The sequence below is a fragment of the Kitasatospora sp. NPDC056800 genome (assembly GCF_042789775.1).
Lineage (GTDB): Bacteria > Actinomycetota > Actinomycetes > Streptomycetales > Streptomycetaceae > Kitasatospora.
The window spans coordinates 1-44293 of record NZ_JBHUAL010000049.1; the positions used below are offsets into that span (position 1 = coordinate 1).

Annotated in this window: 32 protein-coding genes; 13 read left to right on the forward strand and 19 right to left on the reverse strand. The window is 76.1% G+C overall.

Translation table 11 applies throughout. The features are described 5' to 3' along the window. Positions 1-211: 211 nt before the first annotated feature. Entirely contained in the window at positions 212-1495 is a 1284-nt protein-coding gene (locus tag ACFRQN_RS13840) for a DUF5685 family protein (RefSeq protein WP_380740424.1), read from the forward strand. Between the two features lie 290 nt (positions 1496-1785). Here ACFRQN_RS13840 and ACFRQN_RS13845 read toward each other — a convergent pair whose 3' ends face one another. Together ACFRQN_RS13845 and ACFRQN_RS13850 are read right to left on the reverse strand one after the other, a co-directional pair. Beyond that, positions 1786-1929: a hypothetical protein gene (locus ACFRQN_RS13845; RefSeq protein WP_158077759.1), complete on the reverse strand. Its 144-nt coding sequence runs from the start codon at positions 1927-1929 to the stop codon at positions 1786-1788. Positions 1930-2138: 209 nt separating this feature from the next. Continuing rightward, positions 2139-2702 (reverse strand): TetR/AcrR family transcriptional regulator, encoded by a 564-nt coding sequence (locus ACFRQN_RS13850; RefSeq protein ID WP_375873717.1) that lies wholly within the window; start codon positions 2700-2702, stop codon positions 2139-2141. A 100-nt stretch (positions 2703-2802) separates the two neighbouring features. On the opposite strand from ACFRQN_RS13850, the gene ACFRQN_RS13855 reads away from it, so the two are divergent. Beyond that, positions 2803-3285, forward strand: coding sequence for a DUF1348 family protein (locus tag ACFRQN_RS13855; RefSeq protein ID WP_380740426.1), 483 nt, complete (start codon positions 2803-2805; stop codon positions 3283-3285). A gap of 397 nt (positions 3286-3682) precedes the next feature. Next, positions 3683-4750 carry a trypsin-like serine peptidase gene (locus ACFRQN_RS13860; RefSeq protein ID WP_380740428.1) on the forward strand — a complete coding sequence of 356 codons (1068 nt, stop codon included), beginning with the start codon at positions 3683-3685 and terminating at the stop codon, positions 4748-4750. A gap of 91 nt (positions 4751-4841) precedes the next feature. Here the strand turns inward: ACFRQN_RS13860 and ACFRQN_RS13865 are convergent, their stop codons facing one another. After that, positions 4842-5435 (reverse strand): hypothetical protein, encoded by a 594-nt coding sequence (locus tag ACFRQN_RS13865; RefSeq protein ID WP_380740430.1) that lies wholly within the window; start codon positions 5433-5435, stop codon positions 4842-4844. Between the two features lie 64 nt (positions 5436-5499). Continuing rightward, positions 5500-6063 carry a MarR family winged helix-turn-helix transcriptional regulator gene (locus tag ACFRQN_RS13870; protein WP_079272614.1) on the reverse strand — a complete coding sequence of 188 codons (564 nt, stop codon included), beginning with the start codon at positions 6061-6063 and terminating at the stop codon, positions 5500-5502. Positions 6064-6148: 85 nt separating this feature from the next. On the opposite strand from ACFRQN_RS13870, the gene ACFRQN_RS13875 reads away from it, so the two are divergent. Beyond that, the gene (locus ACFRQN_RS13875; RefSeq protein ID WP_380740432.1) at positions 6149-7468 is read left to right on the forward strand and encodes an MFS transporter; all 1320 of its coding nucleotides are present in this window, start codon (positions 6149-6151) and stop codon (positions 7466-7468) included. Between the two features lie 10 nt (positions 7469-7478). Here the strand turns inward: ACFRQN_RS13875 and ACFRQN_RS13880 are convergent, their stop codons facing one another. Then, on the reverse strand, positions 7479-8375 hold the full coding sequence (locus ACFRQN_RS13880; protein WP_049658959.1) for an alkaline phosphatase family protein: 897 nt from the start codon (positions 8373-8375) through the stop codon (positions 7479-7481). 370 nt (positions 8376-8745) lie between these two features. Here ACFRQN_RS13880 and ACFRQN_RS13885 point away from each other — a divergent pair, with 370 nt between their 5' ends. Further along, positions 8746-10023, forward strand: coding sequence for a serine hydrolase domain-containing protein (locus ACFRQN_RS13885; protein WP_380740435.1), 1278 nt, complete (start codon positions 8746-8748; stop codon positions 10021-10023). 142 nt (positions 10024-10165) lie between these two features. Here the strand turns inward: ACFRQN_RS13885 and ACFRQN_RS13890 are convergent, their stop codons facing one another. Together ACFRQN_RS13890 and ACFRQN_RS13895 are read right to left on the reverse strand one after the other, a co-directional pair. Continuing rightward, complete coding sequence (locus ACFRQN_RS13890) at positions 10166-12547, reverse strand: ATP-binding protein (protein ID WP_380740437.1); 2382 nt, start codon at positions 12545-12547, stop codon at positions 10166-10168. Positions 12548-12901: 354 nt separating this feature from the next. Further along, on the reverse strand, positions 12902-15580 hold the full coding sequence (locus ACFRQN_RS13895; RefSeq protein ID WP_380740439.1) for a BTAD domain-containing putative transcriptional regulator: 2679 nt from the start codon (positions 15578-15580) through the stop codon (positions 12902-12904). A 428-nt stretch (positions 15581-16008) separates the two neighbouring features. Here ACFRQN_RS13895 and ACFRQN_RS13900 point away from each other — a divergent pair, with 428 nt between their 5' ends. Then, complete coding sequence (locus tag ACFRQN_RS13900; RefSeq protein ID WP_380740441.1) at positions 16009-18837, forward strand: BTAD domain-containing putative transcriptional regulator; 2829 nt, start codon at positions 16009-16011, stop codon at positions 18835-18837. 45 nt (positions 18838-18882) lie between these two features. Here ACFRQN_RS13900 and ACFRQN_RS13905 read toward each other — a convergent pair whose 3' ends face one another. Together ACFRQN_RS13905 and ACFRQN_RS13910 are read right to left on the reverse strand one after the other, a co-directional pair. Next, on the reverse strand, positions 18883-19521 hold the full coding sequence (locus ACFRQN_RS13905; RefSeq protein ID WP_074004942.1) for a sigma-70 family RNA polymerase sigma factor: 639 nt from the start codon (positions 19519-19521) through the stop codon (positions 18883-18885). 304 nt (positions 19522-19825) lie between these two features. Next, the gene (locus ACFRQN_RS13910) at positions 19826-20197 is read right to left on the reverse strand and encodes a hypothetical protein (protein WP_074004943.1); all 372 of its coding nucleotides are present in this window, start codon (positions 20195-20197) and stop codon (positions 19826-19828) included. A 287-nt stretch (positions 20198-20484) separates the two neighbouring features. Here ACFRQN_RS13910 and ACFRQN_RS13915 point away from each other — a divergent pair, with 287 nt between their 5' ends. Next, positions 20485-21444, forward strand: a complete 960-nt coding sequence (locus tag ACFRQN_RS13915) for a hypothetical protein (protein WP_380740443.1) — start codon at positions 20485-20487, stop codon at positions 21442-21444. 255 nt (positions 21445-21699) lie between these two features. On the opposite strand, the gene ACFRQN_RS13920 is transcribed toward ACFRQN_RS13915, so the two are convergent. The 6 genes from ACFRQN_RS13920 to ACFRQN_RS13945 all read right to left on the reverse strand — a co-directional run bounded on the left by ACFRQN_RS13920 (position 21700) and on the right by ACFRQN_RS13945 (position 31115). Next, entirely contained in the window at positions 21700-22107 is a 408-nt protein-coding gene (locus tag ACFRQN_RS13920; protein ID WP_380740445.1) for a hypothetical protein, read from the reverse strand. Then, complete coding sequence (locus ACFRQN_RS13925; RefSeq protein ID WP_380740447.1) at positions 22104-25433, reverse strand: right-handed parallel beta-helix repeat-containing protein; 3330 nt, start codon at positions 25431-25433, stop codon at positions 22104-22106. The genes ACFRQN_RS13920 and ACFRQN_RS13925 overlap by 4 nt, the downstream gene beginning before the upstream one ends. A gap of 106 nt (positions 25434-25539) precedes the next feature. Continuing rightward, complete coding sequence (locus ACFRQN_RS13930) at positions 25540-26595, reverse strand: hypothetical protein (RefSeq protein WP_380740449.1); 1056 nt, start codon at positions 26593-26595, stop codon at positions 25540-25542. Between the two features lie 1123 nt (positions 26596-27718). Then, positions 27719-28336 (reverse strand): hypothetical protein, encoded by a 618-nt coding sequence (locus ACFRQN_RS13935; RefSeq protein ID WP_198959472.1) that lies wholly within the window; start codon positions 28334-28336, stop codon positions 27719-27721. Between the two features lie 53 nt (positions 28337-28389). Continuing rightward, the gene (locus tag ACFRQN_RS13940; protein ID WP_380740451.1) at positions 28390-30978 is read right to left on the reverse strand and encodes a hypothetical protein; all 2589 of its coding nucleotides are present in this window, start codon (positions 30976-30978) and stop codon (positions 28390-28392) included. Beyond that, on the reverse strand, positions 30978-31115 hold the full coding sequence (locus ACFRQN_RS13945; RefSeq protein ID WP_380740453.1) for a hypothetical protein: 138 nt from the start codon (positions 31113-31115) through the stop codon (positions 30978-30980). The genes ACFRQN_RS13940 and ACFRQN_RS13945 overlap by 1 nt, the downstream gene beginning before the upstream one ends. Positions 31116-31289: 174 nt before the next feature. Here ACFRQN_RS13945 and ACFRQN_RS13950 point away from each other — a divergent pair, with 174 nt between their 5' ends. From ACFRQN_RS13950 to ACFRQN_RS13965, 4 genes are all read left to right on the forward strand, one after another. Beyond that, positions 31290-31973 (forward strand): DUF6308 family protein, encoded by a 684-nt coding sequence (locus tag ACFRQN_RS13950; protein WP_380740455.1) that lies wholly within the window; start codon positions 31290-31292, stop codon positions 31971-31973. 231 nt (positions 31974-32204) lie between these two features. Then, complete coding sequence (locus tag ACFRQN_RS13955; protein WP_380740457.1) at positions 32205-32450, forward strand: hypothetical protein; 246 nt, start codon at positions 32205-32207, stop codon at positions 32448-32450. Between the two features lie 110 nt (positions 32451-32560). Beyond that, on the forward strand, positions 32561-33763 hold the full coding sequence (locus ACFRQN_RS13960; protein WP_074004952.1) for an MFS transporter: 1203 nt from the start codon (positions 32561-32563) through the stop codon (positions 33761-33763). Positions 33764-33927: 164 nt separating this feature from the next. Then, positions 33928-34665 carry a class I SAM-dependent methyltransferase gene (locus ACFRQN_RS13965; RefSeq protein ID WP_380740459.1) on the forward strand — a complete coding sequence of 246 codons (738 nt, stop codon included), beginning with the start codon at positions 33928-33930 and terminating at the stop codon, positions 34663-34665. Positions 34666-34694: 29 nt separating this feature from the next. Here ACFRQN_RS13965 and ACFRQN_RS13970 read toward each other — a convergent pair whose 3' ends face one another. Continuing rightward, complete coding sequence (locus ACFRQN_RS13970) at positions 34695-34853, reverse strand: BBE domain-containing protein (protein WP_380740461.1); 159 nt, start codon at positions 34851-34853, stop codon at positions 34695-34697. On the opposite strand from ACFRQN_RS13970, the gene ACFRQN_RS13975 reads away from it, so the two are divergent. After that, a complete protein-coding gene (locus tag ACFRQN_RS13975; protein WP_380740463.1) occupies positions 34852-35115 on the forward strand; it encodes a hypothetical protein in 264 nt (87 codons plus the stop codon). The two genes, ACFRQN_RS13970 and ACFRQN_RS13975, sit on opposite strands and share 2 nt — an antisense overlap. A gap of 53 nt (positions 35116-35168) precedes the next feature. Next, a complete protein-coding gene (locus ACFRQN_RS13980; RefSeq protein WP_380740465.1) occupies positions 35169-36524 on the forward strand; it encodes an MFS transporter in 1356 nt (451 codons plus the stop codon). Positions 36525-36601: 77 nt separating this feature from the next. Here the strand turns inward: ACFRQN_RS13980 and gndA are convergent, their stop codons facing one another. The 3 genes from gndA to ACFRQN_RS13995 all read right to left on the reverse strand — a co-directional run. Beyond that, positions 36602-38056: an NADP-dependent phosphogluconate dehydrogenase gene (gene gndA, locus ACFRQN_RS13985; protein ID WP_380740467.1), complete on the reverse strand. Its 1455-nt coding sequence runs from the start codon at positions 38054-38056 to the stop codon at positions 36602-36604. A gap of 219 nt (positions 38057-38275) precedes the next feature. Next, complete coding sequence (locus ACFRQN_RS13990) at positions 38276-39577, reverse strand: MFS transporter (RefSeq protein WP_074004955.1); 1302 nt, start codon at positions 39575-39577, stop codon at positions 38276-38278. Between the two features lie 156 nt (positions 39578-39733). Continuing rightward, positions 39734-44293: amino acid adenylation domain-containing protein (locus ACFRQN_RS13995; protein WP_380740469.1), on the reverse strand; the 4560-nt coding region annotated here is incomplete at its 5' end.

Below are 44293 nucleotides of genomic sequence, written 5' to 3' on the forward strand. Positions count from 1 at the left end.
CGCGCGGACGCCGGGCGGGGTGCGTGCCCGGCCGTCGGGCGGGGTGCGCGCCCGGCCGTCGGGCGGGGTGCGCGCCCGGCCGTCGGGCGGGGTGCGCGCCCGGCCGTCGGGCGGCGGCTTGACGGGACCTCGGCTTCCAGGAGGGGCGCTGATCATATGATGTGCGGCGAATCGTGGCCGGTCGGCGGCCCGTAAGGCGAGGGGGACCAGCGTGTTCGGCATCATCAGACCGTGTAGGCATCGATTGTCCGAGCGCCTGCAGACCTCCTGGATGGCCCACCTGTGCGGGCTCTGCCTCGCGCTGCGGGACGACCACGGACAGCTCGCCCGGACGGCGACCAACTACGACGGTCTGATCATCTCCGTCCTGGTCGAGGCCCAGGCCGCCCGGGAGGACTCCTCCTGGCGCCGCACCGCCGGACCGTGCCCGCTGCGCGGCATGCGCACCGCCTCCGTCGCCAAGGGCGAGGGCGCCCGGCTCGCCGCCGCCGTCTCGCTGGCGCTCGCCTCGGTCAAGATCCGCGACCACGTCGAGGACCGCGACGGCGTCTTCGCCCGCCGCCCGGTCGCCGCCGGAGCCCGTGCCGTCACCCGGCGCTGGGACCGGCAGAGCGCGGGCAGCGCCTCGGCCGTCGGCTTCGACACCGCCGTACTGCTCGACGCCGCCTCCCGGCAGGGCGAGTTGGAGCGCTCGCTGCGCCCCGGCGGCTCCGTCCTGCTGGTCACCGAGCCCACCGAGACCGCCACCTCGGCCGCCTTCGCGCACACCGCCGTGATCGCCGGGCGCCCCGGCAACGCCGCCCCGCTCGCCGAGGCCGGGCGGCTGTTCGGCCGGCTCGCCCACCTCCTCGACGCCGCCGAGGACCAGGCCGCCGACGCGGCCTCGGGCGCCTGGAACCCGCTGACCGCCACCGGCACCGACCGCGCCGAGGCCGAACGGCTCTGCCGCGACGCCGTCCACGGCATCCGGCTCGCGCTGCGCGAGGTCGACCTGACCGACCGCACCCTCGTACACGTCCTGCTCGGACACGAGACCGACCGCGCGGTGGAGCGGGTCTTCGGGCGCGCCCGGCACACGGCGAGCTGCCGCCGCCCGGACACCGCGGGCGCCACCGCGGGCGCCACCGCGGGCACCACCACGGGCGAGCACCCGCACCAGGCGCCGCCGCAGCAGACACCGCCGGGCCAGGCGCCGATCCCGCCGTGGGTGCCGCAGGGCCCGGGCTTCACCCCGCCCGGCCAGAAGCCGCCGAACCCCCGCAACCTGCTCGCCGGGTGCGCGATGTGGGCCCTGATGGCCTGCACCTGCCAGCTGCTCTGCTGCGACCACGAGGACCCGTTCAGCCGCGAGCGCCGCGAGGGCTTCTGCCAGCGCCACGACTGCTGCGACTGCGGCGACCCCGGCTGCGGCGACTGCTGCAACTGCTGTGACGGGGACTGCTGCGACGGGTGCGACTGCTGCGACGGCTGCTGCTGCGACTGCGGCTGCAGCTGACCGGTCAGCCCGCCGGCTCCGCGCCGGCCCTCCCGTCCTGACCGGACCGGCCGGCCTGACCGTCCTGACCGGACCGGCCGGCCTGACCGTCCTGACCGGACCGGCCGGCCTGACCGTCCTGAGCGGACCGACCGGACCGACCGGCCGCCACCGGCCCGGGGTGCCCCCGCAGCACCCCGGGCCGGTCCGCGTTCCGGTCCTGCCCGGCCTCGCCCCGCCGCCAGAGCGGCAGGACCTCGACCGGCGGGACCACCGCCGGCAGCACCGCCACCGGGCCCGGCTCGGCGCACTCAGGCATCGCGCCGCGCCGTCTTCCGGTCCACCGCCAGCGAGTCCTCCAGCCGCGCCAGCAGCTGCCGGAACCGCTCGGTGTCCTGCTCCGTCATCCGCCCCTCGGGCAACGCCCCCGGCCGCTCGGCCGTTCTCTCGTCCATGCACCCGAGGCTAGGCGGTGTCGATCAATGGGCGATAAACGCGCGTTCGAGCGAAAAGCACTCGCCCGGTGCGGTTCGGCCCGGAACGCTCGCATCCGACGACGCCCCACCAGCACCACCCGGTACCACCCGGTGCCACAACTCACCTGCTCCACAGCCCTGGTGACGGCCGCGGGCCGGACGGTCGGCATCCGCGCCGGGGCCGCCGGCTACCGGGCCGGTGCCGCGTCCAGCAGCAGCCGGGCGGCCTCCCTGGCATCGGCGGCGGCCGTCGGATCCCCGTGGACGGCCGCGCTGGTGATCGCCCCCTCGGCCAGCAGGGCCAGGTGGACGGCGGTGGCGGGCGGGGCTCCGGCGGCCTCGACCAGGCCCGCGAGGTAGCCGCCGAACTCCTCCTTGTGGTGCCGGGCGGCGGCCACCACCGCGGGGCTGACGGCACCGAGTTCGCCGAGTGAGTTGACGAAGGCGCAGCCCCGGAAGCCGGGTTCGGCGAACCACCGGCCGAGCCAGTCGAAGACCGCGAGCAGCTGCTCCCTCGGGGAGCCTCCGGTGCGTGAGACGTACACGGCGAGGTTCGCCCGCCAGCGGCCGTCGCGGCGCAGCAGGTAGGCCTCGACGAGCTCGCCCTTGGACGGGAAGTGCTGGTACAGGCGGCGCATGGTCACGCCGGAGGCGGCCCGGACGGCGTCCATGCCGACCGACTGGACGCCCTGCCCGTAGAACAGCTCCTCGGCCGCGTCGAGGATCCGGGTCCGTGGGTCTTCCTGCTCCATCTGCCGTGCCCTTTGCGTGAGAACGATGGTTCTCCTACTGTAGCCACTACAGCGAGAACGATCGTTCTCACCGACGGAACGCCCATTCCGAGGAGCATCCATGCCCGAGACCGGCACCGAGCAGCGCCCGCCCCTGCCCCCGTTCACCGAGGAGACCGCCCACCGGAAGGTCCGGGCCGCCGAGGACGCCTGGAACACCCGCGACCCCCGACGGGTCGCCCTCGCCTACACACCGGACAGCCGCTGGCGCAACCGCTCCGAGTTCCTCACCGGCCGCGACCGGATCGCCGACTTCCTCACCCGCAAGTGGCAGCGCGAGCTGGAGTACCGCCTGATCAAGGAGCTCTGGGCGTACGGCGGGGACCGCATCGCGGTCCGCTTCGCCTACGAATGGCACGACGGCGACGGCCACTGGTACCGCTCCTACGGCAACGAGAACTGGGAGTTCGACCGGAACGGCCTGATGGCCGAGCGGCACGCCTCGATCAACGACCTGCCGATCACCGCCGCGGAGCGGCTGTTCCGCTGGCCGCTCGGCCGCCGCCCCGACGACCACCCGGGCCTCACCGACCTCGGCCTCTGAACCGGCACCCCGCGCGGGCCACGGCGCGCGCCCGTCCTGTTCCACGGCTGTGACACGGCCCGCATCCGCCGCTGACCCCGCCCCGCGAAGCTCCTCGCCGAGGTCGAAGTCGACTTCGGCACCGTCGTCCGCGACCTGGCCTGGCTCCCCGACGGCAGGACCATCGCGGTCCGCACCCCGGACGGCATCAGCACCCTGCCCGCCGACGGCTCGGCCGCGCCGACCCAGGTGTCCACCGTCAAGGGCCTGCCCTCCTACCGGCCCTGATGCCGACTCAGGCGGCGCGGCGGCCACCGGTACAGGACCGGGACGCCGTTACCGGAACCTGATCGTTTCGACGGCCGGCCGAGACCCGATCCACACGGGAGCCTGACATCCCGTGCCTACGGTGCCGTGCATGCCGAAGACACCCGGAACACCGACCACCGACCGCGCCATGCCCCGCAGGCTCGCCGCCGTGGGCGCCCTCCTGCTGAGTGCGACCACGGCGGCGGTGCTGCTGCCGAACACGGCCCTCGCCGCGGAGCGGGAGACCGTCACGACGCACGCCGGCGCCACGACCGCGCAGGAGCGCGGCCGGATCGACGCCTACTGGACTCCCGACCGGATGAAGCTGGCGGGCGCCCTGGTCCCCGAGATCACGCCCCTGCCCGAGGACGACAACACTTCGGACGACCCGCGGCCGCTGCCCGCGGACACCCCGGACCCCGGGGCCGTGTGGACCCACGGCGGAGCGGTGGACCGGAGCGTCGGCCGGCTGTTCTTCACCTTCTCCGACGGCTACGACGGCAGTTGCACCGCGACCGTCGTCGACAGCGCCAACCGCAGCACGCTGCTCACGGCGGCGCACTGCCTGCGGGGCGTCGGGGCCCCCGCGACCGCCGACACCTGGAACCACAACCTCTACTTCGTGCCCGGCTACCGCAACGGGACCAAGCCGCTCGGCGGCTTCAGCATCAGGACCATGGCCACCTCCTCCCGCTGGGACGCCGATCGTGGCGGGACGACCTCGAACGACGTCGCCGTGGCCGGCTACGACACCGGGGTCCTGGTGGCGAACCCCTCGACCGGGGGGCGGCGGATCGCCGACGTCACCGGTGCCCAGCGGATCGCCTTCACCCCGCCCGCCGAGGGCGAGTTCGTCCACACCTTCGGCTATCCCAAGGACCGGCTGAACAACCCCGCCGCCACGTACTCCGGCTCGCGCATGATCCACTGCGCCGGACCGGCCCGCCCCGGCCCCCAGGCCCCGGTCCTGTGGGGCGAGTCCTGCGACATGTCGCACGGGGCCAGCGGCGGCCCCCACTTCGCCCGGTTCGACCCGGCCACCGGGACCGGCACCCTCGTCGGCGTCACCACCACCTCCGAGGAACTCGCGGGCGGCACGGCCAACACGCTGTACGCCACCCGCCTCGGGGACAGCGCCCACCGGCTCTATGACTGGGCGCAGAGCCGGGCACTCTGACCCTCCGGCCCACGCCCCGGCCCGGCCGACACCTCCCGCCGACCGGGCCACCGGGCCGCGAGGGCCACGAAAGCCGGGAGGGCCACCAACGCTACGAGGGCTTCGCCAACTCGGCGCGCAGCTCGGCCAGGTGCTCGTCCGCCGACTCGTGCGGCAGGAACTCGACCACGTCGAGGAAGCGGAACAGCACCTGAGCCCCGGTGACGGCGTACTCGTAGTCGCCGAACCCGACCACCGCGCCCGTGCCGCCGCGCACCGCCCCCCGGACGGCGGCCGAGGTCAGCTCGTCGGCCGGATCCCCCGAACCCGCCGCGCCCGCCCGCCGCCGGGCGTTGGGGCGGGCCGGGTACGGGCAGACCATGGCGGCGTACAGCATGCAGGCCCGGTGGCCGGGGCCCTCCATGGTGGGCGCGAGGTTGCGGTACGGCTGCCCGGCCGCGAGCGCCCCGGCGATCGCCGCGCTCTCGGCGGCGCCGACCACCCGCCACACCGGTCCGCACTCCATGAACCGCCCGCACACCGAGCACGTGCGCTCCAGCGCGCACTCGGCGCTGCGCCCGTAGCCGGTCAGCGCGAACTGCGGCAGGTCGTCCTGCCAGGGCGTGATCGCCGGTACGGGGTAGCCCCGCCCGTCCCGGGGCCGCGCCCCCACACCGCCCGGCACCGGCACTCGTTCGAATCGCACGCCCCTGTCGATACCAGGGGCGGGCACCACGGGTCGATCCCGGCGTGCGAACAGCGGCGGCAGCCTAGCCTTCCGGCGTCGTCTCCTGAGCGAGCATCACCTTCCGCAGCAGGTCCGCCAGTGTGCGCCGCTCCTCCTCGGACAGCACGCCCAGCAGCCGCTGCTCCTCCCGGCCCACCACGTCCAGGGCCTTGCGCCAGGCGGCGCGCCCGGCCTCGGTCAGGACGATGTCGACCTTCCGGCGGTCCTCCGTGGACGGCGTGCGCAGGACGAAGCCGCGCCGCTCCAGGGTCTCCAGCCGGCCGGTGACCGAGGCCGGGGCGAGGTTGAGGTCGGCCCGCAGGTCGGAGGGGGCGGCGTGGCCGCCGCGGCCGGCGAGCACGTGCAGGGTGTCGAACTCGTGCTTGTGCAGGCCGTAGTCGGCGACGCCCTGTTCGCGGACCCGGCCGAGGTGGCGGGTGAGCCGCCACATCCGGGTGACGGAGGCCTCGATGACCGGGTCGAGGTCGGGCAGCACCGGTTGCCAGCGGTCGACGTGACCGTCCGTCCAGTCGCGGGGCTCCGTCCGGTCGTGGGGCCCCGTCCGGCCGCGGGGCGGAGTGTGCTGTTCGGAAGGGTGCTCGGCCATGGGAAGGAGTCTACAAACCGCCACAGAAACGACGGCGTCGAAATATTCGTTGCCGAAATTTCGACACCGAAATACAGTGCGACGCGTGACAGCACACCCCTTGAGCCTGAGCGGCTTCCGCCTGCTCTTCATCGGCCGGACGGTCTCCACGCTCGGCGACGCCGTCGTCCCGGCCGCGCTCGCCATCGCCATCACCCGCGCCACCGGCTCGGCCGCCGCACTCGCCCTGGTCCTGGGCTGCGCGATGGTGCCGAAGCTGCTCCTCCTGCCGGTCGGCGGAGTGGTCGGGGACCGCTTCGATCCCCGCCTGGTCGCCCTCGGCACCGACCTCGTCCGGGCCCTCGCCCAGCTGCTCGTCGGCCTGGAACTGCTCGACGGACACCCCCGGCTGTCGCACGTCGCGGCCGCCTCGGCCGTCGGCGGCATCGCCTCCGCCTTCGCCATGCCCACCGCCTCGCCGCTGGTCGCGGCCACCGTCCGGGGCGAGCTGCGGCTGCGGGCCAACGCCCTGCTCGGCACCGCGACCGGCGCCGCCCGGCTCGGCGGCCCGGCGCTCGCCGGACTGCTGGTGTACACCGCCGGACCGGGCTGGGCGTTCGTCCTGGACGGCGCCTCCTTCGTCCTGAGCGCCGCCCTGCTCGCCCGGCTCCGCGTCGACCGCGCGACCGGCGACCCCGCACCCGACGACACCGTGCCCGACGCCCCGCGCTCGCTGCGCCGGGACCTCGCCGAGGGCTGGAGCGAGGTGCGCTCCCGGGACTGGTACTGGACCAGCCTGATCGCCCACGGGGTGTGGAACGGCGCGAGCGCCGTGCTGCTCACCCTCGGCCCGCTGATCGCCGCCACCCGGCTCGGCGGGGACGGCGCCTGGGTGGCGCTGACCCAGGCGGGCGCGGTGGGCCTGCTGGTCGGCTCGCTGGTCGCCGGCCGGCTGCGGCCCCGCCGCCCGGTGCTGGCCGGCAACCTCGCCCTCGCGCTGTACGGGCTGCCGCTGCTCGCGCTCGCCCTCCCCGCCCCGGCGCCGGTCGCGGTGGCCGCGCAGGCGGTGGCGATGGCCGGGCTGGGCTTCCTCAACCCGCTCTGGGAGACGGTGGTCCAGCAGGACTTCCCGCCGGGGACGCTGGCCCGGGTCACCTCGTACGACTGGCTGCTCTCGCTGGCCGCCGCCCCGCTCGGCTACGTCCTGGCCCCGCTGGCCGCCGGGGCCTGGGGCGACCGGGTGCCGCTGCTGGCGGCGGCGGGGCTGGTGACGGCGGTCTGCGCGGGCACGGCGGCGGTGCCCGGCGTCCGGCGGTACGGCGCCCGGCGGACGACCGTGCCCGAGCCCGGGCCGCCGACCGAACGGCCACCGGCCCGGGCTCGGGATCAGGCGCGGGCGCGAACCCGAACCGGGGTCAAGGGCTGATCGCCGCCGGTCAGTTCCAGATGCCGGTGATGTCGGCGGCGGAGGCCGCGTTGCCCGCGTGGCCGGTGACGCCGGCCAGGTCCTCCAGGGTGCGCAGCACGTTGTAGTGGTTGTAGGTGGTGGCGCTGCTGCTGCCGGGCGTCACGTGGGCGCCGTAGACCAGGGTCGGGATGCGGTTGCCGGATAGCTTGTTGTCCTCGTCGAAGGTGACGACCAGCAGGCTGTTGTGGGTCTGCGCCCAGGTGGCGTACGCGCCCAGGTTGTTCTTGATCCAGGTGTCGCCGGTGCCGACCGAGCAGTCGTGCATGTCGCTGCAGAGGTTCGGCACCACGAAGGAGACGTTCGGCAGGGTGCTGTAGTCGGTCGGGAACTGGGCGAAGGTCTTCGCCGAGCTGACCGGGACGTTGCCGAAGCCGAACCACGGGTTGTGCTTCTGGGCGTAGCTGCCGCTGCTGCAGACGGTGCTGCCCTGGCTGGGCAGGGACTCGTTGTAGCTGCCCCAGGTCTTGCCGGCGGCGATGACCTCGGAGGCCAGGTTGGCCGCCTGGAAGCCGCCGACCGTCACACAGCTGTCGTCGACGGTGCCCTGGGTGGAGCCGGAGAACAGCGCGTAGTAGTTCGGCTCGCTCGGGTGGGTGATGCCGAAGGACTGGGTGAGGTTGGCGCCGCCCGCCTTCAGGGTGTTGTTGAGGTACGGGGCGCTGCTGCTGCCGATGACCTGGGTGTAGGCGTGGTTCTCCATCACCACGACGACGATGTGGTCGGGCGTGGGCAGTGCGGCGGCCTGGGCGGTGGGGGCGGTGGCCGCCCAGAGGCCGGCGGAGGCGGCGAGCAGGGCGACGGCGGAGCCGATCGCGGTCGCGGTGCGGCGGGAGCGGGGGTTCAGGGGCTTTGTGGACGAAGTCATGACAATTCCTCGGCTAGGAGACGGCCCGGCGGGCAGCAGGACGCCGCCCCGGCCTCGCCGGCCCGGCCGGGGCGTGGGGAAGCTCCGTGGTCGGTGAGGGGAAGACCGGCGCGGCGGGCGCACCGGAGTGCGCGGAAGCGCCCGAACAGCATGGGGCCCCCGGGGTGACGCGGGCAGACGACGGCAGGTGAAACCTTGGCCCCGGAGCGGGAAACGAACGGTGCCACCGCCCCGACGCGCCGAAACCGCCACTGACAACGCGAAATGCGGGCGAACCGGTTCACATTGCCAGCAACCGCCCGGTCCGGTGATAGTGATCTTCGAACGGCGCGGTCCGACGCCGCGTCAGCTCACGAGAGAACCGAGGAACATGGCGAAGACCAGCCTTCTGCGTCCGCTCGCGGTGGCCGCCGCCGGCGCCGTCCTGGTGGCGACCGGTGCCCTGCCCGCCGCGGCCGCCGGCCAGGACACCACCGACCCGACCGCCCCCGACCTCACCGGTGTGCGCACCGCCCTCCAGGCCACCACCGCGGCCGGCGCCCCGGGCGCCTTCGCGGTGATCAGCGACCACGGCGCCGTCGACCGGACCCGCTCGGTGAACGTCGGCCTGGCCGACCTGGACGGGACCCCGATGAACTCCTCGTGGAGGTTCCGGGTCGGCAGCAACAGCAAGATGTTCGCCGCCGTTCTCGTGATGCAGCTGGCGCAGGAGGGCCGGATCGACCTCGACCGGCCGCTGCGCGAGTACCTGCCCGCGGACACCCTGCCGGAGAGCTGGACCATGACGGGCCGCCAGGTGATGGAGCACCGGGCCGGCGTCTACGACCACACCAACGACCTGCTGGAGCAGGCCGGCGAGGAGACCACCAGCGCGTTCGAGGCGCGCATCCGCAGCACCGTGTACGACCCGCGCGCGCTGGTCGCGATGTCGGTCAGGCACGGCCTGCAGTCGACCCCCGGCAGCCGCTACTCCTACTCCAACACCGACTACGTGCTGATGGGCCTGGCCGTCGAGCACCTCACCGGCCAGACCTTCCCGGAGGTGCTGAACGAGCGGATCATCCAGCCGCTCGGCCTGCACAAGACCTCCTTCGTGGTGCCCGACCAGAGCATCACCGGCACCCACGTCACCGGCTACCTCACCAACGACGACCGCACCAAGCCGCTGCTGGACTCCACCGCGCAGACCGGCTCCTGGGTGTGGGCCGCCGGGGCCGTCATCTCCGACGCCGGGGACCTCGACCGCTTCCTCACCGCGCTGATGGCCGGCGGCAAGGGCGGGCTCGTCTCGGACGCCTCGCTCCAGCAGATGACCGCCGCCCTGCCCACGCCCACCGCGAAGATCGCCTACGGTCTGGGCCTGCGCCGCATCTCGCTCTCCTGCGGGGACGTGTACGGCCACGGCGGCATCGTGCAGGGCTTCAACACCCAGTCCTTCACGACCCCGGACGGGCGGCGCAGCGTGGTGGTCTTCGCCAACGCCTCCAACAACGGCGCGGTGACGCAGGGCCTGATGAACACCCTGGAGCCGGCCTTCTGCGGCAAGCAGCCCACCGTCGCCCCGCGGACGGCCTTCGCGCCGGCCTCGGTCCCGGTCGACTCGGCCCCGGTCGACACGCTGCCGGTGGTGGAGGACACCCGGATCTGACACCGGCCGTACGGCCCGCGCCCGCGCCCGCTCCCGCCTCCGGCCCGCTCCGGTCCGGCCGGGGGCGGGCGCTCGGCGTGACGGGACGCGGCCTCCGGAGGGCACCCGGTCAGTGCCGGACACGGCCCCCGGAGGGAACCGGTCAGTGCCGGGCGCCCGCCGCCCGGGGGCCCTCCGCGCTCAGGTCGGTGAGCGCCTCGGTGAGCAGCTCGCGGGCCTCCTCGGCGCGGCCCTGCTCGATCAGCGCGGTGCCCAGCTCGGTCAGCGTCTTGGTCATGCTGTCCGGGCGGCCCACCGCCTCGAAGTGCACCAGGGCCTGCCGGTAGGCCTTCTCGGCGGCCGGCCAGCGCTTCAGCGCCGCGCGGTCCAGGCCCAGTTCGTGCGCGGTCATGGCCGCCAGCAGGTGGATCAGCGGCGAGGACCAGCGCTCCACCAGCTCCAGCGCCCCGGCCAGGGCCCGCCGGCGCGACTCCACCGCCTCCTCCGCCCGGCCGGACTCCCGCAGGCAGTTGGCGGCGCCCCGCAGGGTGACCAGCCGGCCGATCATCGCGGAGCGGTTGGCCACCTCGGCGAAGGCGTCGGCCGCCCGGTGGAAGGCGTCGGTCGCCTCGCGGTGCCGCTGGAGGTAGCGCAGGCCCGAGGCCAGGTAGGTCAGCGCCCAGCCCTGCTGCTCCCGGTCGCCCACCGCGCGGGCCAGCTCCAGCCCCTCGGTGGCCAGTTCGATGCCGCGCTGGTAGCGGTGCAGGCAGGTGACGTACGTCCAGGCCAGGTAGTTGACGTGCACCGCCTCGACCCGCTCGTCCCCGATCGCTCGGGCGGCGTCCGCCGAGAGCTGGAACACCTCGGCCCAGATGCCCCAGCTCAGCAGCCGGTCGGAGAACCAGTGCATCGCCTCGGCGGTGTCCACCACCTCCCGGTGGCGGCCGGCCCGCTGGGCCTGCTGCAGGGCGGCCAGCCACTCCGGGTGCTCGTACTCCAGCCAGGCGGCCGCCTCGGTGAGGTGCGCGGGGGCGGTGCCGCCGGTGCCGGTCGCGTCCGTGGCGTGGTCGGGGTCGAACCGCAGGCCGTACTCGGCCGCCCGGCCGAGGATCCAGCGGCCGGCCCGGGTGCGGGCCTCGGCCAGTTCCTGGCCCGTCTCGTCGGCGGCCAGCCGCTCGCCGGCGTAGAGCCGCACCAGGTCGTGCAGGCGGTAGCGGTCCGGGGTGGCCGCCTGCATCAGTCCGGCGTCGACGAGCTGTTCCAGCACCAGTTCAGTGCGGGCCGCCGACCGGCCCGCGTAGGCCGCGGCGATCTCCGCGGTGAAGTCCTGGCCGGCGGTCAACGCGCAGCGGCGGAGGACGAGTTGGGACTCGGCGGGCAGCCGCCGGTAGGACAGCTCGAAGGCCGGGCGGACGGCCAGGTCGCCGGTCTCCAGCAGGTCCAGCCGGTTCTCCTCGGCGGCGAGCTGGCGCACCAGGTGGGCGACCGGCTGCTGCGGGCGGGCGACCAGGCGCTGCCCGGCGATCCGCAGCGCGAGCGGCAGGTAGCCGCAGAGCCTGGCCAGCTCGGCGGTGGCGTCGGGGGCGGCCTCGATCCGCTCGCGGCCGGCGATCCGGGCCAGCAGGCCGGCCGCCTCGGCCGGGGCCAGCACGTCCAGGCTCAGCCGGTGCACCGACTCCAGTCCGGGCAGCACGTTGCGGCTGGTCACGATGGTCACGGCCGGGCCGGAGCCGGGCAGCAGCGGGCGCACCTGGCTTTCGTCGGCGGCGTTGTCCAGCACCAGCACGAGCCGCCGCTCGCGGACCAGCGCCCGGTAGAGGCCGGCCCGCTCCTCCGTCCCGGCGGGCACCGCGGCGTCGGCGACGCCCAGGGCGCGCAGCACCTGCCCGAGCGCGTCCCGGGCGGGCAGCGGCTGCGGGGACATGCCGCCGAGGTCGAGGGAGAGCTGGCCGTCCGGGAAGCGCCCGGCCAGGGCGTGGGCGGCGTGCAGCGCGAAGGAGGTCTTGCCGAGGCCGGGCTGACCGCTGACCAGCACCACGCGCGGGTGGGCCGGGCGCTCGTCCTCGGCCAGGCGGGCGAGCAGGGCGAGGGCGTCCTCGCGGGCGGTGAAGTCGGCGATGTCGCGGGGCAGCGCGAGGGCGCTCTGGCCGAGCTCGGCGGGGATCGCGGGCGGGGCGTCGTCGCGGGCGTCGACTGCGCGGACGGTGGAGTCGGCGGAGGCTTCGCGCGGGGCCGGCCGGCCGGGCCGGGCCCGGCCACCGGCGGGCGTCGGGACCGGCCGCGCCCCGCGCGGGCGTCCGGACTGCGCGGCCCGGTCCAGCAGGTCCGCCTGCGCGCCGTCCAGCCCGAGCGCCTCGGCCAGGGCCCGTACGGTGCGCCGCTGCGGTCCGCGGGTGCGGCCGCGTTCCATGTCCCCGAGGGCGCGCAGGCTGACCCCGGCGGCCGCGGCGAGCTCCTCCTGGGTCAGGCCCGCCGCCACCCGGTGCCCGGCCAGCAGGCGGCTGAACTCGTTCGCGTCCGTGTCCGTGCCGCCCCCGGCCGCCATGCCCCGCCCCCACTCGCTCGGTCCTGCGCAGTTCCGCACTTCTGCCTGGAGTCGTCTCCGGCGGTTCGCTGCGGTGCGCTCCAGGCAGAAGTATGCCCCGGCGGACAGGTTCCACCTATTCCGCCCTCTCCCGGGGCATCCGCCCAGGTCAGGAGGGACGGGTACGGGCGGGGCGGCGGGGCGGGGGCGGTTCCGCGAGGGGCGGGACGCCGGTAGTTCCGCCTGTGGTTCCGCTGGTCGAACAGCGGATTCCCGCCACCGGCGGCCGGCCCCGGTCCATGCCGTTCCCCTGCGCCGGACCTCCACCCCGGCCTCCTGCGCCGGACCTCCACCCCGGCCTCCTGCGCCGGGCCGCTACACCGGCCGCCTCGCCTCCGCGCCCTCGACCGTGCGCCCGAGGGCGTCCAGCAGGTCGGCGAGCAGGTTGTGGGAGCGGGCTTCGAGGGCCGGGTCGCCGACGGTGCGGCCGAGGGCGACGGCGAGCCGGGCCGAGGAGAGCGCGGCGTCCCGGCGGCCGAGCGCGTGCAGAGCGCGGGCCCGGCTGTGGGTGGCGAGGACGGCCTCGGCGCCGCCGGAGCGGGCGGTGGCGGCGCGTACCGCCTCGTCGGCGTGGCGCAGGGCGGGCCCGGGGTCGTCGGCCAGGACCAGCGCGTCGGCGAGGTCGGTGAGCGCGCGGACCAGCAGGTGGTCGGTGGCCGGGGTGCGGGCGGCGGCGACCAGGTCGCCGAGCATGGGCACCGCCCGCTCGTACCGGCCGGCCCGCAGCAGGGCGGCGGCCACCCGGCTGCGGCAGTGGTGGCGCAGCGCCGCGTCGCCGGACCGGTCGGCGGCCGCGACGGCCCGCTCCAGGGTGTCGGCGGCGGTGCGGTGGGCCGCGCGGTCGACGTGCAGGACGGCGAGGTCGGTGGCGAGCCGGGCCACCGCCGCCTCGTCCCGGTCGGTGTGGGCGGCGCGCAGCCCGGCCTCGACCACGGCCCGCCAGTGCGTCCGGTCGTGGCCGGTGGTCTCGTACAACCGGCTGGCCCGGTGGGCGAGTTGCCAGGCCGCGGCGGGCCTTCCCTGCTGCTCGGCGCAGACCACCACCGCGCGCAGGGCGCTCTCCTCGCGGCGGAACCAGGCCCCCGCGCCCACGGTCGCCGCGCCGCCGGCCGTCCAGCCGGCGGTGACGTCGAGGTAGTGGGCGATCAGCCGGTCGAGGGCGAGGAACCGTTCGTCGCAGGTGAGTTCGGCGGCCTGCGCGGCGGCGTGGCGGCGGACCAGCTCGCGCCGGGCGTACCGGCCGGGGCCGCTCTCCTCCAGCAGGTGGACGGCGTCCAGCCGGGTCAGCAGGGTGCGGGTGGCGGCGGGCGGGAGGTCGGCGAGGGCTGCGGCGGTGGCGGTGTCGAGCTCCGCGCCGGGGTGCAGGCCGAGCAGGGTGAACAGCCGGGCGGCGTCGGGCGCCAGTGTGCGGTACGTCCGGTCCAGCGCGGCGGTGAGGCCGAGCGGGCCGCCGGCGGTGCCGGTGCCGGAGAGGGCCGCCGGACCGGTCTGCTCGTCGGCGAGTTCGGCGGCGAGGTCGGCCACGGACCAGTCGGGCCGGGCGGCCAGCCGGGCGGCGGCCAGGCGCAGCGCGAGCGGCAGGCGGTCGCAGCGCTCGGCGAGTTCCGCGACCGCCTCCGGCTCACCGGCCGTACGGTCCTCGCCGAGGACGCGGGCGAGCAGGGCGGCGGCCTCCTCGGGGCCGAGCACCCCCAGCGGCAGCGGGATGCCGCCGGTGCGGACCACCAGGTGGCGCAGCCGGCTGCGGCTGGTGACGATCGCGACCGGGGCGGGCTCGCTGTCGGTGGCCGGCGGGTCGGGCAGCAGCGGGGCGAGCTGCTCGTAGGAGGCGGCGTCGTCCAGCACGACCAGCATCCGCCGGCCGCCGACCAGTTCGCGGTAGCGGCGGGCGCGGTCCTCGGGGTCGCGGGGCAGGGCGTCCGGGGCCGTACCGAGCGCGGTGAGGAACTCGCCGAGCACCTCGGCGGGTTCGCGCGGCCCGTCCGGGTCGAAGCCGCGCAGCTCGGCGTGGAGGACGCCGTCCGGGAAGTAGGCGTCGCCGCGCCGGGCCGTCCACTGCCGGACCAGGCTGGTCTTGCCGACTCCGGCGGGGCCGGTGACCAGGATCGGGCGGCCGTCCCGGGCGGCGGGCACGACCTGGTCCAGCCGGGCGAGTTCGTCCGTCCGGCCGACGAACCGGCGGTCGGCGGCGGGTCGGACGCCGGACTGCTCGCCGGCCAGGCGCAGCTCCGGGCCGGGCGGCCGGGAGAGCCGGGCCACCGCGCGCTCGTAGCGCTCCCGCGCCTCGGCGCTCCGCCCGTCCTGCTCCAGGCAGCGCACCAGCCGGGCGGCCAGCGTCTGCCGGGCGGGGTGGCCGTCGGCGGCCTCGGCGAGTTCGGCGGCCAGTTCGCCGCCCCGGCCGGCCCGGAGCAGGCCGTCGGCCAGCCGTTCCAGGGCGCGCAGCCGCAGGTCGGTCAGGTACGGGAGGGTCCGCTCGCGCAGCAGGGCGGAGCCGCAGTCGGCGAGCGCCGGGCCGCGCCACAGGTCCAGCGCGGCGCGCAGCAGGGGCGGGGCGCCGTCCGCCGGCGCGGCCTCCACCGGCGTGGCCTCCATCGGGGCGGGCTCCGGCGGGGCGGTCCCCGGAGGGGCACCGTCCAGCGGGGCGGCGGGCTCGGGGAGCAGCACGCCGGCCTGTTCGCAGAGCCGGCCGAAGCGCAGCACGTCGACCCGGTCGGGCTCACCGGCCAGCAGGTAGCCGGCCCCCCGGGTGCCCAGCTCCAGCCCGGAGCCGTCCAGTAGTTGGCGCACCGCCGCGACGTGGCCCTGCAGGGCGGCCCGCGCGGTGGGCGGCGCGCAGCCCTCCCAGACCAGCTCGATCAGCTCCTCGGTGGCCACCGTCCGGTTCAGCCGTACGGCGAGCGCGCTCAGCAGCGCCCGGCGCTTGGGGGCCGAGGGCGTCACCGCCGTCCCGTCCTCCCGCCGCACCACCACCGGCCCGAGCAGATCGATGTGCACGCGCCCGTTCCCCTCCCCCACCATCCGTCGACTCCCCGGCTGGTTCGAGGATAGGGCCGACCGGGCCCTTGACGTCGGCCGTACGGTACCGGGCCGGTACGACACCGGCGCCGCGTCCGCGGCTCCTGGCCGAGCGGCCACCGCGGCACGGCCCCGCGTCCGCCGCTCCGGACGGGCCGGGCACGGCGGCACGGCCCCGCGTCCGCCGTCCGGTGCAACCGTCACCGGCCCCATCGGCATCCCTCTCAGGGGTGCCCCGTGGAGCCCGGTCGGACCGGGGGCGGGCGCCCCGCGCGGGCGGGCGTCCGAGGGCGGGAGCAGCCGTCCGGCGTGGACCGGACAGGTTCTCGCACTACACTGCTCCACCCCGAGGGCCGATGGCCGCTTCGGGTGTGATGTGCGGTTTTGGGGCGAGGTGGGGGGTACCGGTGCGGATTCGGCTGCTCGGGCCGGTGGAGTTGCGGGTCGGGGCGGACGGCTTCGCGAGCGTGGCGGGTGCCCAGCGGCGGGCCGTCCTGGCGATGCTGGCGCTGCGGTTGGGGCTCGTGGTCACCATGGACCAGCTGTGCGAGCTGCTCTGGGACGAGCAGCCGCCGCCCACCGCCCGGGCGGCCGTGCAGGGGCACGTCGCCGCGCTGCGGAAGGTGCTCGCCGACACCCCGTTCGAGCTGCACACCCGGGACTCCGGCTACCTGCTGACCGGGCCGGCCGACGCCGTGGACGCGCTGCGCTTCGAGGAGCTCGCCGGCGAGGCCGAGGGGCAGGCCGGGCTCGGCGACTGCGCCACGGCGGTCGCGCTGCTGGAGGAGGCGCTGCGGCTGTGGCGCGGCGAGGCGCTGGCCGACCTGCCCGAAACCCCCCTGCGGGACGCCGCGGTGGACCGGCTGAGGCAGTCCCGCACCGCCGCCCTGCTCTGCTGGGCCGGGCTGCGGCTGGGCCAGGGCGCCGGGGCCTCGGCCGTGCCGCTGCTGAAGCACGGGGTGCGGCTGGACGGGCTGCGCGAGGAGCTGGTGGCCATGCTGATGCGCTGCCTGCACCAGGCGGGCCGGTCCGCGGAGGCGCTGACCGCCTACCACCAGGCCCGGGTCCGGCTGGACGACGAACTGGGCATCAACCCCGGCCCGGCGCTGCGCGCGGCGCTCGCCGAGGTGCTGGCCGACGACCGTACGGCGGAGCCGCCGCCCGCCGCTGCGCCGGCCCCCGGAGCGGCCCCGCAGCCCGCGCCGGTGCCGCGCCGACTCCCCCGCCGCCACCCGGACTTCGTCGGCCGCACCACCGACCTGGCCCGCCTCGACCTGGCCTGCGGGACCGGCCGCGCCGGGGACGGCCCGGTGCTGGTGGTCGGCCCGGCCGGGGTCGGCAAGAGCGCGCTGGTCACCGCCTGGGCGCACCGGGTCGCCGACCGCTTCCCGGACGGACTGCTCCACGCCGAACTGCACGGCCTCGCCCCGGACGGCCCCGCCCGGCCCGAGGCCGTCCTGGCCGGCTTCCTGCGCGCGCTCGGCGTACCGGAGGACGGCATCCCCGAGGGGCGCGCCGCCCGGGCCGCGCTCTACCGCGAGCGCACCCGGGGCCGGCGGCTGCTGGTGCTGCTGGACGACGCCGCCGACGCCGACCAGGTCGCCGACCTGCTGCCCGCCGGCCCGGCCGGCACCGCCGTGGTCACCGGCCGGGGCTCGCTGGAGAGCCTGGTCGCCGTCGAGGGGGCCACCCTGCTGCGCCTGGCCGCGCTGCCCGAGGACGACGCCCTGCACCTGCTGGAGCGCGCCCTGACGCCCGAGCGGCTGCGCGCCGAGCCGGAGGCCGCCGCCCGCCTCGCCGGGCTCTGCGACCACCTGCCGCTCGCCCTGCGGATCGCCGCCGCCCGCCTGGCCGACCGGCCGGACCGGACGATCGCCGGGCTGGTCGCCGAACTCGCCGACGAACGGACCAGGCTGGCCGTCCTGGACGCGGACGGCACGCTCTCCGTCGCGGGCCGGCTCGGGCTGACCCACCGCCGGATCTCCGAACCCGCGGCCGAACTGCTCACCGCCCTGGCCGCCCACCCCGGCCGCGAGGTGGACACCCCGGCGGGCGCCGCCCTGCTCGGCAGCGACACCGCGACCGCCCACCGGGTGCTCGGCGAGCTGGCCTCCCACCACCTGCTCACCGGCACCGCCCCCGGCCGCCACGCCCGTACCGACCTGGTCCGGCTGTACGGCGCCGGGCTGCTCGCCGAACGGCCCGAACAGCACCGGCGGCTGCTGCGCGACCGCCTGGCCGACCACTACCTCACGGCCCTCGGGCACTGCGGGTCCTTCCTCGACCCCGGCCAGGAGGACACCGCCCCGCCCGCCGGTCCGGCGCAGGCCCTCCCGGCCGTCGGCGACATCCGCACCGCGCTCGACTGGTTCGACGCCGAGGAGCCGGCGGTCTCCGCGCTGGTCGCGTCCCCCGACACCGACCCGGCCCGGGCCTGGCGGCTCGCGCTGACCTGCGGCTCGCTCTACTACGGCGCCAGCCGCTTCACCGACTGGCTCGCCAGCGCCCGGCTGGGGCAGGCCGCGGCCGAACGGTGCGGCGACCCGGTCGCGGTCGCGCTGCTGCTCAACTGCCGGGCGCAGGCCCTGGTCGCGCTGGAACGCCGGCAGGAGTCCGCGGAGGCGGCCCGGAAGGCGGTCGCCGCGGCCGAGTCCGCCACCGGGCCCGCCGCCGCGTCCGCGCACGTCCGGGCGCTCGCCACGCTGGCGCTGGTCACCGCGATGCTCGGCCACGCCGCCGAGGCCGAGCGGCTGGCCGCCGCCGCCACGGCGCTCGCGCTGGAGTCCGGCGACCGCCGCCGGCTGGTCGACGCCAAGGTGCACCAGGGCTGGGTCAGCCTGGCCGCCGGGGACCGGGAGGGCGCCCAGCGCCGGTCCCGGGAGGCCCGCGAGCTGCTGCCGGCCACGCCCGTCACCCAGGTCCACCTCTGGTCGCTGCTGACCGAGGCGCAGGCCCTCGCGCCGACCGTCCGCGACGACGCCGCCGACCTCGCCTGGCACCGGCTGCTCGCCGCCTGCGAGGAGGCCGGCCTGCTGTACCTGCACGCGGTGGCCGAACAGTCCTACGCCGCCTACCTGTTGGCCCGGGGACGGGAGCCGGAGGTGCGCGGCCGGCTGCGCACGGCGCTGGACCGCTTCCGCTCGCACGACCGGCAGGCGGGCCACTGCAGCGAGTTCACCACCAGCCTGGAGGAGTCGCTCAACCTCCGCACCGGCCGGCGGGCGACGGACGACTGAACCGGACGGTCGGTACTCCTGTCCGTCCAGAGCCGGACGGCCCCGTCAGCCGGCCGCCGAGGCCGCCCCGCGCACCGTCGGGGCGTACCCGTGCTCCGTCGCCAGCACCGGGCGCAGCGCCCGGATCGCGTAGAAGTTGCGGGACTTGACCGTCCCCGGCGGCACGCCCAGCCGGGCCGAGGCCTCCAGCACCGAGCGGTCCTTGAGGTGGAGTTCGACCAGCACCTCGCGGTGGTGCTTCTGCACCCGGCGCAGTGCCAGCGCGAGGTCCCGGGCCACCACCACCTGCTCGTACGGGTCGTCGGCGACCGGCCGGTCCTCGACCGTCTCGCCGATCACCTCCTTGGCGCGGGCGGCGGCCATCCGGTAGTGGTCGATCGCGATCCGCCGGGCGACCGTGAACAGCCAGGGCCGGGCCGCCTCCGCGCCGGCGGCCAGCGCCTCCGGGTGCTGCCAGGCGCGCAGCAGGGTCTCCTGGAGGATGTCCTCGGCCTTGCCGCGGTCCCCGCCGGTGGCCCGCAGCAGCGCGCGCAGCAGGTAGCCGCCGTGCAGCCGGTGGATCTCGGCGAGCACGTCGGGGTCGAGGGTCGGGCGGGCCGGGGCGGTGGCGCCCTCCGGCGCGGCGGCCGGACCCTCGGACGGCGGGGTGACGGACGTGGGCTGGGCGACGGACGGCTTCGACACGCGCTACCTCTCAGGTCGGGCAGGGGGCGCAGCACGGGCAGGGGACGCAGCACGGGCAGGGCGTGCTGGGCACCGCCGGAGATCCCCGGCGGTGGCTGCACCAGCACACTGCCGGAGCCCGCCAAGTCCGCACCAAGGATCCGCCAACGCCCCCGCCCGGGGCACTCGGGCCGCCCCCGAGTGCCACCGTTGGCGGGCGCCGACGACTGTTGGCCGGTCGTTAGCGGCCGTGAGCTGCGGCTTCTTCCGCCACCGCCCGGTTCGGCGCCCGGCCCCCCGCCGAGCGCCGTACCGGGCCGCGGTGTCAGCCCTCGGCGAGCGCCCCGAGCAGCTCCCGCACCCCGTCCTCGCCCCGGTGCTCGATCAGCACCGCGACCCAGCCCGCCAACAGCTGACGCTCCGCCGCCGACCACACCGGTGCCGACGGGTGCTCGTCCACCACCAGCGCCGTCGCCACGCCCAGCAGCCCCGACTCCGGCCGCGGCCGCTCCTCCGGCGCCGCACGCAGCGCCAGCCGCCGGGCGACCGCGATCACCCGCTCCGCCGCTGCCTCGGGCACCGCCAGCCCGGCCGGCCCGGCCGCGCTCGGCGCCCCGGCCCGCACCAGGGCCGCGACGAACTCCCGCGCCTCCGGCCCGTCCGCGGCCATGCCGCGGCCCTCCCCCGTCCCGTTCACGGGACTCACGCTCCTTCCGACTCGGTGACACTCGGCGGACGCCGGGTGCCACCCGATGACGGTACCGATCGGTAGCCGGTCGGGCGGAGGGTTTTCTCGTTACGGGCCTCCCGAAGCGACAGGGGGCGCGCCGTGCGCCCTGTTCCGCTCAACGGGCCCTCCACCACCAGCGGTTCAGCTGAACCGGAGGGTAGCCTTCAGCCGTACTCCCGGCTGTACGGGTAGACCGTACGGTCGGCCGGACCGGAGGCACCCGTCCGGCGCACCAGGGACCGGGAGGTCGTCCGATGGCTTACTCCGACGGCACCGCGGGCGCGGGCGGCACCGCCCAGGCCGCACCCGACTACTCGCCGGCCGTCTGGCCCGAGCCCGTCGCCCTGCTGCCCCCACTGCCCCGGCTGCCCCCGCGCCCGCTGGACCCGCTCGGCACCGTCCTGATCCCGCCCGCCGAACGGCGGCCGTCCACCCGGGAGCCGGCCGTCGGACCGTCCTCGGCGGCGCCGCTTCCGTTCCTGCCACCGAGCCCGCCTGCCCTCGCACCGCTACCCGCACCGCCCGTACCGCGCCTCGACACCGACCGCCCGCGCACCCTGCGGCTCGCCCTCCCCGGCGGCGGGGAGGCACGGCGGCGGCGCCTGCTCGACCGCGTCCGGGCGCCGCTGCGGACCCGCCACCGGATCGCCGTCCTGGGCGGCCCCGCCGACGGGGCCGCCGCCCTCCTCGGCGCCCTGCTCGCGGAACACCGGGCCCACCCGGTGCTCGTCCTCACCACCGCCGGGCCCGCCGGGAGCGAATGCCGCACGGGCGGCCGGGTGCTGCGGTCCGTACGGCCGGACCCGGCCGCCCTGCGGGAGGCCCTCGGCGAGGCCGACGGCCACTACCCGGTGGTCCTCGCGGACACCACCGGCGCCCCGGCCGAGGTCCGGCTCGCCGCCGTCGAACACGCCGACCGGCTGCTCCTCTGCGCCCCGGCCTCCGCCACCGGAGCCCGCACCGCCGACGCCCTCCTCGACCACCTCGCCGCCCTCGGCCACCACGGCCTGGCCCGCGGGGCGGTCGCCGCCTTCACCCCCGCCCCGCCCACCGACCGCCCGGTCGCCGACCGCGACCTCCTCCCCCACTTCCGCACCCGCTGCCGCGCCGCCCTCACGCTCCCGGCCGCCCCCGCCGCCCTCCGTGCCCGGGCCCGCCTCGACTACCTGGAACTCGCCGCCCTCATCGGCGACGGCATGGCCGAGCACCGCTGATCCGCCTCGAGCGCGCCGCCGCCAGGATGTCCGCCCGCTCCAGCGGGGGCACCGCCTCGCACAACGCCGCCTCCGCCCGGTCGAGCGCGGCGACGAAGCCGAGCACCAGCTCTCTCGCCGTCGGCGACTGCCGCTCCGTCGTCAGGGCCCTCCGTTCCCGTGCCGTGCCGCTCCTCACCCGCCGGGCGTATCCGGTCCCCGACGGGCCCCGATGGTCCCACGGCGCCGATCACCACGACGAGCGGATTCCTCCCGTCAGGCCCTCGGCCCCGGCCGGACGACCGGCTCGGAAGCGGCGCCCCGTCGGCTCGCCTCCGCACAGCTCGGGCGCCGGCCCCTGGCACGCGGGGCCAAGGCGGCGGCCACCGCCGCCAGGGCGACGGCCGCGAGGACGGTGAGGGCGAGGAGACCCGCCTCGATGCCGGCGCCGCTGTCGGGTGGAGCGGGGCGCATGGTGAGGACGACCGCCGGGGTGGCAGCGGCGACGGGGCCGACGGTGCCGTGGCCGTACTGATGGCCAGGGCCGCGGGAGGCGGCGGCTTGCCGGTCTTCGGCCGGCTGGTCGACGGTCAGGTCCGGGCGGTGGCCGAGGACGAGGGCGGCGGCGGCGGCGGCCGAGCCCGGGTCGGCCGCCGCCCGGGGGCGGGGCGGCGGCGTGGTCACGCGAGGGTGCCGAACCGTTCGGCCGGGATGTCCTGCGGCAGCAGCAGGCTGAGTTCGTCCAGGTCCACCACGTCGACCCGGGACAGCCGGCCCGCCTGCCGGGTGACCATCGCTTCGAGCACCTGCCGGGCGAACCGGCCGTTGCCGAAGGAGCGGTCGCGCGGGACGGCGCCGAACAGGGTGCCGAGTGCGGCCAGGGTCTCCGGTGTGCAGGTGTAGCCGGCGGTCTCGGCCCGCGCCCGGACGATGGCGACGAGTTCCTCGTCCGCGTAGTGCTCGAAGGTGACCTCCCGGGAGAACCGGGAGGCCAGGCCGGGGTTGGAGGCGAGGAAGCCGCGCATCTCCTCCCGGTAGCCGGCCACGATCACCACGACCTCGTCGCGGTGGTCCTCCATCAGCTTCACCAGGGTGTCCACCGCCTCCTGCCCGAAGTCCCCGCCGCTGCCGTCGCGGGGCGTCAGGGTGTACGCCTCGTCGATGAACAGCATGCCGCCCCGGGCGCGTTCGAAGGCGTCCCGGGTGAGGTGGGCGGTGTGGCCGAGGTAGCGGCCGACCAGGTCGGCGCGGGCGGTCTCGACCAGCCGGCCGGAGGGCAGCACGCCGAGTTCGGCGAGGAGTTCGCCGTACAGCCGGGCGACGGTGGTCTTGCCGGTGCCGGGCGGGCCCGAGAACACCAGGTGGTGGCCGAGGAGGGCGGCGGGCAGCCCGGCCTCGACCCGGCGCCGGGACTGGCGGGCCAGGTTGACCAGGTCCTCGACCTGCTCCTTGGCGGCGGCGAGGCCGACCATGGCGCGCAGCCGGTCGAGCAGGCCGGGCTCCCCGGCCCGCCCCTCGCCGACGGGGGCCGGGGCGAACTCCTCGCCGACGTCGGCGGGCAGCAGCCGGGTGAGCGCCGCGTTGTCGAAGTGCTCCAGTTCGGCGAGCCGGGAGGCCTGCCGGTCGACCATCTCCTCGAACACCTTGCGGGCGGCCCGGCCGTTGCCGAACTCCGCGCCCTTGGGCATCCGGTCGAAGTGCGCGGCGAGCGCCTCCCGGGTGCCCTCGGCGAGCTCGTAGCCGTGTCCGCCGGCGGCCTGCTCGACGATCGTGGCGAGCTCGTCGGCGCGGTAGTTCCGGAACTCGACGGTGCGGCTGAACCGGGACGCCAGGCCCGGGTTGGAGGCCAGGAACCCGCGGATCCCGGCCTCGTACCCGGCGACGATCACCACCAGGTCGTCGCGGTGGTCCTCCATCAGCTTCACCAGGGTGTCGACGGCCTCCCGGCCGAAGTCCGGGCCGGCCGCGCCTGAGCCCGCCGACAGGGTGTAGGCCTCGTCGACGAACAGCACCCCGCCGAGGGCCTCCCTGACCACCTCGGTGGTCTTCAGGGCCGTCCCGCCGACGACCGGGGCGACCAGGTCGGCCCGGGCGACCTCGACCAGGTGGCCGCTGCGCAGCACGCCGAGTTCGGCGAGGATCGCCCCGTAGAGCCGGGCGACGGTGGTCTTGCCGGTGCCGGGCGGGCCGGCGAAGACGAGGTGCCGGCTCATCGGCAGGGCGGGCAGCCCGGCCTGCTCGCGGCGGCGGGTCAGCTTGCCGAGGTTGACCAGGGTGGCGACCTGCTCCTTGACGCCCTCCAGCCCGACCAGGGCCCGGAGGACGGCCTGCGGGCCGACGGCCTCCTCCGCGGGGGCTTCCGTACCGTCGCCGGCGGCGTCCGCAGCGACGGTGGTGGCGGCCGCCGTGCCGTGGGCGTCCGGCGAGCGGTTGTCCCGGCTGTCGAGGTTCTCCACCACGAGGCGGTCGGTCGGCGCGGTCTGCCACAGCCCGGCGCCCTGGTTCCCGGCGGCCGTGCAGTCGGTGAGCCGGACGGGCTCCGCGGACTCGGAGCGCAGCCCGTCCACGGTGTTGTCGCCGAGCCGACAGGAGGTCAGGGTGGCCCGGGAGCCGGGCAGCAGGTGCAGCCCGTGCCGCCGGTTGGTCCCCAACCGGGCGCGGGTGGCGGCCAGTTCGCCGCCGCGTTCGACGCTGGCGCCGTCGAGGGCGTTGCCGGTGCACTCGACGTCGCGCAGGATGGCGACGCCCCCGGCGCCGACCGAGATCCCGCAGGACCCGCTGCCGCGCACCAGGCCGCCGCCGAGGTGGGTGTGGGCTCCGTCGGCGATCCGCACCCCGTGCCGTCCGGCGTCGACGACGGTGACGTCCTCCAGCCGGCCGCGCCCGTCGCCCAGCACCTCGATCCCGTGGCGGCCGGCGGCGGTGACGGTGCCGCGGCGCAGCAGCGGGTCGGCGCCGTCGCGCACCACGATGCCGACGCCGGCCGCGCGGCGGACCTCCAGGCGGTCGAACTCGGCGGCGCTCCCGCCGGTGAGTTCGACACCGTCGGTCCCGGCGTCGCGCACCACCGTCCGCAGCAGCCTGGGCCCGGCCGACCCGCCGACGTGGATTCCGACCCCGGCGGGGGCGGTGACCTCGCAGTCCTCCAGGGTGCCCCGGGCCCGGCCCGCGATGTGCAGACCGTACCCCTGGGGGCGGACGGCGCGGCAGCGGCGCAGCAGCGGGTCGGTGCCGTCGGTGAGGACGTAGCCGTGGCCGCGCACGGCGGTGACGGTGCAGTCCTCCAGCACGACCCGGGCGGCGGAGCCGACGAAGACGCCGAGCGCGCTGTCCCGGATCGCCGTGCGCAGCAGGCGCGTGCTGCTCCGCTCCTCCAGGGCGACGGCCGGCTTGTCGGTGCCGGAGATCTCGCAGTCCTCGACGACGCCGCGCGCCTCGCCGTTGGCGCACAGGCCGTTGCCGCGCGCGTCGCGCAGCACGCAGCGCCGGACGGTCGGGTCGGCCCGCTCGCCGATGACCACGGCCGAGGTGCCCAGGTGCTCGACGACGCTGTCCTCGATCACGCTGGAGCCGGTGGAGGTCTCCACCAGCCCGGCGCCGGCCGGGTTGGTGACCCGGCTGCCGCACATGGCGAGTTCGCCCGGCCCGCGGGTGAGCACGGCGGTCCAGGCGTTGCCGATCACCTCGCAGTCCCGCACGGTGAGGCGGCCGCGCGGGACGTCGACGGCGGGCAGTTCGTCGTCCTGCCCCTGGAGCACCAGACCGGTCAACCGGACGGCCTCGGTGAGCACCTGGACCACCGAACCGCGCCGGGGGCTGATCCGCACGCTGCCCCGGACGTCGGCGGCGGTGATGCTCACCGCCCTGGTGAGCACCAGGTTCTCGTCGTACCGGCCGGGCCGGACCGAGATCACCGCGCCGCCGCCGGCCGCCCGGAGGGCCTCGCCGATCGTCCGGTAGGAGCCGGGTTCCCGCTGCTCCGCGCAGACCGTCAGCACCGGGCGCGACATGCCTGGGGTTCCCTTCGTCGTGGGGCGTTGTGGTTCGGTCGCTCGGTGGTTTGGTGACTCAGCGGTTCGGTGGCTCGGCGGGTCCGGGCCCCGGTGCGCGCCGGGGTCAGGCCGTGCAGGTGGCGCGGACGGCGCTGGCGGCGTGGTGGGCGCCGCTGGAGCCGCCCCAGTCCACGCCGCGGCTGTGCAGCGTGACGGAGATCGGGCCGTGGTAGGTGAACGGCCCGTTGTTCACCCAACTGCCCCGGCTCGCCGTCTGGTTGATGGTGAACGAGCCCACCTGGCCGCCACCGCTCTGCACCGTGTAGGTGCTCGGGTTGCCGCCGACCTGCTTCACGTCGCCGCTGGCCGGGATGTAGACCGACAGGGTGCAGCTGGTGACCTTGTCCACGGTGAAGGTCCAGACGACCGAGTTGCCGTTGTCGTCCTTGTTGGCGTTGCCGGACATCGGCATCGAGGCGTAGGTGCCGTTGCAGCCGTCGCCGCTGTAGCCGCCGGAGTTGTTGCGCCAACCGCTGCTGCCCTGGTCGAACCAGCCGTTGGTCTTGTACTGGCCGCCGCCCGAGCAGTACGGGCCGGCGATCACGGTGACCGGTGCGGGCGGCTTGGCGGCCGGGGGTACGGGCTGCTGGGGCGCCGACGGGTTCGGAGCCGGCTTGTTCGGAGCCGGCTGGTTGGGGGCCGGCTGGTTCGGCGCCGGGTTGGCCGCACCGCCGCCGCCCGTGCCACCGGCGGCCGGGCCACCGCCGCCCGAACCACCCGAGGCGGCGGCCGCACCGCCCTGCGCGCGATCGCCCCCACCACCCGAACTCGCGCCGCCCCCAGCGGGGTTGGCACCGCCGCCGGGAGGAGCGGCCGCACCGGCACCGCCCCCGCCACCGCCGGCACCGCCACCAGCGCCGCCGCCGGTGCCGTTCGGGGCCGAGGCCGCCTGGTCGCCCGACGCCGGTGCGGCCGAACCGTCCGGCTGCGGTGCCGCCGAGCCCGACTGCCCGTCGGGCGCGACGCCGCCGGCGGTGCCACCGTGCTCGTCGAAGCCGGGGACGTTGGCGGGCGGGGCGTCGGCCTGGGCCGGTCCGTGCGGGTCGCTGCCGCTGCGCTGGGTCACCATCACGGAGGTGCCGACCAGCACCAGGCCGACGGCGACGGCCGCGGCGATCATCGGACGGGAGACCCGGCCGGTGCGCGGCCCAGGGTCCCCCGGACCCACGGGCCCCGCGGGGGTCGCCGGGCCGACGGGTGCCGTCGGGCCCTTGGCGGGGGACGGCAGGGGCGCCGGCCCGATACCGGTCCCGGCCGGGGGCCTGGCTCCAACCGTGGACTTGGGCCCGGACGCGGGCTTCGGTCCGGTTCGCGCCCCGTTCGTCGCGGCGCCCGTGGCCCTGGAACTGACACCGACTCCGGCGCCGACACCGGCGCCCGGCTGCACGGGCAGCACCGCCGTCTCGGCGCTCGCGGACCTGGGCCCGGCCTCGGACTTCGGCCCGGTCCGTGCCCCGTTCGTCGCAGCGCCGGTGACCCCGGCACTGACACCGGCACTGACACCGGTACTGGCACCGCCATTGGCGCCGGCGCCCGGCTGCGCGGGCCGCACCGTCGGCGCGGGGCTCGCGGGCTTGGACCCGGCACCGGCACCCGACGTCGCGGGCGGCACCACCGGCGCGGGGCTCGCGGGCTTGGACCCGGCGCTGACACCGGCCTCGGCGCCCGACCTCGCGGGCGGCACCGGCGCCGCGGGGCTCGCGGGCTTCGACCCGGCGCCGGCCTCGGGACCGGCACCCAGCCGCGCGGGCGGGACCGTCGGCGCGGGGCTCGCGGGCTTGGACCCGTCCTCGGGCTTCGGACCGGTCCGTGCCCCGCTCGTCGCAGCGCCCGTGGTCCCGGCGCTGACACCGGTACCGGTACTGGTACCGCCACCGGCGCCCGGCTGCGCGGGCGGCGCCGCCGTCTCCGCGCTCACGGGCGCCTCCGGCGGCTTCCCCTGGTCCGCCTCGGCCGCCAACGCCCAGTTCACCGCCGGGAGCCGGAAGCCGCCCGGCCTCCGCTCCGGCCCGCCGCGCTGCTCCTCGCCCACCATGCATCCCCTGTGCTCGATGACACTCCTGTGGGGAGCTACGGCCCGCACGGCCGAACCGGTTCAGCCGAAATCGGCGCGCCTCGGACCCGGCCGTCCGGACCGGCTCCGCGCCCGTCACCGGCCGGGTCCCACCCCGCGCCCCTCCCGCCGACCACGTCCCTGTGTTCCGTCCGACGGCCGGCCGCCCGTGCGGGGTTCACCGGGTGGTTCAGAAGGACCAGGAGAGCGGCTCTCCGGTGTACGGGTCCAACCGCTCCTCGATGCGGCGCCGCTCCTCACGCCAGTGGACGAAGTGCGGGGACGGATCGCCCCAGAGGGAGGCGTCGCTGAGCGGACAGCGGTCGAAGCCCTCGGTGAACAGGCGGCGCAGGAACTCCGCCATCCCGCAGTCGTAGAGCTGCCAGTTCGGCGACCCGTGGCGCTCCCACACCAGGACCGGCCACTTGTCGGGGTCGTCGTCGACCGTGAGCCAGCCGAGGATGTCCGCTCCGCAGCTCACCCCCCACGCGATCACCGAGTCCGGCCCGGCCTCGACGCCGGCCGGCCCGCCCTCGGTCGACCAGAGGCTCCGCAGGATGGCGGTCTCCCCGGCCGCACTGCCGAAGCCCGGGCCCTCGGGCGGCGCCGTGCTCGCCTCGGGGGCCAGGACGCCGAACGCCTCGTCGATTCCACCGGCCCCGTACGTGGCCATGAACGCCACGTAGTCGGCGGGGAACCGGACGCCCCAGGCCTGGCCCACCGCGGCCCAGTCCACCTGCTCGTCGGCGCCGTCGTGCGGCGACATGACGGCCTTCAGCGCGGCGACGGATGCTTCCCCTGCTTCCATGACCCCTCCTGTGGTCCGGCTCCGGGACGCACCGTATCCGGCCCCACCGACAGTCAGTCGGCGGGGCCGGAGCCGACACCCAGGGCGAGGGCGTAGCGGGAGGGGTCGGCGGGGCGGACGCGGTCGGCGGGGGCGACGGCGTCGCGGCGGGCGAGCCAGGTGCGCAGCCGCTCGGGGCTCGGGCGGACGCCGCCGATCTCGTGGAGCAGGACCCGGGCCGGGCGGCCCGCCTCCGGGTCCGCCGGCTGGACCTCGACCACCTCGAACTCCGCGCCCGGGACGAAGACCACCATGGGCGGGTCGCCCGGCTCGCCGAAGGCCGAGCTGCGGCGGCCGCCGACGGACCAGATGGCGAACTCGATCCCGACGTCCTCCCCCAGGTCCGCCTCGGGCACCGCCAGGGCGGTCACCGGGGCCCGCTCGGTCAGCACCGTGCCCGGGGCGTACGCGGCGAGGTCGCAGGCCCGCGCCGGACCGGCGACCAGCACACCGCCGTAGTACCCGGGCAGCCGCCGCAGGCCGGCGGCCAGGCAGCGGAGGTACGGGCCGTAGCGGCCGGGCTCGCCGGAGCGGGCCGCCGCGAGGAGTTCGGCGCGCGGGGCCAGGGGACCGGAGTCGCCGGCGTGCAGCAGGAGGGCGACCAGCTCGGGCCCCTGGTCGCCGTCCTCCGCCTGGGCGCGCAGGGCGGGCAGCCGGGCGGCGACGTCCTCGGCCCGTCGGGCCAAGGGCTCGTAGGCGGAGCCGAGTTGGGCGACCAGGGCCTCGCCGTCCCCGGCGGGGGTGGCGGGCTCCGACGGCTCCGGCTCCGGGGACGGTTCCGGGGCCGGGGGCGTCGCAGCGGGCACCTCGGGCTCGGGCTCGACTGCCGGGGCCTCGGCGACCGGCTCCTCCACCTCAGGCTCGGACAGCAACTCGGGCTCTGCTAGCGGGACTTCGGCAACCGACTCCTCAGGCTCCTCCACGACGACCTCAGGGGCCAATATTGTTCCCTCATGGGCCTCCCCGGGAGCCTCCGCCACCGACGCCCCTTCCGAAGTCGGCACCGTGGCGACGGGCTCCGGAGCCGTCACCGGCTCGGAACCGAGCACGGCCACCCGCACCTCCGCGGCCTCGACCGCCTCCTCGCCGACCCAGTCCAGCCCGTACTGCCGCGCGCAGAACCGCCCCACCGCGGCCGACTCCACGTCCAACACCCCCGCCACCACGAGCGCGAGGCGTACCGGCCCGGCCGGGAGCGAGCCCAGCACCGTACCGAGGTGGTCCCAGACCGCGTCCGGAACCGGGCGGCCCGGCGTGCCCACGACCAGCACGGGCTGGGCCGGGTCCGGCCGACGCAGCCGGGGGCCCCGCTCCGGGGTCGCGGCCGGGCGCAGCCACAGTCCGGCCGCCACCGCCTCTACCTCCCAGCCGGGGAAGGCCGGGTAGCGCGCCGCCCCGAGCACCGAAGGCGGCGCGGGGAGAGCCGGAAAACGGCCCGCCCCAGGGGCCGCGGGCGGGCCGGGGAGAGCGGGAAGCCGCCCCATTCCGGGCCCCGCGGGCGGGCCGGCGAGAGCCGGGAAGCGCCCCATCCCAGGCCCCACAGCCGGGCCCGGGAAGACCGGGTAACGCCCCGCGCCGGGCACCGGAGGCGGGCCGGGAAAGGCCGGGAAGCGGCCCGGACCGGGCCCCGCACCCGGGCCGGGGAGAGCCGGAAAGCGCTCCGCCCCAGACCCCACACCCGGGCCGGGCCCGACGCGCCAGCCGACGGCGGTGACGGTGCGTTCGCGCGGGCGGGCGGACAACTCGATGAGGTACGGTTCCCAGCCCTCGCCCCCGTCCGGCGCCACGTGGACGTGCCGCACGCCGCACCCGGGCGCCCCCGGCACGCCCGACCTGGCCACCGGCACGCCGATCGCCGCCCGCACCTCCTGCCCGAGCGAGGCGGCCAGCACGGCGGCCGTCTCGATGAGTTCGAGCGGCGCGGCCCACGGCGCGCTCAGCGCGAGGTACTCCCGATGGGGCGCCTGCTCCTTCAACAGGGTCGCCGCACTGGCCAGTTGGGCACCGCTGGGCAGTGACCGGGCGGGCGCGCCGATGATCATCAGCAGCCGGTCGCGCGGTGCGAAGGCCCGGTCCAGCACGGCGGGGCGGACCGGTCCCACCGCCGCGTCGGTGATCCAGTACGCCCCGCCGGCCAGCGGGGTGATGGTCGCGTCGGCGGGCCAGCGGCCGCCGAGCGGCTCCGCTCCCCCGCCGGGCCGGCAGCGCCACCACGTCCCGTCCACGGCCGGCAGGGTGCCGTCCGGCTCGACGCTGACCACCGTGTCCGGTGCGACGACGGTCAACCCGCTGCGCCGGGCGAGCAGTTCGGCAGGCCGTCGGCCGTCGGGGCCGACCGCGGCCAGTCCGGAGGCGGCCAGCACCAGCACGTCGGCGTCGCGCCCGCGCGCGGCCCGGGCGAGTTCGTCCAGCGAGGCGAGCAGGACGGGCGCCGCGTCCTCGGCGGCGGCGAGCAGCAGCAGCGCCCCCGGCTGGGCGCGTACGGGTGCCAGCGCCTCGGCCAGTCCGTCGGCCTCCGCCCCGGGCGGTGCGATCACGTAGTGTGCGCCGAGCGCCCGCAGCGTCGAGGCGCCGACCGCCTCCGGGGCCTCCACAGCGCCCATCACTCCTCCTCCGCCGGGCCCGTCGTGGCGTCCCGGGTGGGGGTGTCCGGTGCGTCGGGCTCCGCCCGCAACACATCCGGGACCGGCCTCTTCAGCACGACCGGGTGCGCCCGCACCTGGTCGCGTCGGGACTGCATCCACTTCCTCCCGGGTTCCTCGCGGACGCGCCCGCCGCTTCGCGGACGCACCGCTGCGCGCCCACTACGGTCCTACGGCCCCCGGCACCGGCCCGGTTCAGCGGCCTCCGGACCGGATTGTCGGACCCCTCTGCCACACTGCCCCCGGACGCACGGATTCGAAGGGGGTCCCTCATGACGGCGCTGTGGATTCCCCCGGTGTACGGGGACACCGGGGCCTCGGTCCGGCTGCTGCGCGACTACTTCACCCGGCGGCGGGCGAAGGGCGACCAGTACTACACGGGCGCCCACTTCGAGCGGCTCGCCGGCGGCGGCGACCGCCCGGAGACGGCGGACGCCTTCACCGCCGACGATCTGCTCGCGATCACCATGCTGAGCGTCTCGGTCGAGCCGCACGGAGCCGTCGAGCTGCTCACCGACCCCGACGGGCACTGGGGCCGGCTGCTGTCCGCGATCCCCCGCGACGCCCGGCTGGAGGACCCGGCCAGTGCCCCGCTGATCGCCCCCGGCGGGCCGGCCGCCGAACTGTGGGACCGGCTGGCGAACCCCCGCGCCGCGTACCCGGGCAAGCCGGACGGGGTCGGCCCCGTCGTCGCGGGCAAGCTGTTGGCCCGCAAGCGGCCGCACCTGATACCCGTCTACGACATCCGGGTGAAGGCGCTCTTCCGGCGGCCGAAGGTCGACACCACCTTCTGGTCCGCGCTGGCCGACGCCCTGCGCGCGGACGGCGGGGCGTTCCGCGCCCGGTTGGCGGAGCTCCGCACGGAGGCCGGGATCGGCGAGGACATCGGCGTGCTGCGGGTGCTGGACGTCATCGCCTGGATGCACCAGGGCAAGGCCGGGCAGGCGACGGGCTGACCCCGCGTCCCGCCACCGGGCGGACCTCCAGCGAGCGGGGCCGGGACCGACGGCGGCGGGCGCGGGGACCAACGGCGGCGGGCGCGGAGACCGCCTCCGCGTCAGCAGTTCGTCAGCGGAGTGTCGGCAGCCGTCAATAGCCCGTCAATCCGGAGCCCGGTGCCCCCGGACGGCCCGAAGCTGGACGGACCACGCCTGCACGACCCGCAGGTCGCTCCGGAGGTGAGCCGCATGTCCGTCCTCGCTGCCTTCCATTCCGACGTCCCCGACGCGCGCCGCCACGGCCACGGCCTGCGCGGCGCCTGCGCGCGGGTGCTGGACCGGCTGGCCGCCAGCCCGCTCGACAGCACCGTGCTCGGTGCCCTGGGCGCGCCCCGGCCGGCCGCCCGTCCGGCCGGTCTGCGCGCCCGGTGGCGCCCCGTGCCCCGGCCGGACGGCACCATCGCCCTCGAATCCACCTGGTACCCGGACCGCTGACCTCACCCTCCCGCGCCCGATAGCCGCCGGGCACGGCCGGACGGCCATTCGGCGCAGCGCTCCCCCGCACGGCACGGCCCCCCTCCCGGGCGCGCGCCTATCGTGGGCGAATGACCGATCGTCGGACCGCCGGGCCTGGTACGGCCCGGGTGGGCCACCTCGTCGCCGCCGCCGCGTTCGCCGTCTGCATGGCGGGCACCACGCTGCCCACCCCGCTCTACGGCCTGTACCAGGAGAAGCTCGGCTTCTCCGAGCTGACGGTGACGGTCGTGTTCGCGGTGTACGCCTTCGGTGTTATCGGCGTCCTGCTGCTGATCGGCAACGTCTCGGACTCCGTCGGGCGCCGGCCCGTGCTGCTCTGCGGGCTGGTCTGCTCGGCCGCCAGCGCCGTGGTCTTCCTGACCGCGGACAGCGTCGCCCTGCTCTGCCTGGGCCGACTGCTGTCCGGGTTCTCGGCGGGCCTGTTCACCGGCACCGGGACGGCGTACGTGCTGGAGCTCGCCCCGCCCGGGCACCAGGCCCGCGCGGGCTTCGTCGCGACCGCCGCCAACATGGGCGGGCTCGGCTGCGGGCCGCTGCTGTCGGGCCTGCTCTCGCAGTACGCCCCGTACCCGCTGGTGCTGCCGTTCGTCGTGCACCTGGGGCTGCTCGCGGTCTCCTTCGCCCTCACCTGGATGCTCCCGGAGACGGTCGCCGGGGCCCGTCCGCTGCGCACGGCCCGACCCGACCGGCCGGCGCTGCCGCCGGAGGTCCGCCGGGTGTTCGTGCCGGCCGGGATCGCCGCGTTCGCCGGCTTCTCCCTGCTGGGCCTGTTCACCTCGGTCAGTCCCGCTTTCCTCGCCACCGGTCTGGGCGTCCACAACCGCGCGGTGGTCGGCCTGGTCGTCTTCACGGCCTTCTTCGCCTCCACCCTCGGCCAGCTCCTGGTGCCCCGGCTGGGCACCGCCCGGGCGGTGCCGCTGGGCTGCCTGGTGCTGATCGCCGGGATGGCCCTGCTGGCCGCCTCGCTCGCCTGGGAGAGCCTGCCGCCGCTGGTGCTCAGCGCCCTGGCGGGCGGCGCCGGGCAGGGCATGGGCCTGCGCGGGGCGGTGGGCGAGGTGGCCGCGGCCGCTCCCCCCGAGCACCGCGGCGGCGCCCTCTCGGCGCTGTTCGTGGTCGCCTACTTCGGCATCTCGATCCCGGTCATCGGGGTGGGCCTGCTGACCGGGCCGCTCGGCCTGACCCACGCGGGCCTGGTCTTCGCCGCCTGCATGGCGGTGCTCGCCGCCGCCTCCGGCCTCTACCTGCTGCGCCAGGCGCGCGCCGCGGGCTGACCCTGCGGGCTGACCTCGCGAGCCGATCCCGCGCGCCGCCGTACGCGCCCCCCGCACGCCGTCCGCGCACGCCCGCCGCCGACCGCCGGTACCCGCTTGCCGCCCCGGCCGGGTACCGATAGACACGAGCCAGACACCCCGCGCACCACCCGGAGGCCTCCGCCATGAGCGTGACGAGTCGGTACCTGGACGCCTGGGAGGGCTTCTGGCGCGACGCGCCCGAGGAACCGGGCGGGGTGATCTGGGACGCGGAGCCGGCCCGCAGCGCCGAACGCCACCTCACGCTGCTCCGCCCGCACCTGGCGGACCCCGCGCTGCCCATCGTCGACCTGGGCTGCGGCAACGGCACCCAGACCCGCTTCCTCGCCGAGCGCTTCCCGCTCGCCCTCGGGGTCGACCTGTCCGCCGCCGCGCTGGACCTCGCCCGGCGCTGCGACCCGGCCGGGCGGGCCGAGTTCACCCGGTTGGACGCCACCGACCCCGAGGCCGTCCGGGCGCTCCACCAGCGCCTCGGCGACGCCAACGTGTACGTGCGCGGGGTGATCCACCAGAGCGAGCCGGCCGACCGCCCACGGGTGGTCGAGGCCATTCGCATCCTGCTCGGGGACCGCGGCCGGGCCTTCGTGTTCGAGCTCGCCGAGGCGGCCAAGGGCGTGCTGGGCGAGCTCGTCCACGCCCCGGACGGTCCGCCGCCGAAGCTGCGCCCGGTGTTCTCGCACGGGCTCGCCCCCGCCGAGGTCGCCGACGCGGTCTTCCCGGAGCTGTTCCGCACGGCCGGCCTCGACGTCCTCGCCACCGGCGAACTGCCGCTGGCCACCACGGAGTCCGCCGCCGACGGCACCCGGATCGAGCTGCCCGCGCACTGGCTGGTCGCCGGGCCGGGCGGTTCCGCGCCGAACTGAGCCCGGGCCCGGACCGCCACCGCGTACACCTACCCCTCCTCGGGTCGGATGCTCAGGTTGCCGCGCAGGACGTTCGCCGGGTCGTACGCCTTCTCCACGGCCGCGAGCCGGGCGTAGTCCGAGACCGAACGGCTCGTCCACCAGCACAAGTTGCTCGACGTCATCACGGTCGACAGCATCATCGGCATGGACTACTTCCGTGACTCCCCGCCACGGGCCGCCGAGAGCACGTGGGGCCTGCGCATCCGGGGACCGGACGTCCTCCAGGTCCGCGACCGCCGCGCCCCGGACGCCTCGGCCCGCTTCGCCCTGGACCACCCCGACCTGGTGGCCACCTTCCGGGCCTGCCTGACCCCCACCGCCCTGGACGACCCCAGCAGTACGGGCCGTGAGGCGGTGTCCGTGCCGGCGTCCGAGGCCTCGTGCTCGTCACCCGGGGCTGGGCGGTGACGCTCCCGCCCCGCATCCGCCACCGGACCGTACCCGACACAGGAGTTTGATACATGGGATCCTCCACGGCCGAGGAGTCGTCCATACCCCCGGAGTCCGGCCCGCCCGCGACCCCGCCCGCGACCCCGGCCAAGGCCAAGGCCCCGGAATCCGTACCGCTGCGCCGACACCGGCCGCTGCTACTGCTGGTCACGGAGCAGATGACCAGCTCGGTGGGGCGTCAGGTCACCGCGCTGGCGCTGCCGCTGCTGGCCATCGCCCACCTGCACGCCGGCCCGCTCGGCGCCTCGGCGCTGATGGCGATGACCTACCTGCCCGGCGTCCTGCTCAGCCCGCTGATCGGCGTGGCCGTCGACCGGGCCCGGCTGCGGCGGATGCTGGTAGCGGTGTCCTGGCTGCAGGTCCCCGCCATCGGCAGCGTGCCGCTCGCCGCCGCGCTGGACGGCCTGACCTGGCCACACCTGTTCGCCGCGGCCGCCGCCTCCGGGGCGCTGAACTCCGCGCAGGGCGTCGCGCTGCAGTCCTGTCTGCCCCGCCTGGTGCCCCCGGACCGCCTGCTGCCGGCCAACTCCTCGCTCACCGGGGCCCGGACCATCGGCCTGATCGGCGGGCCGGCGCTCGGCGGCATCCTGATCGGCCTGATCGACCCGGCCTCGGCGCTGCTGGTCGAGTGCGCCGCCTACCTCGTCGGCGGGGCCCTGTTCCTCGCGCTGCCGGCCGCGCTGAACCGGTCCGCACAGGAGGCGGGCAGCGGCGCGCGCTCCCGCCTCGACGCCCTGCGGGAGGGCCTCGCGGTCATCCGGCGCGAGACCCTGCTGCGCCGCCAGGCGCTGGCCGCGGCCGGGCTCAACCTCGGCGGCGGGGCCGGCGGCGGCCTGTTCGTCCTGTACGCCGACCGGGAGCTGCAGCTGCCCCCGTGGCAGCTCGGCACGGTCTACGCGGCGTACGCCGTCGGCATGGGCACCGGCGTGCTGGTCGCGACCTCGGTGACCCGGGCGCTGGGCATGGCCCGGGCCATCCGGCTCTGCGCCGTGGGCGCGGGCGCCGCCCTCTTCCTCATCCCGGCGGCGTCCCTGGGGCTGTCCTTCGCCGTGCTGGTCCTGTACCAGCTGCTGTTCGGGCTGATGGCCACCATCTGGTCGATCGCCATGACCACCGGGCGCCAACTCGTCACCCCCGCCCACCTGCTGGGCCGCGTCAACGCCTTCCTCCAAGCCGTGCTGACCGCCACCCTGCCCGTCGGCGCCTTCCTCGGCGGGTGGCTCGCCTCCCGGGTCGGCATCGTGCCGGTGCTGGTCGGCGCGGCGGCCGTCGCCCTCGCGGGCGCGAGCAGCCTCTGGTTCCCGCGCGACATGCTCGCGGAGATCGAGCGGGCGGCGGAGCGGAAGACCGTCCCGGAGACGCCCTGAGGCCCGCCCCGAAGAAGCCCTGAGGCCCGCCCCGGAGAGGCCCTGACGCCTGCCCCCGGGGCGCCGGGGCCGTCCGGCTACGCCGTTGCGCCGTCCGTCCGCACCTCGGGGCGGCCGGGCTCGGCCCAGAGGGTGTGGAAGCTGCCCGGGCGGTCGGTGCGGCGGTAGGTGTGGGCGCCGAAGAAGTCGCGCTGCCCCTGGATCAGCGCGGCGGGCAGGTGCGGGCTGCGCAGGGTGTCGTAGGAGGCGAGCGCGGCGGAGAAGGCCGGCACCGGGATGCCGTGCTGGGCCGCGCCGGCCACCACCGTGCGCCAGGCCGCCTGGGCGTCCGAGACCTCGGCCGCGAACTCCTCCTCGGCGAGCAGGCTGACCAGGTCGGGGTTGGCCGCGTGGGCGGCACGGATCCGGTCGAGGAACGCGGCGCGGATGATGCACCCGCCGCGCCAGATCCTCGCCACCGCCCCCAGGTCGATGTCCCAGCCGTACTCGGCCGCGGCGTCGCGGATCATCGTCCAGCCCTGGTCGTAGGCGATGACCTTGGACGCGTAGAGGGCCTGCTCGACGTCCCGGGTGAAGCGCTCGGCCTCGTGCGGGCGCAACTCCTGCCGGCCGCCCCCGGGCAGCGGCCGGTAGGCCGCCCGCAGTTCGGCCCGGGCGGAGGCGACCCGGGCGAAGGTGGCCTGGGCGATGGCGGTGACCGGGGAGCCGAGGTCGAGGGCGGTCTGGACGGTCCAGCGTCCGGTGCCCTTCTGCTCCGCGGCGTCCTGGACGACGTCGACGAAGGGCTCGCCGGTGGCGGCGTCGGTGTGGGCGAGCACCTCGGCGGTGATCTCGATCAGGTAGGAGTCGAGCCGCCCCTCGTTCCAGCGCCGGAAGGTCTCGGCGATCTCGGCGGGGGCGTACCCGCCGACCTCCCGCAGCAGGTGGTAGGCCTCGGCGATGAGCTGCATGTCGGCGTACTCGATGCCGTTGTGCACCATCTTCACGAAGTGGCCGGCCCCGTCGGTGCCGATGTGGGTGCAGCACGGGTCGCCGTCCACGTGGGCGCTGATCCGCTCCAGCATCGGGCCGAGCACGGCGTAGGACTCGGCGGAGCCGCCGGGCATCACCGAGGGGCCGTGCAGCGCGCCCTCCTCCCCGCCGGAGACGCCGGTCCCGACGAAGTGGATGCCGCGCTCGCGCAGCGCCCGCTCCCGGCGGCGGGTGTCGGCGAAGTGGGCGTTGCCACCGTCGATGAGCATGTCGCCCGCCTCCAGCAGCGGGGCGAACTCCTCGATGACCTCGTCGGTGGCCCGGCCGGCCTTCACCATGATCAGCAGCCGGCGGGGGCGCTCCAGCGCGGCCACCAGCTCCTGCGGCGACCACGCCGGGACGAACGCGCCCTCGTGGCCGAACTCCTCGACCAGGGACTTGGTCCGGCCCTCGCTCCGGTTGTGCACCGCGACCGTGTAGCCGTTGCGGGCGAAGTTCCGCGCCAGGTTGCGGCCCATCACCGCGAGCCCCGTCACGCCGATCTGTGCCGATGCCTCCATGGCGGGTACGTCCTTCCTCGGGGAGTCCCCCGGCGGGGCTCGCGGGCCTGCGCCGCGGGTTCCCGGGGCGGCCGTGCCCGCCCGCCGACGCGCGCCGCGGACCCGGCCCGGCGCCACGGGCGGTCGGACTACATGCTCACCGGCCGCACCCGCCCGCCGCGCGGGGGACTCCCCCGTTCAGGTGCCCCGACCCGGCGCCCGAACCTTCCGCGACAAGCTCTACCGCACCGCCTCGACCGCTTCCGGCTCGGCCTGCGGCCGGTGCCCGGGCAGCTGCCCGGTCGGCAGGTCCCGGTGGCGGCGGATCGGGGAGCAGTAGAGGAAGAGGGCCGCCGCCGGTACGCCCGCGGTCAGGATCCACAGGGCCGGGCGCAGGCCGAGCCAGGTGCCGAGCGCGCCCCCGAGCAGGGCGCCCAGCGGCATCGTCCCGTAGTTGAGGAACGCGGAGCTCGCCACGAGCCGGCCGAGCACGGCGCTCGGGACGTAGCTCTGGACGAACCCGGACTTGATGACGTTGCCCGCCACGATGCCGATCGCCACCCCGCTGTAGGCGAGGACGATCATCAGCAGGCCCCACCCGGGGCCGGCCAGCGGGATGAGCAGGGCCAGCGCCGGCAGCACCAGCTCGAACACCAGCAGGGCGCGTCCGCTGCCCAGCCTGGCACTGACCCGACGCACGACGAACGCCCCCAGCACACCGCCGATGCCGCTGACCATCGCGAGGCTGCCGATCTCGCCGGAGGACAGGCCGACCTCACGGACCAGGAAGACGACCATGAGCGACTGGTACCCGGTCAGGGCGAGGTTGGACGCCGCTCCGAAGAGCGCCAGGCTCCGCAGGAAGGGGTCGCCGAAGAGCAGTCCCAGCCCCTCCCGGATCTCCTTGGCCATGGCGCCGCGCGGCCGTTGGACCCGCTCGGGCGCGGACTCCCGGTGCCGGATGGCGACCAGGCAGAGGGTCGCCAGCAGGAAGGTCGTCGTGTTGACCAGCATCCCGTTGGCGGCGCCCGCGAGTTGGATGAGCAGGCCGCCGCAGCCGAGCCCGGCGATCTGCGCCGCGGAGGCGCTGCCCTGGAGCTTGGCGTTGCCCTCGGCCTGGTCCTCCGGTTTCACCAGGTCCGGCAGGTAGGCGGTGTACGCGGTCTGGAAGAACACCGTGGCGGCGCCCGCGAGCAGGGCCACGAGCAGCAGTTGGGTCACCCCCAGCACTCCGGCCCACGCCGCGACCGGAACGCTGGCGAAGAGCGCGAAGCAGATGACGTTGGCCCAGAACATCACCTGCCTGCGCCGCAGCCGGTCCACCCAGACGCCCACCGGAAGGCCGATGACCAGCCACGGCACCCAGGGCGCCGCGCTCAGCAGACTGACCTCGAAGGTGTCGGCGTGCAGGGTCGACACGGCGATCAGCGGAACGGCGAGGACCGTGACCGACTGGCCGAAGCGCCCCGCCGTCTCGCCTAACCAGAGGAGCCGGAAGTCCCGGTGGCGGCGGAGCAAGCCGCCACGTGTGCCGTTGCCCATTGAACGCTCCGATCTGTCGCGGTAGGAAATCCGAACTGCCCGGAGCCGCCCACTGGTTGCGTCCCCTCCGGCACCCCGCGGCCGACGCCGGCGCGGGGAGCAGGACCGCCGCGCGGCCCGTACGCCGGTCGGCGCACGGGCCGCCGGCCCCGCCGGCTAGGACCGGTCGCGCCCGCCGGCCAGCCAGGCGGCGAGAACGGGGCCGATCTGGGCGAGCTGATCGGGCCTCGTCATTTCACCATGCCGCCCGGTCACCCGGTGCACCTCGATCCGACCGGTGACGTGGGCCCGCCAGTCCTCCGGCCGCACCGGGGGGCGCGGCTCCTCCCTGGTCGCTTCGAAGAACAGCACATCGCCCCTGAACGTACGGGACTTGAAGGAGTCCAGCACCGCGATGTTCGCGAGGAAGACCCTGGCCATCGCCTCCAGCGCGGCGTCGCCGAGCAGGGCGAACGGACCGTCCGCGGCCCGCGCGGACTCCGGGTCGTGGCCGAGCGACTCCAGGAGCGCCCGGACGGCCTCCGCACCGGTCAACTCCCGGGCCGGTTCGGCCGATCCGCCGCCGCCCCCGCTCGGGAAGCTGTCCATCAGGGTGAGCGCCTCGACCTCCTCGCCCTCCTCCTGCAACCGGACGGCGAGTTCGTGCGCCACGACCCCGCCGAACGACCACCCCAGCAGCGCGTACGGGCCCTGCGGCTGGACGGAGCGGATCAGCGCCAGGTAGTCGTCGACCATGGCGTCGAGGCCGGCCGGAACGGCCTCGGGGGCCAGCAGGCCGCGGGCCTGGAGACCGTACAGGGCACGGCCGCCGTCGAGGTGGCGGAGCAGGCCCGAGTAGACCCAGCTGACGCCGGCCGCGGGGTGTACGCAGAACAGCGGCCGGGCCGCCGGGCCGCTGCTCCTGCGCAACGGCAGCAGGGTGGCGAACGCGCCGTCCCCGTCCCCCGCGTCGTCCAAGCGGCCGGCGAGCGCGGCGACGGTGGGGGCGTCGAAGACGTCCCGGATGCCGATCTCGGCGCCGAGGGCGGTGCGGATCCGGCCGATCAGCCGGGCCGCGAGCAGCGAGTGCCCGCCCAGGAGGAAGAAGTCGTCGTCGATGCCCACCGACGGCACCCCGAGGACCTCGGCGAAGACCGCGCACAGGATCTCCTCCTGCGCCGAGCGCGCGGCCCGTCCGCCGCCTCCCGCACCGGCGACCGGCGCGGGCAGCGCCCGCTGGTCCAGCTTGCCGTGCGAGGTCATCGGCAGGTCCGCCAGCACCACGACCGCCGACGGCAGCATATGCCGCGGCAGACGGCCCGCGGCGAAGCGCTGAAGCTCCTCCGGGTCGGCCGCCCGGTCGGCGACCGGCACCACGTAGCCCACCAGGCGCTTCTCCCCCGGCTGGTCCTCGCGCACCACCACGGCGGCCTGCGCCACCGCCTCGTGCGCCATCAGCACCGCGGCGACCTCGCCCGGCTCGATCCGGAAGCCCCGGATCTTCACCTGGTCGTCCGCGCGGCCCACGTACTCCAGGGCACCGTCGGCGCGCCACCGCACGAGGTCGCCGGTGCGGTACATCCGCTCGCCCGCCGCACCGAACGGATCCGCCACGAAGCGCTCGGCCGTCAGACCCGGCCGGCCCAGGTAGCCGCGGGCGAGGCTCTCCCCGGCGATGTACAGCTCGCCGGGAACGCCCGGCGGGACCACCCGCAGTCGGCCGTCCAGGACGTAGAGCCGGGTGTTGCGGATCGGCCGGCCGATGACCGGCCGCTCGTACTCGCCGATCACGGCGTTCGTGCTGTACACGGTGCACTCGGTGGGACCGTACTGGTTGTTGGCGGTGACCCCGGCCCGCCGCAGAACATCCCACAGCGCCTCGTCGACGGCCTCACCGCCGACGTCCACGATCCGCGGGCGGGAGGCGCGCTGCTCGGAGAGCATCCCCAGCTCGACCAGCTGCCGGCAGTAGGTCGGGGTCGTCTCCAGGTAGTCGATCCGCTCGCCGTCGATGTAGTCGACCAGGAGCTCCGGCGTCCGGCGCGTCTCGTCGTCCACCAGGTGCAGCTCGTGGCCGTCCAGCAGCCAGAAGAGCAGCAGCCAGCTGGCGTCGAAGGTCGTCGCCCCGATCATGGCGGCCCGCAGGGGACGGCCGGCCGAGGCGATGTCGGCCCGGTAGACGTCCTCCCGGTGGCTGTGGACGAGGTTGGCGAGGGAGCGGTGCTCGACGAGCACGCCCTTCGGCGTCCCCGTCGACCCGGAGGTGAAGATGGCGTACGCCGCGTGCTCGGGACGCAGGGGCGCGAGCCGGTCGGCGTCCGACACGTCGGCGTCGGACCGGTGGGCCAGCTCGGCGCCCAGCGACGGCTCCGCCAGGTCCAGCAGGTGCGGCACCCGCCCGGCCAGACCGGCGAAACGCTCGGCGGTGTCCCGACCGGTGATCACCAGGCCGGGGCGGCAGTTGTCGAGCATGTACCCGACCCGCTCGACCGGGTACTCCGGGTCGACCGGGACGTAGCAGGCCCCGGCCTTCAGGATCGCCAGCAGCGAGACGACCAGGTCCGTACCCCGCGGGAGCAGGACGGCCACGGACTGCTCCGGCCCCACCCCGCGGTCGATCAGCAGCCGCGCCAGGCGGTTCGCTTGCGCATTGAGCTCACGGAACGTCAGAACCTCGCCCTGGAAGACGAGCGCGGTCGCGTCCGGCGTCCGCCGGACGTGCCCCTCGAAGACCTCCGGGACCAGCCCGGTGTCCGCTGGGACGCGCGTGGTGTCGTTCCACTCGACGAGGATCTGCCGGCGCTCGGCCGGGCTCAGGATGTCGACCGCCTCGATCGACTGGTCCGGGTCCGCGACCAGGGCGGTCAGCAGCCGGAGCAGGCGGTCCGCCAGCAGGGCCATGGTGTCGCGGTCGAAGAGCTCGGTGGCGTAGTGGAGAACGGCGAGGATGCCGGAGGGAGCGCCGGCGGCGTCGCGGCTCTCGACGCAGGTGAGGTTGAGGTCGAACTTGACGGGCGGCATCCCGAAGGACTCCGGCTGGGCGGTGAGGCCCGGGAGTTGAAGGGTGCCCTCGTCGTTGTTCTGCAGGACCAGCATCACCTGGAACAGCGGATGCACGGAGCTGGAGCGAACGGGGTTCAGCTCCTCGACGAGCCGCTCGAACGGCAGGTCCTGGTGGGTGAACGCCGCCAGGTCGGTGTCCCGGACCCGGCCCAGCAGGTCGCCGAAGCTGGGGGCATCCGAGAGGTCCGTCCGCAGGACCAGGGTGTTGACGAAGAACCCGACCAGGTCGTCCAGCGCCTGGTCCGAGCGTCCGGCGACGACGGTGCCGATGGGGATGTCCGTGCCGGCGCCCAGGCGGGACAGCAGAGCCGCCAGGGCCGCGTGCAGGACCATGAAGAGCGTCACGCCGTGCCGACGCGCCACCGCGTCCAGTTCGGCGTGCAGCTCGGGGCCGACGTGGAACTGCAGCAGGTCGCCCTCGTGCGAGGCGGTGGCGGGGCGGGGCCGGTCGAAGGGCAGAGCCACTTCCTGCGGCGAACCCCTCAGTGCTTCGGACCAGTAGGCGAGTTGCTGGTCCATGGTGTCGCCGAGCTCGTTGTGCTGCCAGAGGGTGTAGTCCGCGTACTGGACGGCCAGCGGCTCCCAGTCGGGGACGAGGCCGGCCAGGCGGGCCCGGTAGGCCGAGGCGATGCCCGACCAGAGCGGACCGGAGGACCACCCGTCGCTCGCGATGTGGTGCAGGGTCAGGACCAGGACGGACTCGGTCGCGCCGAGGGTGAACAGGGCCACCCGCAGAGGGAGTTCGGCGGAGAGGTCGAAGGCGGTGAAGGCCTCGGCCTCGATCCGCCCCGCGGCCTCGTCCGCCGTGCACGGCTCGACCCTGAAGGGCACCTGGACGTCCTGGGCGGGCAGGACCAGCTGGCGGGGCTGGCCGTCGATCGCGGGGTAGATCGTCCGCAGGGCCTCGTGGCGGCCGACCACGTCGCCGATCGCCCCGCGCAGGGCCTCGACGTCCACCGATCCGTGCAGGCGGAAAGCGAACGGGCTGTTGTAGGTGGCAGAGGCGCCTTCGAGCTGGTCGAGGAACCACAGCCGCTGCTGGGCGAACGACAGCGGCAGCACCTCCGGACGCTCCCCCGCCACCAACGCCGGACGGGCCGGACGGCCCTCCTTCAGCTTCTCCATCACCCCGACGACGGTCGGGTTCCGGAAGAGGTCGCGGATGCCGAGCTCTGCGTTCAACGTGGTGCGGATGCGGCTGATCAGGCGCGTCGCCAGGAGCGAATGGCCGCCCAGAGCGAAGAAGTTGTCGTCGATACCCACCGACGGAACCCCGAGGACCTCGGCGAAAAACGCGCACAGGATCTCCTCCTGCGCCGTCCTCGGACCACGATGCCCCTGCACCTCCACAGCCTCGACCGCGCCGGCCCGGGCCCGCTCCGCCCGGCTGAGGAAGTACCGCTCCTGCTCGGGAGAGTCGAACACCTCCCAGCTGGACACCGGAACCTCCGGATCCCCGACGGCCACCCCGAGCAGCCGGATCAGGCGGTCCGCCAGCAGGGTCATGGTGTCGCGGTCGAAGAGGTCGGTGGCGTAGTGGAGAACAGCGAGGATGCCGGAGGGCGCGTTGGCGGCGTCGCGGTTCTCGACGCAGGTGAGGTTGAGGTCGAACTTGGCGGGTGGCGTCCCGAAGGACTCGGGCTGGGCGGTGAGGCCCGGGAGTTGGAGGGTGCC

Excerpts from the sequence above, each read along its gene's own strand:
- ACFRQN_RS13845 (WP_158077759.1), bottom strand. The coding sequence starts at position 1,929 with ATGGACGAGAGAACGGCCGAGCGGCCGGGGGCGTTGCCCGAGGGGCGG.
- ACFRQN_RS13850 (WP_375873717.1), bottom strand. The coding sequence starts at position 2,702 with ATGGAGCAGGAAGACCCACGGACCCGGATCCTCGACGCGGCCGAGGAG.
- ACFRQN_RS13855 (WP_380740426.1), top strand. The coding sequence starts at position 2,803 with ATGCCCGAGACCGGCACCGAGCAGCGCCCGCCCCTGCCCCCGTTCACC.
- ACFRQN_RS13860 (WP_380740428.1), top strand. The coding sequence starts at position 3,683 with ATGCCGAAGACACCCGGAACACCGACCACCGACCGCGCCATGCCCCGC.
- ACFRQN_RS13870 (WP_079272614.1), bottom strand. The coding sequence starts at position 6,063 with ATGGCCGAGCACCCTTCCGAACAGCACACTCCGCCCCGCGGCCGGACG.
- ACFRQN_RS13880 (WP_049658959.1), bottom strand. The coding sequence starts at position 8,375 with ATGACTTCGTCCACAAAGCCCCTGAACCCCCGCTCCCGCCGCACCGCG.
- ACFRQN_RS13885 (WP_380740435.1), top strand. The coding sequence starts at position 8,746 with ATGGCGAAGACCAGCCTTCTGCGTCCGCTCGCGGTGGCCGCCGCCGGC.
- ACFRQN_RS13890 (WP_380740437.1), bottom strand. The coding sequence starts at position 12,547 with ATGGCGGCCGGGGGCGGCACGGACACGGACGCGAACGAGTTCAGCCGC.
- ACFRQN_RS13915 (WP_380740443.1), top strand. The coding sequence starts at position 20,485 with ATGGCTTACTCCGACGGCACCGCGGGCGCGGGCGGCACCGCCCAGGCC.
- ACFRQN_RS13925 (WP_380740447.1), bottom strand. The coding sequence starts at position 25,433 with ATGTCGCGCCCGGTGCTGACGGTCTGCGCGGAGCAGCGGGAACCCGGC.
- ACFRQN_RS13930 (WP_380740449.1), bottom strand. The coding sequence starts at position 26,595 with ATGATCGCCGCGGCCGTCGCCGTCGGCCTGGTGCTGGTCGGCACCTCC.
- ACFRQN_RS13935 (WP_198959472.1), bottom strand. The coding sequence starts at position 28,336 with ATGGAAGCAGGGGAAGCATCCGTCGCCGCGCTGAAGGCCGTCATGTCG.
- ACFRQN_RS13940 (WP_380740451.1), bottom strand. The coding sequence starts at position 30,978 with ATGGGCGCTGTGGAGGCCCCGGAGGCGGTCGGCGCCTCGACGCTGCGG.
- ACFRQN_RS13945 (WP_380740453.1), bottom strand. The coding sequence starts at position 31,115 with ATGCAGTCCCGACGCGACCAGGTGCGGGCGCACCCGGTCGTGCTGAAG.
- ACFRQN_RS13950 (WP_380740455.1), top strand. The coding sequence starts at position 31,290 with ATGACGGCGCTGTGGATTCCCCCGGTGTACGGGGACACCGGGGCCTCG.
- ACFRQN_RS13955 (WP_380740457.1), top strand. The coding sequence starts at position 32,205 with ATGTCCGTCCTCGCTGCCTTCCATTCCGACGTCCCCGACGCGCGCCGC.
- ACFRQN_RS13960 (WP_074004952.1), top strand. The coding sequence starts at position 32,561 with ATGACCGATCGTCGGACCGCCGGGCCTGGTACGGCCCGGGTGGGCCAC.
- ACFRQN_RS13965 (WP_380740459.1), top strand. The coding sequence starts at position 33,928 with ATGAGCGTGACGAGTCGGTACCTGGACGCCTGGGAGGGCTTCTGGCGC.
- ACFRQN_RS13975 (WP_380740463.1), top strand. The coding sequence starts at position 34,852 with ATGGACTACTTCCGTGACTCCCCGCCACGGGCCGCCGAGAGCACGTGG.
- ACFRQN_RS13970 (WP_380740461.1), bottom strand. The coding sequence starts at position 34,853 with ATGCCGATGATGCTGTCGACCGTGATGACGTCGAGCAACTTGTGCTGG.
- ACFRQN_RS13980 (WP_380740465.1), top strand. The coding sequence starts at position 35,169 with ATGGGATCCTCCACGGCCGAGGAGTCGTCCATACCCCCGGAGTCCGGC.
- gndA (WP_380740467.1), bottom strand. The coding sequence starts at position 38,056 with ATGGAGGCATCGGCACAGATCGGCGTGACGGGGCTCGCGGTGATGGGC.
- ACFRQN_RS13990 (WP_074004955.1), bottom strand. The coding sequence starts at position 39,577 with ATGGGCAACGGCACACGTGGCGGCTTGCTCCGCCGCCACCGGGACTTC.